At 62.3% G+C, this 56139-nt stretch carries 55 protein-coding genes and 1 pseudogene (2 of these 56 cut by a window edge); 18 read left to right on the top strand and 38 right to left on the bottom strand.

Annotation, left to right across the window (positions count from 1 at the left end; all coding sequences use genetic code 11):
• Nucleotides 1-897, top strand: partial view of a molybdopterin molybdotransferase MoeA gene (locus AC0L2D_RS18175; protein WP_473541758.1) — the 3' portion only. It extends 309 nt beyond the left edge of the window; 897 of the gene's 1206 nt are visible here — the last part of the coding sequence; its start codon lies beyond the left edge, outside the window; it ends in the stop codon at nt 895-897.
• A 48-nt stretch (nt 898-945) separates the two neighbouring features.
• Here the strand turns inward: AC0L2D_RS18175 and AC0L2D_RS18170 are convergent, their stop codons facing one another.
• The gene (locus tag AC0L2D_RS18170) at nt 946-1776 is read right to left on the bottom strand and encodes an alpha/beta hydrolase (RefSeq protein ID WP_024503339.1); all 831 of its coding nucleotides are present in this window, start codon (nt 1774-1776) and stop codon (nt 946-948) included.
• Between the two features lie 314 nt (nt 1777-2090).
• On the opposite strand from AC0L2D_RS18170, the gene AC0L2D_RS18165 reads away from it, so the two are divergent.
• The 4 genes from AC0L2D_RS18165 (at nt 2091) to lexA (ending at nt 7025) form a co-directional block, all read left to right on the top strand.
• Nucleotides 2091-3716, top strand: a complete 1626-nt coding sequence (locus tag AC0L2D_RS18165; RefSeq protein ID WP_063167974.1) for an AMP-binding protein — start codon at nt 2091-2093, stop codon at nt 3714-3716.
• Nucleotides 3713-4549, top strand: a complete 837-nt coding sequence (gene kynA / locus AC0L2D_RS18160) for a tryptophan 2,3-dioxygenase (RefSeq protein WP_013531744.1) — start codon at nt 3713-3715, stop codon at nt 4547-4549. The genes AC0L2D_RS18165 and kynA overlap by 4 nt, the downstream gene beginning before the upstream one ends.
• Before the next feature lie 77 nt (nt 4550-4626).
• A complete protein-coding gene (gene kynU, locus AC0L2D_RS18155; protein WP_473541755.1) occupies nt 4627-5874 on the top strand; it encodes a kynureninase in 1248 nt (415 codons plus the stop codon).
• Nucleotides 5875-6284: 410 nt separating this feature from the next.
• Nucleotides 6285-7025: a transcriptional repressor LexA gene (gene lexA / locus AC0L2D_RS18150; RefSeq protein ID WP_013531746.1), complete on the top strand. Its 741-nt coding sequence runs from the start codon at nt 6285-6287 to the stop codon at nt 7023-7025.
• Here the strand turns inward: lexA and AC0L2D_RS18145 are convergent.
• Nucleotides 7019-9481, bottom strand: coding sequence for a ComEC/Rec2 family competence protein (locus tag AC0L2D_RS18145; protein ID WP_473541752.1), 2463 nt, complete (start codon nt 9479-9481; stop codon nt 7019-7021). The two genes, lexA and AC0L2D_RS18145, sit on opposite strands and share 7 nt — an antisense overlap.
• A 102-nt stretch (nt 9482-9583) precedes the next feature.
• On the opposite strand from AC0L2D_RS18145, the gene gltX reads away from it, so the two are divergent.
• Nucleotides 9584-11008: a glutamate--tRNA ligase gene (gene gltX / locus AC0L2D_RS18140; protein WP_473541750.1), complete on the top strand. Its 1425-nt coding sequence runs from the start codon at nt 9584-9586 to the stop codon at nt 11006-11008.
• Nucleotides 11009-11192: 184 nt separating this feature from the next.
• A complete protein-coding gene (gene gltA / locus AC0L2D_RS18135) occupies nt 11193-12518 on the top strand; it encodes a citrate synthase (RefSeq protein ID WP_013531749.1) in 1326 nt (441 codons plus the stop codon).
• 48 nt (nt 12519-12566) lie between these two features.
• Here the strand turns inward: gltA and lpxB are convergent, their stop codons facing one another.
• The 13 genes from lpxB to AC0L2D_RS18070 all read right to left on the bottom strand — a co-directional run bounded on the left by lpxB (nt 12567) and on the right by AC0L2D_RS18070 (nt 25674).
• On the bottom strand, nt 12567-13745 hold the full coding sequence (gene lpxB / locus AC0L2D_RS18130) for a lipid-A-disaccharide synthase (protein WP_473541748.1): 1179 nt from the start codon (nt 13743-13745) through the stop codon (nt 12567-12569).
• Complete coding sequence (locus tag AC0L2D_RS18125) at nt 13738-14655, bottom strand: LpxI family protein (protein WP_224619205.1); 918 nt, start codon at nt 14653-14655, stop codon at nt 13738-13740. Before AC0L2D_RS18125 ends, lpxB begins: the two co-directional genes overlap by 8 nt.
• Nucleotides 14627-15460 (bottom strand): acyl-ACP--UDP-N-acetylglucosamine O-acyltransferase, encoded by an 834-nt coding sequence (gene lpxA, locus AC0L2D_RS18120; protein WP_013531752.1) that lies wholly within the window; start codon nt 15458-15460, stop codon nt 14627-14629. Before lpxA ends, AC0L2D_RS18125 begins: the two co-directional genes overlap by 29 nt.
• Nucleotides 15461-15473: 13 nt before the next feature.
• Complete coding sequence (fabZ, locus tag AC0L2D_RS18115; protein ID WP_013531753.1) at nt 15474-15941, bottom strand: 3-hydroxyacyl-ACP dehydratase FabZ; 468 nt, start codon at nt 15939-15941, stop codon at nt 15474-15476.
• Nucleotides 15934-16992, bottom strand: coding sequence for a UDP-3-O-(3-hydroxymyristoyl)glucosamine N-acyltransferase (gene lpxD / locus AC0L2D_RS18110; protein WP_275953068.1), 1059 nt, complete (start codon nt 16990-16992; stop codon nt 15934-15936). Before lpxD ends, fabZ begins: the two co-directional genes overlap by 8 nt.
• A 75-nt stretch (nt 16993-17067) precedes the next feature.
• Nucleotides 17068-19434, bottom strand: a complete 2367-nt coding sequence (bamA, locus tag AC0L2D_RS18105; RefSeq protein WP_063167969.1) for an outer membrane protein assembly factor BamA — start codon at nt 19432-19434, stop codon at nt 17068-17070.
• Between the two features lie 217 nt (nt 19435-19651).
• Complete coding sequence (gene rseP, locus AC0L2D_RS18100; RefSeq protein ID WP_473541745.1) at nt 19652-20794, bottom strand: RIP metalloprotease RseP; 1143 nt, start codon at nt 20792-20794, stop codon at nt 19652-19654.
• 102 nt (nt 20795-20896) lie between these two features.
• Nucleotides 20897-21712: a phosphatidate cytidylyltransferase gene (locus AC0L2D_RS18095; protein ID WP_127368446.1), complete on the bottom strand. Its 816-nt coding sequence runs from the start codon at nt 21710-21712 to the stop codon at nt 20897-20899.
• Nucleotides 21709-22443 carry an isoprenyl transferase gene (locus tag AC0L2D_RS18090; protein ID WP_013531758.1) on the bottom strand — a complete coding sequence of 245 codons (735 nt, stop codon included), beginning with the start codon at nt 22441-22443 and terminating at the stop codon, nt 21709-21711. Before AC0L2D_RS18090 ends, AC0L2D_RS18095 begins: the two co-directional genes overlap by 4 nt.
• 34 nt (nt 22444-22477) lie before the next feature.
• On the bottom strand, nt 22478-23032 hold the full coding sequence (frr, locus tag AC0L2D_RS18085; protein ID WP_128309126.1) for a ribosome recycling factor: 555 nt from the start codon (nt 23030-23032) through the stop codon (nt 22478-22480).
• Nucleotides 23033-23129: 97 nt separating this feature from the next.
• Complete coding sequence (pyrH, locus tag AC0L2D_RS18080; protein ID WP_027161554.1) at nt 23130-23852, bottom strand: UMP kinase; 723 nt, start codon at nt 23850-23852, stop codon at nt 23130-23132.
• Nucleotides 23853-23999: 147 nt separating this feature from the next.
• Nucleotides 24000-25109, bottom strand: coding sequence for an aldo/keto reductase (locus AC0L2D_RS18075; protein ID WP_473541742.1), 1110 nt, complete (start codon nt 25107-25109; stop codon nt 24000-24002).
• A 37-nt stretch (nt 25110-25146) separates the two neighbouring features.
• Nucleotides 25147-25674 (bottom strand): nuclear transport factor 2 family protein, encoded by a 528-nt coding sequence (locus AC0L2D_RS18070; RefSeq protein WP_275953070.1) that lies wholly within the window; start codon nt 25672-25674, stop codon nt 25147-25149.
• 116 nt (nt 25675-25790) lie between these two features.
• Between AC0L2D_RS18070 and AC0L2D_RS18065 the strand changes: the two genes are divergently transcribed.
• The gene (locus AC0L2D_RS18065) at nt 25791-26717 is read left to right on the top strand and encodes a LysR family transcriptional regulator (protein ID WP_473541740.1); all 927 of its coding nucleotides are present in this window, start codon (nt 25791-25793) and stop codon (nt 26715-26717) included.
• Nucleotides 26718-26752: 35 nt separating this feature from the next.
• Here the strand turns inward: AC0L2D_RS18065 and tsf are convergent, their stop codons facing one another.
• The 5 genes from tsf to AC0L2D_RS18040 form a co-directional block, all read right to left on the bottom strand.
• A complete protein-coding gene (gene tsf, locus AC0L2D_RS18060) occupies nt 26753-27673 on the bottom strand; it encodes a translation elongation factor Ts (RefSeq protein WP_013531764.1) in 921 nt (306 codons plus the stop codon).
• A gap of 109 nt (nt 27674-27782) precedes the next feature.
• On the bottom strand, nt 27783-28571 hold the full coding sequence (gene rpsB / locus AC0L2D_RS18055) for a 30S ribosomal protein S2 (RefSeq protein WP_013531765.1): 789 nt from the start codon (nt 28569-28571) through the stop codon (nt 27783-27785).
• 202 nt (nt 28572-28773) lie between these two features.
• Entirely contained in the window at nt 28774-29052 is a 279-nt protein-coding gene (locus AC0L2D_RS18050) for a DUF4031 domain-containing protein (RefSeq protein WP_013531766.1), read from the bottom strand.
• A 58-nt stretch (nt 29053-29110) separates the two neighbouring features.
• Nucleotides 29111-30409, bottom strand: coding sequence for a lysophospholipid acyltransferase family protein (locus AC0L2D_RS18045; RefSeq protein WP_473541737.1), 1299 nt, complete (start codon nt 30407-30409; stop codon nt 29111-29113).
• 115 nt (nt 30410-30524) lie between these two features.
• Nucleotides 30525-31352 (bottom strand): cell envelope integrity EipB family protein, encoded by an 828-nt coding sequence (locus AC0L2D_RS18040; RefSeq protein ID WP_013531768.1) that lies wholly within the window; start codon nt 31350-31352, stop codon nt 30525-30527.
• A 138-nt stretch (nt 31353-31490) separates the two neighbouring features.
• Here AC0L2D_RS18040 and AC0L2D_RS18035 point away from each other — a divergent pair, with 138 nt between their 5' ends.
• From AC0L2D_RS18035 to AC0L2D_RS18015, 5 genes are all read left to right on the top strand, one after another.
• Entirely contained in the window at nt 31491-31955 is a 465-nt protein-coding gene (locus AC0L2D_RS18035) for a RidA family protein (protein WP_064995858.1), read from the top strand.
• 14 nt (nt 31956-31969) lie between these two features.
• Nucleotides 31970-32698 carry a glycerophosphodiester phosphodiesterase gene (locus AC0L2D_RS18030; protein WP_473541734.1) on the top strand — a complete coding sequence of 243 codons (729 nt, stop codon included), beginning with the start codon at nt 31970-31972 and terminating at the stop codon, nt 32696-32698.
• A gap of 50 nt (nt 32699-32748) precedes the next feature.
• On the top strand, nt 32749-33963 hold the full coding sequence (locus tag AC0L2D_RS18025) for a GNAT family N-acetyltransferase (RefSeq protein WP_224619229.1): 1215 nt from the start codon (nt 32749-32751) through the stop codon (nt 33961-33963).
• A gap of 86 nt (nt 33964-34049) precedes the next feature.
• Nucleotides 34050-34481, top strand: coding sequence for an HIT family protein (locus tag AC0L2D_RS18020; protein WP_013531772.1), 432 nt, complete (start codon nt 34050-34052; stop codon nt 34479-34481).
• A gap of 203 nt (nt 34482-34684) precedes the next feature.
• On the top strand, nt 34685-35821 hold the full coding sequence (locus AC0L2D_RS18015; protein WP_473541732.1) for a phosphatase PAP2 family protein: 1137 nt from the start codon (nt 34685-34687) through the stop codon (nt 35819-35821).
• Between the two features lie 79 nt (nt 35822-35900).
• Here AC0L2D_RS18015 and AC0L2D_RS18010 read toward each other — a convergent pair.
• The 4 genes and pseudogenes from AC0L2D_RS18010 to AC0L2D_RS17995 form a co-directional block, all read right to left on the bottom strand.
• Nucleotides 35901-36207 (bottom strand): annotated as a pseudogene (locus AC0L2D_RS18010) (phosphotransferase-like protein); the annotation flags it as partial.
• A 60-nt stretch (nt 36208-36267) separates the two neighbouring features.
• Nucleotides 36268-38736 carry an ATP-dependent Clp protease ATP-binding subunit ClpA gene (clpA, locus tag AC0L2D_RS18005; protein WP_473541730.1) on the bottom strand — a complete coding sequence of 823 codons (2469 nt, stop codon included), beginning with the start codon at nt 38734-38736 and terminating at the stop codon, nt 36268-36270.
• A gap of 6 nt (nt 38737-38742) precedes the next feature.
• Nucleotides 38743-39072 carry an ATP-dependent Clp protease adapter ClpS gene (gene clpS / locus AC0L2D_RS18000; RefSeq protein WP_023812950.1) on the bottom strand — a complete coding sequence of 110 codons (330 nt, stop codon included), beginning with the start codon at nt 39070-39072 and terminating at the stop codon, nt 38743-38745.
• Nucleotides 39073-39368: 296 nt separating this feature from the next.
• Complete coding sequence (locus tag AC0L2D_RS17995; protein WP_013531776.1) at nt 39369-39698, bottom strand: phasin family protein; 330 nt, start codon at nt 39696-39698, stop codon at nt 39369-39371.
• A 285-nt stretch (nt 39699-39983) separates the two neighbouring features.
• On the opposite strand from AC0L2D_RS17995, the gene AC0L2D_RS17990 reads away from it, so the two are divergent.
• A complete protein-coding gene (locus AC0L2D_RS17990) occupies nt 39984-41393 on the top strand; it encodes a D-alanyl-D-alanine carboxypeptidase (protein ID WP_013531777.1) in 1410 nt (469 codons plus the stop codon).
• A gap of 46 nt (nt 41394-41439) precedes the next feature.
• On the opposite strand, the gene AC0L2D_RS17985 is transcribed toward AC0L2D_RS17990, so the two are convergent.
• The 4 genes from AC0L2D_RS17985 to AC0L2D_RS17970 all read right to left on the bottom strand — a co-directional run bounded on the left by AC0L2D_RS17985 (nt 41440) and on the right by AC0L2D_RS17970 (nt 44871).
• Nucleotides 41440-42138, bottom strand: a complete 699-nt coding sequence (locus tag AC0L2D_RS17985) for a DnaJ domain-containing protein (protein WP_473541727.1) — start codon at nt 42136-42138, stop codon at nt 41440-41442.
• Nucleotides 42138-42869, bottom strand: a complete 732-nt coding sequence (locus tag AC0L2D_RS17980) for a hypothetical protein (RefSeq protein ID WP_027161546.1) — start codon at nt 42867-42869, stop codon at nt 42138-42140. The genes AC0L2D_RS17985 and AC0L2D_RS17980 overlap by 1 nt, the downstream gene beginning before the upstream one ends.
• 84 nt (nt 42870-42953) lie before the next feature.
• Complete coding sequence (locus tag AC0L2D_RS17975; protein ID WP_473541726.1) at nt 42954-43391, bottom strand: DUF1489 family protein; 438 nt, start codon at nt 43389-43391, stop codon at nt 42954-42956.
• Nucleotides 43392-43467: 76 nt separating this feature from the next.
• Complete coding sequence (locus AC0L2D_RS17970) at nt 43468-44871, bottom strand: L-serine ammonia-lyase (RefSeq protein WP_013531781.1); 1404 nt, start codon at nt 44869-44871, stop codon at nt 43468-43470.
• Between the two features lie 178 nt (nt 44872-45049).
• Here AC0L2D_RS17970 and AC0L2D_RS17965 point away from each other — a divergent pair, with 178 nt between their 5' ends.
• On the top strand, nt 45050-45763 hold the full coding sequence (locus tag AC0L2D_RS17965) for a DUF599 domain-containing protein (protein WP_473541724.1): 714 nt from the start codon (nt 45050-45052) through the stop codon (nt 45761-45763).
• Here AC0L2D_RS17965 and AC0L2D_RS17960 read toward each other — a convergent pair.
• The 7 genes from AC0L2D_RS17960 to AC0L2D_RS17930 all read right to left on the bottom strand — a co-directional run bounded on the left by AC0L2D_RS17960 (nt 45742) and on the right by AC0L2D_RS17930 (nt 50667).
• Complete coding sequence (locus AC0L2D_RS17960) at nt 45742-46533, bottom strand: YdcF family protein (RefSeq protein ID WP_473541722.1); 792 nt, start codon at nt 46531-46533, stop codon at nt 45742-45744. The two genes, AC0L2D_RS17965 and AC0L2D_RS17960, sit on opposite strands and share 22 nt — an antisense overlap.
• A 7-nt stretch (nt 46534-46540) precedes the next feature.
• Entirely contained in the window at nt 46541-47071 is a 531-nt protein-coding gene (locus tag AC0L2D_RS17955) for a hypothetical protein (RefSeq protein ID WP_127308183.1), read from the bottom strand.
• Nucleotide 47072: 1 nt separating this feature from the next.
• Complete coding sequence (locus AC0L2D_RS17950; protein ID WP_063172098.1) at nt 47073-48638, bottom strand: amidase; 1566 nt, start codon at nt 48636-48638, stop codon at nt 47073-47075.
• Nucleotides 48638-49093, bottom strand: a complete 456-nt coding sequence (locus AC0L2D_RS17945; protein WP_473541719.1) for a GNAT family N-acetyltransferase — start codon at nt 49091-49093, stop codon at nt 48638-48640. The genes AC0L2D_RS17950 and AC0L2D_RS17945 overlap by 1 nt, the downstream gene beginning before the upstream one ends.
• Before the next feature lie 7 nt (nt 49094-49100).
• Nucleotides 49101-49388 (bottom strand): Asp-tRNA(Asn)/Glu-tRNA(Gln) amidotransferase subunit GatC, encoded by a 288-nt coding sequence (gatC, locus tag AC0L2D_RS17940; RefSeq protein ID WP_013531787.1) that lies wholly within the window; start codon nt 49386-49388, stop codon nt 49101-49103.
• Between the two features lie 130 nt (nt 49389-49518).
• The gene (locus AC0L2D_RS17935; RefSeq protein ID WP_473541717.1) at nt 49519-49905 is read right to left on the bottom strand and encodes a hypothetical protein; all 387 of its coding nucleotides are present in this window, start codon (nt 49903-49905) and stop codon (nt 49519-49521) included.
• A 54-nt stretch (nt 49906-49959) separates the two neighbouring features.
• Nucleotides 49960-50667, bottom strand: a complete 708-nt coding sequence (locus AC0L2D_RS17930; RefSeq protein WP_063167956.1) for a metal-dependent hydrolase — start codon at nt 50665-50667, stop codon at nt 49960-49962.
• A 122-nt stretch (nt 50668-50789) separates the two neighbouring features.
• Between AC0L2D_RS17930 and ruvX the strand changes: the two genes are divergently transcribed.
• Nucleotides 50790-51296 (top strand): Holliday junction resolvase RuvX, encoded by a 507-nt coding sequence (gene ruvX, locus AC0L2D_RS17925; protein ID WP_013531790.1) that lies wholly within the window; start codon nt 50790-50792, stop codon nt 51294-51296.
• Here the strand turns inward: ruvX and AC0L2D_RS17920 are convergent.
• The 3 genes from AC0L2D_RS17920 to AC0L2D_RS17910 all read right to left on the bottom strand — a co-directional run bounded on the left by AC0L2D_RS17920 (nt 51214) and on the right by AC0L2D_RS17910 (nt 53960).
• Entirely contained in the window at nt 51214-51555 is a 342-nt protein-coding gene (locus tag AC0L2D_RS17920) for a DUF6105 family protein (protein ID WP_013531791.1), read from the bottom strand. The genes ruvX and AC0L2D_RS17920 overlap by 83 nt on opposite strands.
• Entirely contained in the window at nt 51555-52124 is a 570-nt protein-coding gene (locus AC0L2D_RS17915; RefSeq protein WP_013531792.1) for a hypothetical protein, read from the bottom strand. Before AC0L2D_RS17915 ends, AC0L2D_RS17920 begins: the two co-directional genes overlap by 1 nt.
• A gap of 207 nt (nt 52125-52331) precedes the next feature.
• On the bottom strand, nt 52332-53960 hold the full coding sequence (locus AC0L2D_RS17910; RefSeq protein ID WP_013531793.1) for a DNA alkylation response protein: 1629 nt from the start codon (nt 53958-53960) through the stop codon (nt 52332-52334).
• A 193-nt stretch (nt 53961-54153) separates the two neighbouring features.
• Here AC0L2D_RS17910 and AC0L2D_RS17905 point away from each other — a divergent pair, with 193 nt between their 5' ends.
• Entirely contained in the window at nt 54154-55113 is a 960-nt protein-coding gene (locus tag AC0L2D_RS17905; protein WP_013531794.1) for an aspartate carbamoyltransferase catalytic subunit, read from the top strand.
• Nucleotides 55110-56139, top strand: partial view of a dihydroorotase gene (locus AC0L2D_RS17900; protein WP_473541714.1) — the 5' portion only. It continues 257 nt past the right edge of the window; the window shows 1030 of its 1287 coding nt (coding positions 1-1030); the start codon lies at nt 55110-55112; its stop codon lies off the right edge, out of view. The genes AC0L2D_RS17905 and AC0L2D_RS17900 overlap by 4 nt, the downstream gene beginning before the upstream one ends.

Below are 56139 nucleotides of genomic sequence, written 5' to 3'. Positions count from 1 at the left end.
GCCGACACCATCGTCATCCAGGAGAATGTCCGCGACCTCGGCGGCGGCGAAATCGAAGTGACCGAGCCGACGGCGCAATGGCGCAATATCCGTCGCATCGGGCTCGATTTTTCAACAGGCGACATGCTGCTCGAAAGAGGCCGTTTGCTCGACCCGGCGGCACTGTCGCTGGCAGGATCGGCCAACCATCCCCGGGTCAACGTGGTGAAACGACCGCTGGTCGCCATCATCGCCACCGGCGATGAATTGCTGCCGCCGGGCAGTGATCTCGGCCCGGATCAGATCATCTCGTCCAATGCCTATGGCGTCGCTGCCGCCGCACACTCGGTCGGCGCCCGCGCGCTCGATCTCGGCATTGCCGCCGATCGCAAGGAGGCCATCGCCGAACTGGTGCAAAAAGCGGTCGCGGCCGGTGCGGATGTCATCGTGACGCTTGGTGGCGCCTCGGTCGGCGATCACGACCTGATCCACGATGTGCTGACCGGCGAAGGCATGACGCTCGGCTTCTGGAAGATCGCCATGCGCCCCGGCAAGCCGCTGATGTTCGGCCGCCTCGGCGATATCAGGTGCATCGGCCTGCCCGGCAACCCGGTGGCAAGCCTGGTCTGCTCGCAACTGTTCCTGAAGCCGCTGCTGGCGCGGCTCGGCGGCCGCAACCATCGCCAGGACATTCGCCCAGCGCGACTGGGTACCGCAATGCCGGCCAATGATTTGCGCCAGGACTATGTCCGAGCCGTGGTCAGGGAAGATGACGGCGCGCTGGTGGCGACGCCGTTCGGCATTCAGGATTCCTCGATGCTGAGAATGCTGGCCGACGCCAACGGGCTGATCGTGCGGGCGCCGTTTGCCCCTGCAGCAGCCGCGGGCGAGGCTTGCAGCGTTTTGATGCTGCGCTGAGGAATTCCAGGCAAGCCGTTCATAACAGACGAGAAAGTGATCTCGGCTCTAGCTGGAGATCAAGCTCTGCGTCAGCGGATGCGCCGGATCGGTAAGGCCGTCGACAATGTCGTAGTGATGCCGGTCGGGCTCGACCACGGTGCTGGTGGTGGCGCCAAGGCCGGTCCAGATGTTGGCAAGCAACGCATTCTGGCGCAGGAACTCGGCGCGCTCACCGCCGCCGGCCCAGCAGGTGATGCGGGCGCCATCCATCGGGCGCAGCAGGGCTGGGCTTTCAGCCAGCGCCTCCTCTTCGTCGATTGCCAGGTCCTTGTTCATGCCGGTGCGCATGAGCGGACGCAAATCGTGTAGACCTGAAATCGAAACGACATGGCGTATGCGCCGCGCCACATCCGGCGCCAAAGGCGTGGTTGTCGTCACCATCCGGGTGGCGAGATGGCCGCCGGCCGAATGTCCGGTCAGCATCAGCGGTCCGTCAACCATTGCCGCTGCCTTGCCAATCGCCGCCCCGACCTCCCGGACGATGCCTGCGATGCGTATGTCCGGGCACAGCGTGTAGGAGGGCATCGCAACGGCGAAGCCGCTGCCGACCGCGCCATTGGCGAGATGCGACCACAAGCTCTTGTCGGTCTCCAGCCAGTAACCGCCATGGATAATCACCACCAGTCCTTTGGGCGCGGCCTTGGGAAGGAAAAGATCGAGCCCATTGCGCGGCCCGTCGCCATAGGCGATGTCGAGCCGTGCCCGGCTCTCTGCCGAGAGCGCATCACGGAATGCTGCCGCTGGCTCGGCCCAGGCGGCTGGCCAACGGTCGCTGCCGGCAATGTTCGCGCCGTTGGCATAGGCATCATCCCAATCGACGATGTGACGTTCGAACATCTGCGCCCTCCCCCAAAACGGCATCGCTGTTGCGCTAGCAATGGCCAGCGCCACGCCATGCGTCAATGCTCCAGGGCAAAAACATTTTAGGCTTGAAACAAATTTCGACTGGTGCGATCCTGCCCGTACGAACAGCCGACAATGGGAGGTCTGCTGTGCTGCCCTCACCTGCAGATGTTCACCCTTTCGGGCGCGCATCTCCGAGCAGGCGTGATGGGCAGCACGAAGCCTCCTCAGAGCAGGACCTTAGGATCCACCACATCCAGCCAAGGCGCATTGCGCACTGGCCAGGCAGCAGACGGGAGAGCGGCGACATGCTTGGGCCTTCAGCGCATATCGACACGTTCACGCGCGATCACCTGCCGCCGCCGGAGCAATGGCCCGATATCCTGCTCGACGGCTTCGACTATCCCGAACGCCTCAACGCCGGTGTCGAACTGACCGACCGGCTGGTCGAGAAGGGCCTCGGCGACCGCACAGCCCTGATCGGCAATGGCCGCCGCCGCACCTACAAGGAACTGTCGGACTGGACGAACAGGCTCGCCCACGCGCTGGTCGAGAATTATGGCGTCGAGCCCGGCAACCGGGTGCTGATCCGCTCGGCCAACAACCCCGCCATGGTCGCCTGCTGGCTGGCTGCCACCAAGGTCGGCGCCGTGGTCGTCAACACCATGCCTATGCTGCGCGCCGGCGAACTGGCCAAGATCGTCGACAAGGCGGAAATCACCGTCGCGCTCTGCGACACCAGGCTGATGGACGAGATGACCGCCTGCGCCAAGGACAGCACCTTCCTCAAACAGGTCATAGGCTTCGACGGCACCGCCAACCATGATGCCGAGCTCGATCGTGCCGCTCTCGACAAGCCGGTGACATTCACCGCCGTCAACACCGGCCGCGACGATGTCGCGCTGCTCGGCTTCACCTCGGGCACGACAGGCGTGCCGAAGGCGACGATGCATTTCCACCGCGACCTCCTGATCATCGCCGACGCCTATGCCCGCGAAATCCTGGAGGTGACGCCGGACGACATCTTCGTCGGCTCGCCGCCGCTGGCCTTCACCTTCGGCCTTGGCGGGCTCGCTATCTTTCCCCTGCGCTTCGGTGCGGCGGCGACGCTGCTGGAGCAGGCGACGCCACCCAACATGATCCACATCATCGAGACCTACAAAGCCACGATCTCCTTCACCGCGCCGACTGCCTACCGCGCCATGCTGAAGGCCATGGATGAAGGTGCCGACTTGTCTTCGCTGCGGGTTGCCGTTTCAGCCGGCGAAACCTTGCCCGCTCCGGTTTTCGAAGAGTGGACGCAAAAGACCGGCAAGCCGATCCTCGACGGCATCGGCGCCACCGAAATGCTGCACATCTTCATCTCCAACCGCTTTGGCGACATGAAGCCCGCGTCGACCGGCAAGCCGGTCGGCGGCTACGAGGCGCGCATCGTCGACGACGAGATGCGCGAAGTACCGCGCGGCGCGACCGGCAGGCTGGCGGTGCGCGGCCCGACCGGCTGCCGCTACATGGCCGATATCAGGCAGAAGGACTACGTGCGCGACGGCTGGAACATCACCGGCGATACCTTCACGCAGGACGAGGACGGCTTCTTCCATTTCGCCGCGCGCTCCGACGATATGATCGTCAGCGCCGGCTACAACATTGCCGGCCCCGAGGTCGAGGCCGCACTTCTGTCACATCCCGACGTCGCCGAATGCGCGGTGATCGGCGCCGAGGACGCCGAGCGCGGCCAGATCGTCGAGGCGCATGTCGTGCTGGTGCAGGGCGTGGCGCCTGACGCATTGACCACCAAGCGCCTGCAGGACCATGTCAAGGCGACGATCGCGCCCTACAAATACCCGCGATCGGTGAAATTCATTGCTGCTTTGCCCAAGACCCAGACCGGCAAGATCCAGCGCTTCCGGCTGCGCACGGAGAAAGTCAATTGAGCGAGCCCTACGATCCGGCGTCCGAAGGCGCACAGATGTCGTTCAACGAGCGCATGTCGTACAGCGACTATCTGCACCTGGAGAAAGTGCTGGAGGCGCAGACGCCGCTGTCGTCGGCGCATGACGAGATGCTGTTCATCATCCAGCACCAGACCTCGGAACTGTGGATGAAGCTCGCTTTGCACGAGATTGGCGCCGCGATCCGCTCGATCCGCGCCGACCGGCTCGAGCCGAGCTTCAAGATGCTGTCGCGAGTCGCGCGCATCTTCGAGCAGCTGAACAATGCCTGGGATGTGCTGCGAACGATGACGCCCAGCGAATATACCGAGTTTCGCGACGCGCTCGGCCAGTCCTCGGGTTTCCAGTCCTGGCAGTATCGCGCCATCGAGTTCATGGCCGGCAACCGCAACCTGGCCATGCTCGGGCCGCACAAGCACCGGCCGGACCTCAGCGGAAAGCTGGAAGCCATCCTGGCCGAGCCATCGCTCTACGACGAAGCGCTGCTGCTTTTGGCGCGCAACGGATTCGACATCGGTGCCGATGCCAGGCGCACGGACTGGCGTGAGACGCGAACCGAGAATGAAGAGGTCCTGGTCGCCTGGCAGACTATCTACCGCGATCCGCAGCGCTACTGGATGTTCTACGAACTGGCCGAGAAGCTGGTCGACTTCGAGGATTATTTCCGCCGCTGGCGCTTCAACCACGTGACCACGGTGGAGCGCATCATCGGTCTGAAGCGCGGCACCGGCGGCACGTCGGGTGCTTCGTATCTGAAGAAAATGCTCGAGGTCGTGCTGTTTCCGGAGCTGTGGACGGTCCGCACTCGGCTCTGACATCATCGAAATGAGAACAGGCTCACCGAAGGGACGCTCTGTGGCGGAAACCCTTCGCGAACAACCGGGGACTGACCATGAGTGGAATTCCTGATCTCGCCGCAGTCGAAGCGATGGATGCCACGGATCCGCTGCGGGCCATGCGCGACCGTTTCATTCTGCCGGAGGGGGTGATCTATCTCGACGGCAATTCACTGGGGGCAGCATCTCATGCCGTTTTCGGCGAGCTGCAGCAGGCGGCGACGCAGGAATGGGCCCGAGATCTTATCCGAGCCTGGAACACGGCCGGATGGTTCGAGATGCCGATCGAACTCGGCGACCAACTCGGACGCCTGATAGGAGCCGCGGCCGGCCAGACCGTTGTCTGCGACACGACATCGACCAACATCTACAAGGTGCTGCACGCAGCGATGGAGATGCGGCCCGGCCGGTCAGCCATCGTCGCCGAAGGTGACAGTTTTCCCACCGACCTGTACATCGCCGAAGGCGTGGCCTCGACCCGGGATGCCGTCCTGCTGCGCCTCGCGGGCGTCGACGCGCCGACCATCGAAGAGCTGATCGACGAAAACGTGGCGGTGGTGCTGGTCAACCACGTCAATTACAAATCGGGTGAACTGCGCGACATGGCGGCGCTGACGCGCAGGGCTCATGCGGCCGGAACGCTGATCGTCTGGGATCTCTGCCACACCGCCGGCGCCCTGCCCGTCGAGCTCGATCAGGCAAATGCCGATTTCGCTGTCGGCTGCACGTACAAGTACCTCAACGGCGGTCCGGGCGCGCCGGCCTTCATCTATGCCGCACAGCGCCACCACGGCGATATCAGCCAGCCGCTCAGCGGCTGGTGGGGCCATGCGCGGCCCTTTGCCTTCGAACGGGGTTATGTTGCCGGCACCGGCATCCGCCGTTTTCTGTGCGGTACGCAACCGGTCCTGTCGATGCGGGCGCTCAAAGGCGCGCTTGCCATCTGGAGCGACGTCGACATGGCGGCATTGCGAAAGAAGAGCGTCGCGCAGACAGAACTGTTCATCCAGCTCGTCGAAGCCAAGTGCGGCGCCTACGGTCTCACGCTGGAGACTACCCGCGACGCGACCAGGCGCGGCAGCCAGGTGTCGTTCCTTCACGACCACGGCTATCAAATCATGCGGGCGCTGATCGAGCGCGGGGTGATCGGTGACTTCCGCGCACCGTCGACCATCCGTTTCGGCTTCACGCCGCTCTATGTCAGCTACAAGGATGTGTGGCTGGCGGTTGAGGTTCTGGAAGATATTCTGCGCACGGGTGCATGGAAGGACCAGCGTTTCGCCGTCAAGGAAGCCGTTACCTGACGCACCGATCCCGGCGATCCGCCGTCGCTGCCCTCACTGCCTGGCAAATGACGGAGAGCTGAATTTCCAGCCAAAATGCCCAACTGACGTTGGCGTTTTGGCTCCGTTTCGTTCACGGCCAACGAACGTCCCGAAGGTTGCAATCGCCCCTTGTCGAGGTCGATCGACAGATAATGCCAAGCTTTGGTAGAGGATAAGCCACAGGTCATTAACCATAACAATTTCAATGTGAGCAGGCGCATTGCCGAAGGTGGCGCCCGTCGATCGTAACCCGCTGGCAAGCGCCAAATAATTTCAGCAGCCTTAACAAATTCATTAAACTTTAAACGGTTGCAGAACACAACTGGAACAGATAGTGTTTGTTCTGGGTTTGTTTTTCGATTCTGGTTTCAGGGAACCTGGGGGCCGCCATGCTGACACGCAAGCAACATGAACTGCTGATGTTCATCCATGAACGCCTGAAGGAGAGCGGCATTCCGCCATCCTTCGACGAGATGAAGGAGGCGCTCGACCTTGCCTCCAAATCCGGGATTCATCGGCTGATCACGGCCCTTGAGGAGCGCGGCTTTATCCGTCGGCTGCCCAATCGGGCCCGCGCGCTGGAAGTGCTGCGGCTGCCGGACTCCATCGCGCCAGGCCTCAATGCGGCAAAGAAGTTTTCGCCAAGCGTCATCCAGGGCAGTCTTGGTCAGGGTGGTGCTCTTGGCCGGCAGATCAAGCCGGCGCCTTCGCGGATGCCTTCGCCCGGCAATGACGACGATGCGGTCTCTGCCGTTTCGATCCCGGTCATGGGTCGCATCGCCGCCGGCGTGCCGATCGATGCCATCCAGCATCAGACGCATTCGATTTCGGTGCCGCCGGACATGATCATGGGCGGCGCGCACTATGCGCTGGAGGTCAAGGGCGATTCGATGATCGAGGCCGGCATCTTCGACGGCGACACCGTTATCATCCGTAACGCCGACACGGCCAGCCCCGGCGAGATCATCGTGGCGCTGGTCGATGAAGAGGAAGCGACGCTGAAGCGGTTCCGCCGCAAGGGCGCCTCGATTGCCCTCGAAGCCGCCAATCCAGCCTACGAGACACGGATTTTCGGGCCGGACAGGGTCAAGGTGCAAGGCAAGCTCGTCGGCCTGATCCGTCGCTACTGAGACGGCTGTGGGTTGACCACTGGCTTCTCGGGTTTCTTGAAGGGTGCCAGCCCCCTCGCCTCGCGAGAGTATTTGCGTTGCGTGTGCCAGGGCCGATATGGGCTGTCCACGGCGAAGCTGATTGTCGCCGGCGTGGTCGCCGATTGGCGATCGAAGAAGACCGCGGCACTGCCTTTGCGAGCCAGTTGCCGCTTGGTGATAACGAGAACCAGCGGGTTATGACAGGCGTCATAGGCGGTGGCGTCGTTGACGACGATCAGCTCGGCGAAGCCGCAGGCTTTCCAGGTGTCCTTGCGGTCCTCGACATAGGCAATGATCGCACCGGACATGTGCCTGGCCACGCAAACGCCTGAGGAGCAATAGAACGGCGACCCCGGCGGTAGCTCAACGGCATCCGCGACGTCGAATTGCCCATCGCTGTTGTCGAACACTTCCGGAACGACGATGGTTTCCGATGTCAGCGCGCGTTTCCAGTTGTCGACGGTGAATTCGTTCGGCCGTTGCCGGCTGACGGCAAGCTCACCGCCACCGATCGGCAACGCCACCAGCCGGGCGTCTTCTGAGATCAGCACATCGGGCGTGCGCGTATCCGAGACGGTCAGCAAGCCTGCCAACGCGAATGGCAGAGCCGCGAGCCGCAGCCATGTCGTCGCCATCGTCGCGATGACCAGGGCAATGGCCACCAGCAGGACCGACTGTTGCGAAATCAGCCCGACCCCATCGACAGGCGAACGCTCGGAGATCCAGCCCGATATGGCGATCATCATCGTCAGGCCCTTGCCCATCAGGTAGAGACCTGGCCAATCCAATCCGAAAGGCATCAGCAGCGCGCTGGCGACGGCCAGGAACATGACGACGGTGACGATCGGCATAACCGCGAGATTGGCGAACAGGCTGAGCGGCGACACACGCTGAAAATGCCAGATGGCAAACAGCGTCGTGGCGCTGCCGGCGATGATCGAGGTCATGGCCAGACCGATTGCCGCCAGCAGGAATTTTCGTGTCAGGAACCCGGGCAAGGATCGCTTCGGCGGCGGCGGTCTTGCTTTTCCCGCGCGGTGATCCGCCCAGCCGGCATAGGCGCCGACCAGAGCTGCGGTCGCGGCGAACGACATCTGAAAACTCGGGCCGACCACCTCATGCGGCGACACCACGATGACGGCGATCGCCGAGATCGCCAGATTGCGCATGGTGAGTGCTGCTCGATCGAACAGAACTGCAATCAGCATCACTGCCAGCATGATGAAGCTGCGCTCGGCGGCGACGACGATACCTGAGATGACGAGGTAGGCTGCGATCGAGAACAGTGCGGCGGCAGCGGCATACTTCTTGACCGGGCGACGCGCGGAAAAATCGGGAAACAAGGCGAAGGCGCCGCGCAGCAACCCCATGATGGTGCCGGCGACCAGAGCCATGTGCAGTCCCGAAATGGAGATGATGTGGTAGATGCCGGTACGTCGCATCGCCTCATTGATGTCGTCGGGAATGCCGGCGCGCACGCCGACGATCAGCGCCGCGGCGATCTCGCCTTCGGCGCCGCCGACGCTCGCCCTGATATGGTCGGCGATGCCTTCACGGGCATTTTCCACGCTGGAGGAAATTCGGGCCGACAGCGGCATGTCGCCATCATCGCTGACGACAAGCTTTGGATTGCCGAGAAAGAATCCGCTGCCACCAATGCCGGCAAAATAGCTGTCGAAGGAGAAATCATAGCTGTCCGGTCGCACCGGCCCGGTCGGCGGCAAAAGCTTGGCATATCCAGTGATGAGCGAGCCTGCGGTCACGTCAGCCGGGATCTTGCGTGCCGAAAGCCGTACCCGTTCCGGCGCATAGCGCAGTTTCGGTCTTGCGGTCGATGTTACGTCGATGGTCAGCCGGATACGGCCAGTTTCCATCCGGTCGAGCGAGACGACGCGGCCGGTCACCTGCGTCGAGATTTCCGAGCCCAACATTTGTGTGCCCGCACGCCACGTCTCGACCTTGGCAGCAAGCAGTCCTAGGGCGCACAAAAGTGCCGCCATGAAACACAGATGGGTCTTTGGCCATGAGCGCGAGACCAGCGCACAGATCCCCGTCAGGATGACAACCGCGACAGGTCTCGCAAAGTCGGGTTCAGCCGTCAGCGAAAAATAGCCGATCGCTCCGATCGCAAGGCAGACCGGCACCAGCAGGAAGGCCACGCCCCGGTCGAGTTCCAGGCTCGCCGCCGTGTTCACGCTGTGGCGCAGGCGAGGCAGTGATATCAGGCCGATCTGCCGGCGCACGCGCACGATCCTGCCGGTTTCGGCAACAGGAACAGAGGCGGCGACACCCGTTTGCAAGGGCAGCTTGCCGGAATCCGGCACGACGGGCGACGGCGGCGGCAATGAGGCTGGCAGAGGCGCAAATAGGGACCGTTCGCTGACGCCAATGGCAGCGTCCTCGCCCTGATCCGAGCCCCAGCCTCGTCCAGCCATCGGGTCTGCCCCTTGCGCCCTCGACACCCTATGCTACATGAACGCGCAAAGCGCGAAAGTCCGCGCGACCGCACCCCGCTTCAGATGGTTTCCGAGAGTTCCATGTCCGACAAGGTCGTCACCCGTTTTGCCCCTTCGCCCACCGGCTATTTGCACATAGGCGGCGCGCGCACGGCGCTGTTCAACTGGCTGTATGCAAAGCACACCGGCGGCACGATGCTGCTGCGCATCGAGGACACCGATCGCGAACGCTCCAATGAAGCCGCGACGGCTGCCATCCTCGACGGGCTTTCCTGGCTTGGCCTGAGCTGGGACGGCGAGCCGGTGTCGCAGTTTGAGCGTGCGCCGCGTCACCGCGAGGTGGCCGAGGAGCTCGTGCGCATCGGCAAGGCCTATTATTGCTACGCCACACCAGCCGAACTGGAGGCGATGCGCGAGGCAGCCAGAGCCAAAGGGCTGCCACCCCGCTACGATGGCCGTTGGCGCGACCGCGACCCCTCAGAGGCACCCGCAGGCGCCAAGGGCGCCATCCGCATCAAGGCGCCGACCGAAGGCGAGACCGTCGTCCATGACCGGGTCCAGGGCGACGTGCGCTTTCCCAACAAGGACCTCGACGATTTCATCATCCTGCGTTCGGACGGTAACCCGACCTACATGCATGCCGTCGTCGTCGACGATCATGACATGGCCGTCACCCACATCATCCGCGGCGACGACCATCTGACCAATGCCGCCCGCCAGACCGTCATCTACAACGCCATGGGCTGGGACGTGCCGTCCATGTCGCATATCCCGCTGATCCACGGCGCCGATGGCGCCAAGCTATCGAAACGGCACGGCGCGCTTGGCGTCGAGGCCTATCGCGCCATGGGCTACCTGCCGGAGGCGCTGCTCAACTACCTGGCGCGTCTCGGCTGGAGCCATGGCGACGACGAGATCATGTCGATCAAGGACATGATTTCCTGGTTCGACATCGGCGATGTCAACAAGGGCGCGGCGCGCTTCGACTTCGCCAAGCTGGAGGCGATCAACGGCGCGCATATGCGCCGCATGAGCGATGCCGAGCTGTTCGACATCTTCATCGCCACCCTGCCCTATCTCGAAGGTGGCCCGGCGATCGCCGCACGCCTGAACGACAGCACCAAGGCGCAGTTGCTGGCAGCGCTTCCGGGCCTGAAGGAGCGCGCCAAGACGCTGGTGGAGCTCGTCGACGGCGCGGCCTTCCTGTTTGCCACGCGACCGCTGCCGATCGACGACAAGGCGGCCCTTCTGCTCACCGATGACGCCCGCAAGATCCTGCGCAGTGCTCACGAAGCTTTGAACGGGCTTACGGGTGACTGGACAGCCGCCTCGGCGGAGGCGGCGATCCGCGAGGTGGCGGCGGCCGGCAGCCACAAGCTCGGCGCGGTGGCCCAGCCTTTGCGCGCCGCTTTGACCGGCAAAAGCACCTCGCCGGGCGTGTTCGATGTGCTCGCCGTCCTCGGCCGCGAGGAAAGCCTGGCGCGCATCTCAGATCAAATCGATTAGGAGCAAACTGGCCCAAGAAGATTGGCATTGAAAGGCGGGTTTCGCAGTGCAACATTAGGCCTTGGCCCAATCTGGCACGCACCTCCTGAAATGCGGTGGCGAATACGCGCATTGCGGTGATTTTCGACGTGTCGCTCTGCGAAATTTGCCTTTGCCGGCATGAGGAAACAAGAAGGAGTTTGCAATGACCGAAGCTGCGAAAAAACTGGATTTGGGCAAGACCCAAGAGGCCACCGCAACGCTTGAATTCGCCGGCAAGACCCATGAATTCAAGGTGCGAAGCGGTTCGGTCGGGCCTGATGTGATCGACATCGCCTCGCTCTACTCAACCACCGGCGCTTTCACCTACGATCCCGGCTTCACCTCGACGGCAAGCTGCGAGTCCGAAATCACCTTCATCGACGGCGACGCCGGCATCCTGTTGCACCGCGGCTATCCGATCGACCAGTTGGCCGAACATGGCGACTTCCTCGAGGTCTGCTATCTCCTGCTCTACGGTGAATTGCCGACCAAGGCGCAGAAGGACGATTTCGATTACCGCGTGACGCGCCACACCATGGTGCATGAGCAGATGTCGCGCTTTTTCACCGGCTTCCGCCGCGACGCGCATCCGATGGCGGTGATGTGCGGCGTGGTCGGCGCGCTGTCGGCCTTCTATCACGACTCCACCGACATTTCCGACCCCTACCAGCGCATGGTTGCCTCCATGCGGCTGATCGCCAAGATGCCGACGATCGCGGCGATGGCCTACAAATACCACATCGGCCAGCCCTTCATTTACCCGAAGAACGAGCTGAACTTTGCCGCCAACTTCCTGCATATGTGCTTTGCCGTGCCTTGCGAGGAATACAAGATCAACCCGGTGCTGGCGCGCGCCATGGAACGCATCTTCATCCTGCACGCCGACCACGAGCAAAATGCCTCGACCTCGACCGTTCGCCTCGCCGGCTCGTCGGGCGCCAACCCGTTTGCGTGCATCGCCGCCGGCATAGCCTGCCTGTGGGGACCCGCGCATGGCGGCGCCAATGAAGCGGCGCTCAACATGCTTGGCGAGATCGGCCATGTCGATCACATCCCCGAATTCATCGCCCGCGCCAAGGACAAGGACGACCCGTTCCGCTTGATGGGGTTCGGCCACCGCGTCTACAAGAACTACGATCCGCGCGCCAAGATCATGCAGAAGACGGCACATGAGGTTCTGGGCGAGCTCGGCATCAAGGACGATCCGCTGCTCGACATCGCCATGGAGCTGGAAAAGATCGCGCTGACCGATTCCTATTTCATCGAGAAGAAGCTCTACCCGAATGTCGACTTCTATTCCGGCATTACGCTGAAGGCGCTGGGCTTCCCCACCACCATGTTCACCGTGCTGTTCGCGGTCGCTCGCACCGTCGGCTGGATCGCCCAGTGGAAAGAGATGATCGAGGATCCGCGCCAGAAGATCGGCCGCCCGCGCCAGCTCTATACCGGTGCACCGGAGCGGGATTACGTGCCGATCGCAAAGCGGTGAATCAGGAAATAGTGAGTAGTGAGTAGCGAAGTCGACCATTTCTACTGACTACTGACTACTCACTCTCTTGACGTACCGCATCACCACCTGCGCGGCGATCTCGCCGGACGGTCTACCGGTAGCCATGCGCCGCCTGATCTCTGCGCATCCATCCTTCTGCCAGGCACGCATGCCGCTGTCGGCGAACAGTGCCTCCAATTGCCGGGCAAGATTGTTCGGCTTGATATAGCCGTCGTAGAATTCGGGAATAAGCGCTCGATCCGATATGAGATTGGGCAGCAGCGCCGACCAGACGGAAACGAGGTACGGCGCCAAGATGCGCGCGACCGGGTCGAGCCTGTAGCAGGAAATCATCGGCACGCCGGCCAGCGCCAGTTCCAGCGATACCGTCCCGGACGCGATCAGCGCCGCATCGGCCCTGCCGAAAGCCTGCCATTTGCGCTGGGGATCGACGATGATCTCAGGTTTTTCATCCCAGCGGTTGACGGAAGATTTGACGAGGTCGGCGACATGCGGGACGGTCGGCAGCAGCAGCCGCAAGCGGTGGCCGCGCGCGCGCAGGATCGACACCGTCTCGCCGAACGGGTCGAGCAGCCGCCGTACCTCGCTACGCCGCGAACCGGGCAGGACGAGCAAGGTTTTGACCCGATCAGGAGAAAGGTCGCGCGGCAACTCCTGCGCCTTGGCTGCAGCGAGCAAGCCCGCATCGTGCGTCAGGCGATGCCCAACATAGGTGCCCGATGGCCCGCCGAGCCGCTCCAACTCCTTAACCTCGAAAGGCAGGATGCAGAGGATGTGGTCGACATAGGGCTTCATCGCGACCGCCCTGCCCGGCCGCCACGCCCATACGCTGGGACAGACATAGTGGATGATCGGAATCGACGGGTTGGCCGCACGCACCTTTTTGGCGACGCGCAACGAAAAGTCCGGACTGTCGATGGTGACGAGGCAATCCGGCTTTTCGTCGGCAACGGTCTTGGCCAGTTGGCTGATCCGCCGCATCAGGCGCGGCAAGTCGCGCAGGACGGCACTGAATCCCATAAGGGCGATCTCGCCGGCATCGAATGGCGAGACCAGTCCCAGCGTCTGCAGATGACGGCCTCCGAGGCCGACGAGTTGCACCTCGCGTCCCGCAGCCTGCCTGAGCGAGCGCACTATATCGGCGCCAAGCAGGTCGCCGGACTCCTCGCCGGCAACAATCGCGATCTTCAATGCCCTGTCAGCCATTGTGCCGCTCCGTCGTGGCAGGCAGGCCAATGACGAACAGGCCGAGTGCGTTGGCGCGCGCGATGGTTTCAGGACCTTCGAGAACCAGCGAACGTCCCGCCTCGACGGCAATCCCGGCAAGCTCGGCTGCATGCGCTGCTTCGACCGTCTGCAGGCCGATGGACGGAAGATCCGCTCGCAGTTCCTGGCCAGGCTTGGCGCACTTGACCAGGACGCCGCGGGTCTTGCCCGCAATACGGCCGTGGCCGCGTAAAAGCTTTGCCCGCTCAAGCAATCCGGCTGTTCCTTCGATGCCTTCCAGCGCAATGGTCCGGCCACCGATGGCGATCGCGGCCTGGCCGATGTCCAGCGCCCCGATGGCCTTTGCTGCGTCAAGGCCTGCCTCGATGTCACGCCAGTCCGACTTTTGTGGCGCGGCGTTGGTCAGGACGCCTTCGGCGGCGACAAGGCTCGGCACGATTTCATGCGCTCCCACAACCTTTATTCCACGGGCTTCGAGGCCCCTCGCCAAGACCTTCAGCAGGCCATCGTCGCCACGCGCGAGCGCCATGACGACCAGCGGAATTACCGCGAGCAGGCTGAGACTGGGGCGCAGCGCAAGCAATCGCGGTCGGCGCTTGATCTCGCCTGCAAGCACCAGATGGGTGATCCGGTGCCGCCGTAGCAATGGGACCAGCGAACCTATACCTTCCAGAGCGAGGCTTTCATGATCGTATCGGGAGAGCTCCGCGATGCGGTCGACCTCGCCTTCCATCAGGATGACGAAGGGCGGATAGCCTTGTTCAGCCGAACCGGCCGCGACTTCGACCGGCAGACTGCCGCCGCCGGCAATGATGCCGACCCTGGAGCCCGGCGGAAGATCAAGACGCGCTGCCGCTGTCTCAGTCTTCGTCATCGACATCGTCGCCATCGCCGCCCTTGAGCGACGGCACAGCATAGTGCCGCTTGCCGCGACTGGTGATGAAATCGATGATCTTCATGGCGGTCGGCGACGACGCGAACTCCGCCTTGGCGAACTCGATGTTCTCGCCAACAGTGCGGGAACGATCGAAGATCATCCTGTAAGCCTTGCGCAGCACAAGGATTTCGGACCTCGGCAGGCCGGAGCGCTTGAGCCCGATGATGTTGAGACCGCGCAAACTGGCGCGGTTGCCGACCGCTATGGCAAAGGGGATGACATCGCCGACGATCGCGGAGCAACCGCCCAGAAAGGCGTTGTCGCCGATGCGGACAAACTGATGCACTGCGGTCAGGCCGCCGATATAGACGTTGTTACCGACCTCGCAGTGGCCGCCCAGCGTTGCGCCATTGGCGAACGTCGCATTGTTGCCGACGACGCAATCATGGGCGATATGGGCGTAGGCGAGGAAATTGCCGTTGTCGCCGACCGTCGTCTCACCGCGGCTGGAATCGGTGCCGAGATGCATCGTCACGCCTTCGCGGATCGTGCAGTTCCTGCCGATGACCAGGGTGGTTCGGCCGCCCTTGTGCTTTGTGTTCTGCGGCGGCGCGCCCAATGTCGCCATCGGGTAGACCTTGGTCGAGGCGCCGATCGACGTCGCGCCCATCACCGAGACATGACTGACCAGTTCGACGTCGTCGCCGATCACCACATCGGCGCCGACATGGCAGAACGGCCCAATGCGCACACCTTGGCCGATTTTGGCGCCTTCCTCGACAATGGAGGAAGCATGGATGGATGTCTTGATTTTCATAAGCACTCGATCGTCAGTCGCTGGTGACCATCATGGCTGAAATCTCGGCCTCGGCCGCCTTGGCGCCGTCGACCATGGCTTCACAAGCGAATTTGAGCAGGTTGCCGCGTTTCTTGATTTTCTTGACATAGATCTTCAACTGGTCGCCGGGAACGACCGGTTTGCGGAATTTGGCGTTGTCGATGGTCAGGAAATAGACCAGCGACGGCTTTTCGGTACCCAGGCTGCGGATGCAGATGGCGCCGGCCGTCTGGGCCATCGCCTCAACGATAAGCACACCCGGCATGACCGGCTGCTCAGGGAAATGGCCCTGAAAATGCGGCTCGTTTATGGTCACGTTCTTGATGCCGATGGCGGATTCGTCACCATCAATGTCGACGATACGATCGATCATCAGGAACGGATAGCGGTGCGGCAGGAGCTTCATCAGCCCCATGATGTCGACCGCTTCCAGCGTCGTCGACGCGATCATGTCAGCCATTGCCTCCCTCGCCCTGTTTGCGGGTCCTGGCGAGCTTGCGCAGCATGGCTATCTCCCGCATGGCTTCCGCCATCGGCTGTGCCGGATAGCCGCCCCAGATCTCGCCTGCAGGGACATTGCTCATAAATCCACTTCTGGCGGCAAGCTTGGCCCCTGTCCCTATGGTCAGGTGATCCGCAAGCCCCACGCCGCCGCCCATGGTGACATTGTCACCCACGACCACAGAACCCGAAATACCCGAAAGCCCGGCTATTATGCAATTGCGGCCGATGCGGACGTTATGGGCGATCTGCACGAGATTGTCGATCTTGGTGCCTTGGCCGATGATCGTATCGGACATGGCGCCGCGATCGACGGTGGTGTTGGAGCCGATCTCGACGTCGTCCTGGATAACGACACGACCGATCTGCGGCACGCGCTCAGGACCCTTGGCCCCGCCGACGAAGCCAAAACCATCCTGGCCTATCCTGGCGCCGCCATGAATGATGACGCGATTGCCGATCAAGGCATACTGGATGCTGGCGCCCGGACCGACATAGCCGTCGCGGCCGATCTGGCAGGATTGTCCGATGACCGCATTTGGGGCGATGACGGTGCCGCTGCCGATCGAAGCACCTGGCCCGACAACCGCGCCGGCCTCGATGACGGCACCGGCTTCGACATGGGCGGTCGCATCGACGTGAGCGTGCGGCGAGACGCCGGTTTCGCTGGTCATTGGCCCTGGTGTCGCCGCCCTCGGAAACAGCAGACGCCCGATCAGCGCGAAGGCCTGTTGTGGACGCGGATGAATGAGAACGGCAACGCTTGCCGGCGCCTTGCCGGCAAATTCCGCCGGGCACAGCACCGCGGCAGCCCGCAGCGACGGCATCAGCGCGGAATTACGCTTGCCGTCGACAAAGACGAGCGCATTCTCGCCGCCCTCGCTGGCCGGCGCGAGTGCTTCGATCGAAATATTGGAGTGGCCGGAATCGACAAGCACCGAGCCGGTCAGATTCGCGACTTCGCCCGCCGTATACCGGCGTGATGGCGCGAAGAACACCGGATCGGTCATTCCAGAAGCTATATCCAGCTAGGTCGGAACATTTCTCCCGGACCCTGAAGACCCGGGAGCATCGTTGGCCGCCGATCAGAAGCGGGTCGATATGCCGAAGTTGAATTCCTGCACGTCGTCGCGCGCTTCCTTCTTGACCGGGATCGCATAGTCGATACGAATCGGACCGAACGGCGACGCCCACATCAGACCAACGCCGACAGAGGCACGCAGCTGCATGTCCGTTGACTCCTGAGCAACGCTCGTAACCTTGCTGCCATAGAGAGTCGCCGCGTCTGCAAACACAGCTCCGCGAAGGCCGAAGCTTTCCGGAACGACTGGCAGCGGGAACTGGGCTTCAGCAGAAGCATTGAAGTAGGTCGTACCGCCGAGATGGTCACCCGTGAGAGGATCCACAGGCCCGATACCGCCATAGGCGAAGCCACGGATCATGCGGTCCGTGCTCTGGAACTGATCGAAGATACGCAGGCCGTCACTGCCATAACCCTCGACATGGCCGGCGCCGCCCGAAATAAGGCCGACAAGATCAAGCGACTCGGACAACGTCTGATAGACGCTGCCGCGTCCCGTGATCTTCACGAACTTGGCATCGCCGCCAAGACCGGCCACTTCGACGGTTGTGTTGGCATAGATACCCTCATGCGGGTTCTTCATGTCGTCGATGGTGTTGTAGACCAGCCCGAGACTGACCGACGACTTGATCCAAGGGCTCTGATCGATGCCATCAAGGATTGCAGTTGAGATATTGCAAGGGCTGCCAGGAATATAAACCCCATCGGTCAAGCAACCATCGTCAACTTTATATTTTTCCTGCGAGATGTTGTACGCCAACTGGGTCGTGATGCTGTCGGTGATCGGCAGGCCGAAACGGATCGTCGCGCCCGTGGTATCGCTGTCATAGTTGTTGTTGTATTCCCGCGTCGACTTATAGATGTCGAAACCGGCGGCGATGCGCCGTCCGAGGAAATAAGGCTCGGTGAAGGACAGGCTGTAGTCGCGTGAATTCTTGCCGCCGCCCGCAGACAGCTTGATGAACTGACCGCGACCGAGGAAGTTGCGCTCGGTCACCGAGCCTTCGACCGACGGACCGGCCGTGTCGCCACCGGTCGAATAACCAGCACCCACCGAGAACTCGCCGGTCGACTTCTCAACCACGTCGACCACCAGAACGACCTGGTCGGGCTGCGAGCCAGGCACGGTCGAGATGTCGACTTTCTCAAAGTAATTCAAGTTTTCCAGGCGCTTCTTCGCGCGCTGGATGAGCACCTGGTTGAAGGCGTCGCCTTCGCTGACGTCGAACTCCCGGCGAATGACATAGTCACGCGTGCGATCGTTGCCGCGGATCTCGATGCGCTCGATATAGGCCTTGGTGCCCTGGTCGATCGTATAGACCACCGAAATGGTGTGGTTCTCGAAATTGCGGTCGCCGCGCGGCGTGACCTGCGCGAAGGCATAGCCGGAACCGGCCACCTTCTCGGTCAGCGCGATGATGGAATCCTCGACGTTCTTGGCGTTGTAGACGTCACCCTTGTGGGTCTCGATCACCGATTCCAGCGACTTGCCGTCGACTTCAGGGATCGTGCTCTCGACGCTGACATCGCCGAACGTGTAGCGGTCGCCTTCCTGGACGGTGATGGTGACCGTGTACTTGTTCGTCGCGCTGTCGAGCTCGCCGACGGCGGACACGACCTGGAAGTCGGCATAGCCGTGATTGTAGTAGAAGCGGCGCAGCAGCTCCTGGTCCGCGCGCAGCTTGTCATCGTCGTAGACGTCGTCGCGCAGGATGAAGGAAACCCAGGACGAACGCTTGGTGTTGATGATATCCGACAGGCGGCGGCTGGAATAGGCGCTGTTGCCGACGAAATTGATCGCCGCGATCTGCGTGCGATCGCCTTCGGCAATGTTGAAGACCACATTCACGCGATTGTCGCCAAGCTGCATGACCTGCGTGGTCACGGTCACGTCGTCGCGACCAATGCGCCTGTAGGCAGCCTTGACCGACTCCACGTCGGCATCGAGCGTCGCCTGCGAGAACGTTCCGCGCGGCTTCAGCTGCACCGCCGCCGCGAGCGCATTGTCCTTGAGTTTCTTGTTGTTCTGGAACAGCACCTGGTTGACAACCTGGTACTCGGCAACCTTGACAACCAGCGTCGAGCCGACCTGGTTGATCTGCACATCCGAAAACAGCCCGGTGCCAAACAGTGCCTTGACCGCACCGTCGATATCGGAACTGGAGAAAGCCTTGCCCGGCTTGATGGTGATGTAATTGCGGATGGTCTCAGCGTCGATACGCTGGTTGCCGCTTACTTCGACTCTGCTGACGACAGCGGCTTCAGCCGCCGATGTGGCAACGAACTGCACTGCGAGCGCGCCTGGCACGACCATGGCCGCGGACAGGGTCACCGCGGACGCGGCGCTTAGAAACTTGGATGCTGCCTTCATCGGGCTTAATAACCTTTTCTCGTAGTCCCCACGGCGAGAAAACCGGACGTGCGGTAATTTCCCCTACCGTATTAACCGGATTTTCCCTACACGCAAGGCTTCTGGTTAATTTGTATTTACTTAACCCTGCGGCGTGGCTTTCGCGTCACTCATATCCCCTTGCATGGTAAACGGCGTCTCAACATCGTCCATGCAGAAGCCAAATTTCTTCATGATTTCAGCACCCAAACAGATCGTTCCAAAAAACGAACCCCATGAAGCACAGCACCAGAAGCAACCCGGCCCGATAGGCCATTTCCATCATCCGTTCCGACACCGGACGGCGAATGACAGCCTCCACCCCGTAGAACAAGAGGTGACCGCCGTCGAGGGGGGGAATCGGCAAAAGGTTCAGAATTCCGATGCCAACGGATAGCAGTGCAACCAGCTGCACGAGCCATTCGAATCCCAGTTTCGCAGCCCTGCCCGCCATGTCGGCGATCTTCACCGGGCCGCCCAGCTGACATTTGTCTTCGCGCCCGACAACAAAGCGCTGCAGGAACTGGCCGGTGCGCTGGATGACGTGACCGGTTTCCTCGACCGCTGCCGCGACAGCTCCAACAGGCGTGTAGGTGATGAGCCGTGGCTGGCCGAGTTCCTTGTTGTTGACGACACCGATTACAGCGACCTTGACCTTGTTGCCGAGCGCGTCTTCCTGTTCCATCAGCCGCGGTGCCGCGGTCACAGTGACCTCCCGGCCGTCGCGCAGCATAACGAAAGTGATTGCGTCGTCCGCACGGCCCGAGACCAGGCGTTGAACGTCGCCAAAGGTTTCGACCTTGTTGCCGTCGACGCTGACGAATCGGTCGCCGGGAAGGATGCCGGCCTTCGCCGCCGGGCTGTCGGCGGTGACCTCGGCCACCATCGGCTCGGCGACATAGCGGCCATAGGCGGTGAACAGCACGGAAAAGACGACGATCGTCAGCAGGAAATTGAACAGCGGTCCGGCCACCACCGTTGCCGCGCGCTTCCAGATCGGCTGCGTGTGGAAGGCGACCTTGCGCTCTTCCTCGGTCAGCGTTTCAATTTCTTCCGACGTCGGCTGGCTCGATGTGGCGTTCATGTCGCCGACGAATTTGACATAGCCGCCAAGCGGTATCGCACACAGTTTCCAGCGCGTGCCGTGGCTGTCGTTGAAGCCGAAGAGTTCCGGGCCGAAGCCGATCGAGAAGGCCCTGACGCCGATGCCGCACCAGCGCCCGATAAGGTAATGGCCCATTTCGTGGACGAACACGACCACGGTCAGCACGAAGAGGAATGGCACCAGCGTGCCGAGGACAAAGCCTTGTGTGCTGAAAAGCGCGTGAAGAATCTCGTTCAAGACAAACCCTCAATTCTTCCACGGCGCAGACTGCGCCGTGACTGTGACACCAATCCGGGCGAATCCAAGGCGCATCGCGCAAAGGACCTGAAATGACACCACTCAAACGGGAAACAGACCCTGCGCCGGATGATCGGCGTTCGCCGAAATCCAGCCGATGACGTATAGGGCGAATGCAGCTGCGACAAGCCCATCGACACGATCCATGACGCCGCCATGGCCCGGGATGAGCGCGCCTGAGTCCTTGCGGCCATGGCGGCGCTTGACCCAGGATTCAAACAGGTCGCCTGCCTGCGAGACAATCGACAGCACGAGCGCCACCAGGCCGAGCAATGCCAGATTGCCGACACCGGCAGCTACGGCGAGGACCAGCCCGGCGACGACGCCGCCGAGCGCACCGCCGAGCGCGCCGCTGCGCGTCTTGCCGGGCGAGATAGAGGGCGCCAGTTTCGGCCCCCCAACGGCACGGCCAACGAAATAGGCAAGGATATCGGTGGCCCAGACGACCGCAAACAGGAACAGGATGGCAATGAGGCCCGAACGATCGCCATCGCGCAGCAAGGCGAGCGACAGGCCTGAAACCGCGGCATAGGCGAGGCCGCTCGCATCCCATTGTCCGGTCTTGCGAAGCGAGGCGGCTATCGCCGTTGCGGCAACAATGGCCGCCACAAGCGGCAGCAGCCAGGAGGCGGCCAGGCCGCCGATCAAGGCGCCAACGAAGACGACCAGCAATGCTTCCGGCAGGAAACCCAGGCCCGTGGCCCCGGTCGGGCGCGACATGCGGGTCCATTCATAGAAGATCGCCGCCGATATCACGGCGCACAGCAGCCGGAACGGCAGACCGCCGATCCAGGTCAGACCGAGAGTGATGATGGCGAGCACGATCGCCGAAACGACACGCAGCTGGAGATTGCTCATCCCGCGGCCGGTCGCGAAGCGACGTCCTGGCCTCCAAGTCCACCGAACCGGCGTTCGCGGCCAGCAAACTCACGCAAGGCCTCGGCAAGGTGCTCGCGGCTGAAGTCGGGCCAGTAGCAAGGCAGGAAGACGAGCTCGCTATAGGCGGCCTGCCACAGGAGGAAATTCGACAGGCGAAGCTCGCCGCTGGTGCGAATGACCAGTTCCGGGTCGGGAATGCCTTGCGTATCAAGCGCAACGGCAAAGCTTTCGGCAGATATCGCCTCGGCGTCGAGTTCGCCACGCGCCACGGCCAAAGCGAGCTTTTGCGCCGTGCGAACGATCTCGTCGCGTCCGCCATAGTTGAAGGCGATCACCAGCGTCAGCGATTCGTTTGCGGCCGTCAGCGTTTCGGCCTCGTCGAGCAGTCCCCTGATATCGGGCTGCAGCCCTGCCCGGTCGCCGATGATTCTAACCCGCACACCGCTCTGGTGCAGTTCGGCAAGGTCACGGCGGATGAACATTTTCAGAAGGCCCATCAGGTCGCTGACCTCGGATTTCGGCCGCGACCAGTTCTCCGAGGAGAAAGCGTAGACGGTCAGGTAGGAGATGCCGAGCCCGGGTGCTGCGCGCACCGTCTTGCGCAGCGCCTCGACGCCGGCACGATGGCCCGCAAGACGAGGCAAGCCGCGCGCCTTGGCCCAGCGTCCGTTTCCGTCCATGATGATCGCGACATGCGCGGGCGTTGCCATGTTCTCGCTTTCGGGTCAGCCGGAGGCCAAGACCCTAAACCTGCATGATTTCAGCTTCCTTATCGGAAAGCAGGTGGTCGATGGTGCTGATCGTCTCGTCGGTAAGTTTCTGAACCTGGTCCGAGCGCTTGCGCTGATCGTCCTCGCTGATGTCGCCGTCCTTCTCCGCCTTCTTCAGGAAGTCCATGCCGTCGCGGCGCACATGGCGCGCGGCGACCCGGGCGTTCTCGGCGTAGGTGTGCGAGATCTTGACCAGTTCCTTGCGTCGCTGTTCGTTGAGTTCGGGAAGCGGAATCCTGAGGTTGGTGCCGTCCACGATCGGGTTGAAACCCAGATTGGATTCGCGGATCGCGCGGGCGACCGCGCCGACCATCGACTTGTCCCATACCGATACCGAGATCATGCGCGGCTCCGGCACCGAGACGTTGGCGACCTGGTTGATCGGCATGGTGGTGCCATAGGCCTGCACCTGGATCGCATCGAGCAGATTGCTGGAGGCGCGACCGGTCCGCAGCGAAGCCAGATCATGCTTGAACGCGGCGATGGCCCCATCCATGCGCCGCTTGAGATCGTCGTACTCACCACTCATCTTTATCTCCTCGACCCGTCTAATGCGGGCTCACTGCTTCGGGCCGTCTTCGAATCGGACCTTCGAAAACCGGTTTCCCTTCGGGCCTGGCCGCCGATCAATCGTCCGCGACGACCGTGCAGCGGCCGCCGCCCCTCAGAATATCGCCGAAACCACCTTTTTCGTGGATCGAATAGACGATTATCGGAATGTTGTTTTCGCGCGCAAGTGCAATCGCTGCAGTATCCATGATGGAAAGGCCGCGATTTATGACTTCGCCATGGCTGATGCGCTCGAAACGCGTCGCGCTCGGGTCCTTCTTCGGGTCCGCCGAGTAGACGCCGTCGACCTGAGTGCCCTTGAACAGTGCGTCGGCGCCAATTTCAGCCGCGCGAAGGGCGGCGGCCGAATCAGTGGTGAAGAACGGATTGCCAGTGCCGCCGGCGAAGATCACCACCTTGCCCTGGTTCATGTAGGCAGTCGCCTGGCGCTGCGAAAAGCTCTCGCAGAGTTCGGGCATGGCGATCGCCGAAAGCACCACGGCGTCGACGCCGATCTTGTTCAACGACGTGCGCAGCGCCAGCGAGTTGATCACCGTGGCAAGCATGCCCATGTGGTCGCCGGTGACACGGTCGCCGCCCTTGGAGGCAACGGCCACGCCGCGAAAGATGTTGCCGCCGCCGATGACGACACCGACCTCGATGCCCAATGCACGCGCCTCGGCGATGTCGCCGGCGATGCGATCCACCACTGAAACGTCGATGCCGAAATGCTGCTCGCCCATCAACGCTTCGCCCGACGCTTTCAACAAGACACGTCGGTAGAGGGGCTTCACCGTCATCTGGGCCTCTTCATTTGCATGTGGCGCGTTCCGGTGGCTACCCTCGCGCAGGCGCCGCCTCGAAACAATGGCGTTCCGATACACGAAGGGCGCCGCGATGTCACGCGGCGCCCAAACGGCAAATTCGCCGGTTTCCTGTCCCATCAATCAATTGGTGGACACGCTGGCCGACTCTCCTTCGATAAGCACCGGTGACACGTAGTTGGAGGGCTTGTCGCCGGTTGTCGCGCCGCCGGTGACGCGCGCCTGTATCTGCGCGCCGAAATAGGAATAGGGAAACGGCGCTGGAGTTCTGCTGACCCTCTCCAGCCGGTCGCGATGCGCTTTCGGAATCTCGAAATCCAGCGCGCCAAGATTGTCCTGCATTTGGCTGAGCGTCGTCGCACCGAGAATGACGGTCGCGATCCCCGGCTGCGTCGCTACCCAGTTGAGCGCGACCTGAGGCATGCTGCGGCCGATCTCGGATGCGACCTTCTCGAGTTCGGCCACGATAGCCCAGTTGCGTTGCGTGAACTTTTGGAACCCCGGATGCGTCGAGTTGCGAAATCCGTCGAGCCGGCCCGCGGTTCCGGCCTGAGCCGGCCGATACTTGCCGCTCAGCAGTCCGCCGGCCAGCGGGCTCCACACCATGATGCCGGCGCCATGGCGCGTGCCGAATGGCACGAACTCATTCTCGATCACGCGTTCGGCCAATGAATATTCGAGCTGTAGCGCCGAAACCGGCTCATATCCGCGCAATTCGGCGATCGCCTGTGCGCGGCCCGCATACCAGGCGGGCACATCCGAAAGGCCGACATGGCGCACCTTGCCCATCCGAACCAGGTCGTCCAGCGTGCGCACGACCTCCTCGGCCGGGGTCAGCCTGTCCCAGACATGCATGAGATAGAGATCGATATAGTCGGTCCCCAACCGTTTCAGCGAAGCATCGACGGCCCGCATGATGTTCTTGCGGCCATTGCCGCCGGCATTCGGATTGCCGGGCTGCATGTTCATGGTGAACTTGCTGGCGATCACCGCCATGTCGCGCAAGCCGCGCTCGGCGATGAATTCGCCAAGCCAGGCTTCGGCCGTGCCGTCTGTGTAGAGATCCGCCGTGTCGAAGAAATTGCCGCCCGCCTCGACATAGGCGTCGAACATCGCCCGCGCCGTATCCCTGTCGGCTCCCCAGCCCCATTCCGTGCCGAAAGTCATCGTGCCCAGCGCCAGCCGGCTGACCCTGAGGCCGCTGTTGCCAAGAGTGTAGTAGGTCATGGTCATAATCGTCTTCCAATGCTTGGTGACAGATGCCCGAGCGTCACTGGCCCGGAGTGGTCTTGACCCAGGGATTGCCGCGCTCGTGTGTCATGCGGAACGCAAAGCCATCGACCTTCCAGCCATCCGCAAAACGCGTCAGGTGATGCTTATAGGTGCCCCAGACCTCCCAAAGCGGGTCGCCATTGCCTTCCATCCGGTTCCAGGCATAGCCGTTTGACAGGACAGTCGCCGTGTCCCCTTCGAGAACGACATGGTGATTGGTGCGCAGATGCAGGCTTGTCTTGCTGCCCTTGAGGTTGGCCGCCCAGGCGCCAATCAGGTCGTCGGAAGCGATGTTGGCCGCCGGCTGTCCGGAAAGGCTGCTGAAATCGGCAGTGGCCCGATCCGCGAAATAGCTGCGTGCAAGCTTCCAGTCCTGGGCGTCGACGGCCCGGTCGATGGCATCGGCAATGCGAATGACCGCGCGTTCGTCTGCGAGCGCCCGCCAGTCTGATGGCTCCGCCCCGCCGGCGTCCATCGGCGCCAACGCCATGCCTGCCGCGAAAGTTACGCGCTTCAACGCATTCATGTTCTTTCTCCTCGATGCCATCAGCCCATCGCCGATGTGCTGCGGACAATTTGGACCGCCAGGCTGACATCGATAAGATTGCATGGTTCGCATGGACCATGCGATATCATGCATGAATGGACCGGGACCTGCTCACTCACCTGCCTGTGATCGTCGCCGTGGCCCGACGCGGCGGGTTCGCGCTTGCCGCCGCCGAACTCGGCATGAGCCCTTCGGCAGTCAGCCATGCGGTGCGCATTGTCGAAGAGCGGATCGGCCAGCCTTTGTTCGCACGGACGACGCGCAGCGTTTCGCTCACCGAGGCCGGCAAGGCGCTGGTGGAAACGGCGGCTCCGGCCCTCCAGGATATTGCCGAGCGGATGGACCGTATCCGCAGCGTCAAAGGCAGGCCGTCTGGCCTGCTCAGGATCAACGCCTCCAACATCGCCATACCATTGGCGGTGACGCCGGTGGTCGCCGCGATGGCCGAGCGCTATCCGGAGGTTACGGTCGAGGTCTTCGCTGACCAGGGTCTGGTTGATATCGTCGGCGAAGGCTTCGATGCCGGCATCCGGCTTGGCGAGATGATCGCCCAGGACATGGTCGCGGTCCGGCTGACGCCGCCGTTCTCCGTCGTCATCGTGGCCTCGCCCGCTTATGTCGGACGGCACGGCCGTCCCAGCAGCGTTGCCGATTTGGCGAGCCACAATTGTATTGGCTACCGGCTCGTCCGCTCCGGTGCGCTCTATCGCTGGGATCTGATCGAGGATGGCAAGGACATCGCCATGGAGACGCGGGGCAGCGTTGTCGTGACGGATTCGCTCGCAGCAATCGATCTTGCGCTTGCAGGCGTCGGGCTTGCCTATGTCTTCGAGCCGCTGGCGCGCGCCGATCTTGCCGCGGGCCGCCTGGTCCAGGTGCTGCCGCAGACGGCGATCGAGGAACCGGGGCTATTCCTCTATTTCCCGCGCCGGGCGTCAATGGCGCCGAAGCTCAGGGCCTTTATCGACACCGCACAAGAAATCGGCCGGGCATCCTTGCGGACACCCGGCCGAGTTGCCTGAGCTGAGAAGCCCCTTCAGGGGGCTATTTGTAAGGATTATTTCTTCACCGCAGCCGCGACTTCCGCCGCGAAATCGGTCTCTTCCTTTTCAATGCCTTCGCCGAGCGCAAAGCGCAGATAGGCGGAGATCTTGGCCGGAGCGCCGATTTCCTTCTCGGCATCCTTCAGTGCCTGCTCGACAGTGATGTCGGGATTGAGCACGAAGGCCTGCTTCAGGAGCACGACTTCCTCATAGAACTTGCGTAGGCGGCCTTCGACCATCTTTTCGATGATCGCTTCCGGCTTGCCGGACTGGCGCGCCTGATCGGCGAAGATCGCCTTCTCGCGCTCGACCGCAGCCGGATCGATCTGCTCGGCCGTCAGCGCCAGCGGGTTGGTGGCGGCGACATGCATGGCAACCTGGCGGCCAAAGGCGTTGGCGGCATGCTCATTGCCCGTGGTCTCGATCGCGACCAGAACGCCGAGCTTGCCAAGACCATCGGCAACTGCGTTGTGGACGTAGGTGGCGACAGCACCGTGCGGGACGGTGAGCTTGGCCGAGCGGCGGAAGCCCATGTTTTCGCCGATGGTGCCGACAGCGTCCTTGATGGTGTCGGCAACCGACTTGTCGGAACCTGGATACTTTGCGGCGGCCACAGCCTCCGTCGTGCCGTAGGCCAGCGCAACCTTGGCAACATTGGCGACGATTTCCTGAAACGCGGCGTTGCGGGCAACGAAGTCGGTCTCGGAATTGACTTCCACGACGGCAGCCTCGCGCACGCCGTTGTCGACGCCGATCAGGCCCTCAGCCGCGGTGCGGCCAGCCTTCTTGTCAGCCTTGGAGATACCCTTCTTGCGCAGCCAGTCGACGGCCTCTTCCATGTTGCCGTTGGTCTCGGTCAACGCCGCCTTGCAATCCATCATGCCCGCGCCGGTCAAGTCGCGGAGTTCTTTGACCTGTGCAGCCGAAATGCTCATTGTCGCCTCTTTGTTTTAAATGCACCGACGCACCATCGGTATTCGATGGTGCGTCTGTTTAGCGTGCCAGAATATGAGAAAGATGAAGGCCGCAACCGGCCTTCGATTATCAAGCTTCCGGAGCGTCTGCAGCCGGGGCCGGAGCCGGGTCGAGCGCCGGTTCGACGGGAGCTTCGATCGAAGCGCCGATGTCGACGCCGAGCGCGCCCTGCTGACGGGCGATGCCGTCGATCGCAGCCTTGGCGATCAGATCGCAATAGAGCTGGATGGCGCGGGCTGCGTCGTCATTGCCGGGGATCGGGAAGTCGATCTTGTCCGGATCGCAGTTCGAATCGATGATGGCGACGACCGGAATGCCGAGGCGCTTGGCCTCGAGAATGGCGATCGCTTCCTTGTTGGTGTCGATCACGAACATCAGGTCGGGCGTCGAGCCCATGTCCTTGATGCCGCCCAGCGCCTTGTCGAGCTTCTCGCGCTCGCGGTCGAGGTTCAGGCGTTCCTTCTTGGTCAACCCTTGCGCCTCGCCGGCCAGCATCTCGTCGAGCTTGCGCAGGCGCTGGATCGAATTCGAGATCGTCTTCCAGTTGGTCAGCATGCCGCCGAGCCAACGCGAGTTGACATAGTACTGAGCCGAACGCTGTGCCGCATCGGCGACGATGTCGGACGCCTGGCGCTTGGTGCCGACGAACAGCACGCGGCCGCCCTTGGCGACGGTGTCGGAAACCTGCTTCAGCGCCTGGTGCAGCAAAGGCACCGTCTGGCTGAGGTCGATGATGTGGATGTTGTTGCGGGCGCCATAGATGTAGGGCGCCATTTTCGGGTTCCAGCGATGGGTCTGGTGGCCGAAGTGAATGCCAGCTTCCAAAAGCTGGCGCATGCTGAAATCAGGCAGTGCCATTCAAAGTTCCTTTCCGGTTAGCCTCCACGGACACAGGCATTTTTGGACTTTGTCCTCGAACGCCACCGGAGGTTTCAGCCGGATTTCTCCCGGGCAGACACCAAAGTCCGTGTGTGGAATGAGCGCGCATATAGAGGGGATGCGCGATAAACGCAAGCGCCGCGGGACCTGTGTGCGGCGTGCGACGATCCGCGCGCTGCCGTCAGCGCTTTATCTTGCCGTTCGGCACCCGCACCCGCCGGAAGACCGCGACGATCTCCTCGCGGCTGCATTCGATGGCGCCGAGCCGCACCGCTCGGTCACGCTCGAAGCCGGTTATGTCATAATGCGGCGCCGATGTCTTGGGCGGCCCCTGGTAGGATGAGCGCTTGACGCCAAGATGCGCGGCAAAGCGATGCAACTCGTCGGTGTCGTCGGCCAACAGATGGCACCAGCGATGGCCGGCCCAGTTCCAGATCGCTGCGTCGACATAGGCTGCCATAAAGCTTGCTGTCTGCCTTCCATCCGTCACGACAGTCGGCCACATGGCCCGGCTGATATCAGTGACGATAGAATGGATTCGGATAGAAAATGAAGCCGCCATTGGCTGCAAGCTCGGCGACGATGTTGGTGACTGTATCCTGCATGCGACGGTGCAGATCGGCAACCGCATCGTCGATCGAGCCCGTATGCTCATGCAAGCCCAGTGCCTCCGGCACCCGGATGTGGGCGCAACGCGGCCCGGCTGGCTGCGGAACGAACCGGTTCATCGTGTCGCGCAGCCCGCCCCGACAATAGTCGTTGCGGATCCGCTTCAGATGTTCGGCGATCTCCTCCTGGCTAATGCGCGGATTGGCGCAGGCCCAGGGTCCGACGCGTTGCAGCCTCTGAACTCTATCGACGAGCGCGCGGACCTGCCTTTGCCGTTCGGCATCGCCAGTGTTTTCGCGCTGCCAGCGGCGCGCCCGCCGCAGAAGCTCGGTGATGTCGGCGACATCAATGTCGGCTGAGATGCTTTTGCCGAGCTGGCGGCTGAGCTCGGTGACCAAAACCCTCTGACGCTGGGCATAGGAAGCGCCTTGGTCGAACGGCATGCCGCTGGCAGCTTCATCGCGGGCCAGCAGTGTCGAATAGACATGGTGAATGCGCTGCGGCAGCGTGTCGGTCGCCTGGCGTTCTATTTTGAGGTTTTTCTCGACATAGGCGCATTCCTTCGCCAGTGCCGCTTCGACGTTGCCGGTGAAGGCAAGCTTCCAGACGACGGGCGCGATCCAGACCTTGAAATTGGAATCCGTGGCCCGACCGCGCTTGAGGGCTTCCAGTCCCATCTCGACGGCACCCGGCAGCAAAGACGCAACGACATTGGCATGCCAGCCGACGCCGCCTTCGGGATGCAGCAGCACGCCATGGCCTTTCAGGGCCCAGGCGATCGAGTGTTCCTTCGCTGCCCCGCTGTTGCCGGGAATCTGGGCGATCAGATTGTTGGCAAGCCAGAACTTCTGCATCAGCCGGCCAAGCCCGTTGACGACACCATTGGTCGCCCATGAGGCCGTGAGCGGGCTGACCTGCGACACGATTTCCTTGTCGATAATCCAGTCGGTGAAGAACTCGGGATGATTGGGTGTGATGAAGGTCGCCTTCCCTGCCCCGCAACTGGCCTTCAGCCGCTCAAGATCGGCGTCGGGAAAGTCGATATGGCGGACATTTGAGACGCCGCGCAGACCGGCCAGGCGATTGAACGGCAACAGATCCCGAAACCCGGGAATGCCGCGCAGCATGACGATCCGGTTGACGGATGTCATGGCCCTGATCAGTGCCGGGTTGGGCCGCGGCGCGACGAACGTATCGATCCTGCTCAAGCTGATCCCCCTCGCGCCTGGACGCTGGGAAGCAGGTTGGGAGACGATTGCGGCACGTTCAAGTCGTTCGTTACGACCACGCCGTGCCGTGGCAAATCAGCTGCCTAGACAGGCACTATTTGGCGGGACAAGGTTTTGTCTGGTCGAACAGCGACAGGTTGACCAGCTTGCCGGTCATCGAGAAGTCGCCATAGTCCATGACGAGATCGCGGGTGATGCCGTTCTCATGCAGCTTGAAGCTGATACGGTATTCCGGAACCTCTTCGCCGGTCTTGTTGGTGTCGTCGAAATAGGCGATGTCGACCGGCCAGTATTTGTCGGTGGCGAGCTTTGCCAGTGCCGAAGCTTCCGGGTCGGCCTTGTCGGCATCGGTTTTCTTGCCGACAACGACGGTGGTGGTCATCACCTTGTTGGCGTCTTCGGAACCGTCGAACAGGTTGGTTTCGTAAAAATTCTCGCCTTTTTCGGCCTTGCCGATCAATTCGACCAAATGCTGGGTCGGGAATTGGGTTGTCGCGAGCTCGACGCTGTTCTTTTCAGGCTTGTCGATGTCGACCTTCAGGCCCTTGGTTTCTTTCGTGGCGATGCCCTTGACCTCCTTGTCGAGATTCTGGTCGACGAAGGATTTTGTCACGAACGAAAAGGTCTTGCCCTCGGCATCCTCGAAAGTGGTCGTCTGCTGGTCCGTCAACCTGGTGTTGTCGGCGGTGACGATCTGGGTGACGAAACGGAATTTCACCGTATAGCCTTCGCAGGCCGAGCCGTTGAACTCATAGACCATGCGGCCGGATATGCCTGTGATGCCGGACTGATCGGAAGCCTTTTTTAGGGTAAGATCGTAAACGGCGCGGTGGGCTTGCAGCGCCGGCGCTGCGAAGACAGGGCCTATCGAGAAGATGCCCGACAACAGGACGGCATGGAATGCGAGGCGCGTTGCGCGCATGAGGTACTCCGATCGTCGCGACTGATGGCAGGCCGCAGGGAAAGATGGTCCAGCTTAAAAAAAGTCGTGGCGGAAGCGAGGCAAAAATAGCAATTTCGGCCCGGCCGGCGCGGCGTCACCAAGCAATAGGGAAATACCATGAGTGAAACAATCGAAAAGCGGCTAAGCGATCTGGGCGTGACGCTTCCCGTCGCCGCCGCGCCCGCCGCCAACTACGTGCCCTATTGCAGGACCGGCAATTTGCTGTTCACTGCCGGGCAATTGCCGCTCAAGGACGGCAAGCTGCAGGCGAGCGGGCTGCTCGGCCGCGACGTCGACACGGCAGGCGGCAAGGACGCGGCAAAATACTGCGCGATCAACATCCTGGCGCAGGCCAAGGCAGCACTCGGCGACCTCGAGAAGATCAGCCGTCTGGTGAAGATCACCGTTTTCGTCGCCTCGACACCCGAGTTCGTCGAGCAGCATCTGGTTGCCAACGGCGCCTCCGATTTCCTGGTCGCCGCCCTTGGCGAGCGCGGCAAGCATGCACGCTCCGCCGTCGGCACGGCCTGCCTGCCGCTTAATGCCGCAGTGGAAATCGAAGCCATCTTCGAAGTCGCATGAGCCAGGGGACAGATATGACCGACCTATCCTGGCTGACCGCCCGGCCCGTCGCCCATCGCGGCTTCCACGACATGAACAAGACGCGCTGGGAAAACACGCTGTCGGCCTTTGCCGCAGCCGCCGAACGCGGCTACGCCATCGAATGCGACGTGCACCTGTCGTCCGACCGCGTTCCCGTCATCATCCATGACGGCGATCTCAAGCGCCTGACCGGCCAGGATGGTTTCGTCTGGCAGCGTACCGCAGCTGAACTCGCGGCGCTCAGGGTCGGTGGCACGGCGGACCATGTGCCGACGCTGCAGGAAGCGCTCGACCTGGTCGATGGCCGCGTGCCACTGGTCGTCGAGCTGAAAGGCACGCCCGGCTATGACGAAGGCCTGGTGGCAAGCGTCGGCAAGATGCTCAAGCGCTACAAGGGCAAGGCGGCGATCATGTCGTTCGACCATTGGCTGGTCCGCGATTTTCCAAAGGACGCGCCGGGTATCCCAGGGGGTCTCACCGCCTACGGCAAGGACGTCGGGTTGATCGAGGCGCATTTCGCCATGCTGGCGCATGAGATCGCCTTCACCTCCTACGCCGCCGGCGACCTGCCAAACCCATTTGTCAACTTCGTGCGTGAAAGGCTGAAAATGCCTGTTATCACCTGGACGGTGCATGACCAGCCGGCGGTCGACCTGACCTTCAGATATGCCGACCAGATGACGTTCGAAGGGTTCGAACCCGATCTGGTCAAAGTCGCCTGAGTGTCTGAAACGTGACTTGCACCAGGCCGGACGGAGCTTAAATAAGCCTCATGGATCAGGGCGACGAGGGTGACGGACAAACGGCCAATGCGGACTATTCGATCCGCGTCGCCGCCGGCATCGGCGCCTTCACCTGTGATGAATGGAATGGCTTTGCGGGAACTGCGCGCGGCGATTTAGAAACCAGCTACAATCCTTTGGTTTCATTCGCTTTTCTAGGCGCGCTTGAAGATTCTGGATGCGCCGTGCGGCGTACCGGCTGGCAGGGCCACCACCTCCGGCTGGAGGATGGGCAAGGCAGATTGCTGGGCGCGGTGCCCTGTTATCTCAAATCGCACAGCCAGGGCGAATATGTGTTCGACCATGGCTGGTCGGATGCGTTCGAACGCGCCGGTGGCCGTTACTATCCCAAACTGCAAAGTGCCGTGCCGTTCTCCCCGGTCACCGGCCCTCGCCTGCTGGTCACCAGGGGCGAGGACAGTGCCAAGGTGAAGGCCGGTCTCGCGGCGGGCCTAAAGGCGGTGACGCAAAAGCTCGGTGTCTCTTCCGCACATGTCACCTTCGCGCAAGAGAGCGATGTGGAGGTGCTGGAAGCAGCCGGTTTCCTGCACCGCACGGACCAGCAATTCCATTTCTTCAACGAAGGCTTTTCAACCTATGACGACTTCCTCGCCACCCTTGCCTCGCGCAAGCGAAAGGCGATGAAAAAGGAAAGGCGCGAAGCGCTTGCCCCAGGCATTTCAATCGACCGGCTGACCGGCAAGGACCTCACGGAGAAAGCCTGGGACGATTTCTTCGCCTTCTACATGGACACCGGCAGTCGCAAATGGGGCCGGCCCTATCTCAATCGTCAATTCTTCTCGATGATCGGCGAGCGCATGGCCGACGACATCCTGCTGGTGATGGCCAGGCGCAACGGGCGCTATATCGCCGGCGCGATCAATTTCATCGGCTCGGATGCACTCTATGGCCGCAACTGGGGCTGCATCGAGGACCATCCCTTCCTGCATTTCGAGGTCTGCTATCACCAGGCGATCGACTTCGCCATCGAGCGCAAGCTCAAGGTGGTCGAGGCGGGAGCGCAGGGCGAGCACAAGCTGGCGCGCGGCTACCGGCCGGTGACCATGCATTCCGCGCACTACATTGCGCACCCAGGCCTGCGCAACGCCGTCGCCGACTATCTCCGGCGCGAACGGCAGGAGGTGGAGCGGATGAGCGAATATCTGGAAGAGCATACCCCGTTCCGCAAGGATCTCGAGGAGTAGCCCCGGTTGGCCGGCTGGGGGGCGACGATTATCTTGCCGAATTTCGACGCCTTCGCTACACGAAGGCACAATCCGGAGCGTTCGCCATGACCGAGGCCGCCTACGATACCGACAACATTTTCGCCAAGATCCTGCGCGGCGAAATTCCCTCGCACCGTGTCTACGAGGATGACGCGGTCATCGCCTTCATGGATGTGATGCCGCAGGGGCCCGGCCATACGCTGGTGGTGCCGAAAGCGCCGTCGCGCAACCTTCTCGATGCCGATCCGTCAATTTTCGGCCATCTCTTGAGCGCCGTTCAGAAAGTGGCGCTGGCGGTGAAAAAGGCCTTCGGCGCCGATGGCGTCACCGTCATGCAGTTCAATGAGCCGGCCTCAGGGCAGACCGTCTATCATCTGCATGTGCATGTCATTCCGCGCTTCGACGGCATCCCGCTGAAGCCGCACACGGGCGAGATGGAGAAGCCGGAGATTCTGGTCGGTAACGCCGAAAAGATACGGACTGCACTCAAAAATTGAGAGCGGGAGGTCCGCCAATGATGTGGTGGACCGGGTCGAGAATATCGGACTAACAAGCGCCGTTCAGTCCAGAAGCCGATTCTAATGCCCGGCCGTGCCCAGTGCCGACTCAACCGTTTGCAACTCTAATCGTCTGATTAGGAAATATCGAACCATCTCACGGTAAAATGCTAACGCGTGGCGAGCTGTGGGGCTTCAAAACCATGGAACATTCGGTTGCGGCATCGGCCCCACTGGCGGGGGCAATTGTCGAGCGTGCTTTTCTTGGCATCTTGGCGGATGCCTTTTGGCGACACCGGCTGCTGCACGCTATGGCTGCCGCTGCGCTGCTTCTGGCAAGCGCAGTCGGGTGGCACACTGGAAACATGCCGGATTTCGGCGTTCTGGAGGAATACGCTGAGTATCTTTTCATCGCCTTCTGGATTTGCGGCTCAGCCTTTGCACTTGGGACGCTTCTCCATCTTGCGCTGGTCCAGCGGGATACCGAACCGCTGCACACCTTCCTCAAGTCACTGGGTAGATTCTTTGGCGACGCCGAACGCATTGCCAACAGCCTGAATGGCCTGGGTGCGGGTCTTGCCTTCATATCCGCGATCGGTGTGTTGAAGGGAGCCATTGCAATCCTCTCTCCGTTTGCATGGGACAAGGCATTGGCTCAGGCCGACCGCATCCTGCATTTCGGTCGAGCCCCGCACGAATGGTTGTGGTTTATCGTCCAGTCGCCGCTTGCATTGAAGATCATCAACATCGCTTACAATTTCTGGTTCGTCGTGCTCATTACCGCGGTTTTCACCGTGTGCATCGCACGCAAGGATACGAAGCTGCGTCACCAGTTCCTGATGAGCTTCATGACGGTGTGGACGCTGGGTGGCTTCTTCCTCGCGATGGGCCTGTCGTCGGCTGGCCCTTGCTTTTACGAGCGATTGGGGTTCGGCAACGACTTTCACGCCCTCATGCAAGCACTCGCCACCGCCGATCGCATCTATCCAATCTGGGCGCTCAACACGCAGGATATGCTGTGGGGTGGCTACACCGGCGCAACTACCGGCAGCGTCGGTATATCCGCCTTCCCATCCCTGCACGTTGCGATGGCGGTGCTGTTCGCTCTCTATGCAACGCGGCGGTCTCGGCTGGCCGGTGTTGTGATGTGGTTATTCGCGGGCGTCATTATGGTCGGATCCGTCGTGCTTGGCTGGCACTATGCCGTGGATGGCTATGCGGGCGCATCCCTGATGGTCGCGATCTGGAAGGCGTGCGGATATTTGCTGACCCGTTTCGAGTCGGACAGCGCGGCCGCTGAGAGCTCCACCATGCAATCGCCGGCCCTTTGCGGGATGTAAATTCGCCGATCTGGACGAACTCGCCTGCGGCGGCATGCCGGTCAAAACGCCTCAAGGGCGGCGCTGGATGGGTTGGACATTTCCGAAACGCTGTTCGATACGGTCCTTGCCGAAGCTGCTCTGCGAGCGTGTCCGCGCATTGCCCAGGGCTCAGGAGCGACGTGTCGACTTCCAGATCGTACACGCCGGGCCGGTGCACCTCTTCCTGCCACAGGCGCGCCATCGGGCCGCAATCCCATCCCGGATCGATAGCGCGGCGGCATGGCCTGCTCGCAAACGTCGACACCGAGATTGATCCAGACGCTATCGAAGCACTCCTGAACAGCCTTGGCGATGCTTGTTTTCGATCGCGGCGCACCGTTCAGGGTGATGATCTGGCCGATTATGCCTACCCTCGCTCCAATAAAAAAGCCCCGTCTCCGGGGCTTTCTTGACTTTCGTAAGGTTCAGTTCTTTCGGGGCAGTTGTGGCACCAGGCTGCGCTTGCCGCCGTCCTTGCCCTTGGCTTCGGGCTTCTGCGCCACCAGCTTCTTGGCCGCCGGCTTTTTCGCCACGGCCTTTCTGGACTTCGGCGTTTCTTCCGGCTCTTCCTTCTTCGGCTTCACCGGCGCCTCGTCGGCCAGCGATTCGAGCTTCAGGCCGGTCTCGCCGGTTTCCTTCTTCTCGACGGTGACGCGCACCGTGCCGCCCTTCTTGAGCTTGCCGAACAGCACCTCGTCGGCCAATGGCTTCTTGATGTGCTCCTGGATCACACGACCGAGCGGCCGCGCGCCCATGCGCTCATCATAGCCCTTGTCGGCGAGCCAGGCGATCGCGTCCGCCGACAGGTCGAAGGTGACGCCACGCTCGGAAAGCTGGGCCTCGAGCTGCATGACGAACTTCTGCACCACCTGATGGATGACCGGCACCGGCAGCGAGCCGAACGGGATGATCGCATCGAGACGGTTGCGGAACTCCGGCGTGAACAGCCGGTTGATCGCCTCGACATCGTCGCCTTCGCGCTTGGTCGAGCCGAAGCCGATCGCCGCACGCTGCGCATCCGACGCGCCCGCATTGGTGGTCATGATCAGGATCACATTGCGGAAGTCGATCTGCTTGCCGTTGTGGTCGGTCAGCTTGCCATGATCCATAACCTGCAACAGGATGTTGAACAGGTCCGGATGCGCCTTCTCGACCTCGTCCAGCAACAGCACGCAATGCGGATGCTGGTCGACGCCGTCCGTCAGAAGACCGCCCTGGTCGAAGCCGACATAGCCGGGAGGAGCCCCGATCAGCCGCGACACGGTGTGGCGCTCCATATATTCCGACATGTCGAAGCGGATCAGCTCCACGCCGAGCGACGCGGCCAACTGCTTGGCGACTTCGGTCTTGCCGACGCCGGTCGGGCCGGAGAACAGGTAGGAGCCGATCGGCTTCTCCGGTTCGCGCAGGCCGGCACGCGCCAGCTTGATCGCCGAGGTCAGTGCGGTGATCGCAGTGTCCTGGCCATAGACGACTCGCTTCAGCTCGATATCGAGACCCTGCAGCACCTTCTCGTCGTCGGCCGAAACCGTCTTCGGCGGGATGCGGGCCATGGTGGCGATCGTCGCCTCGATCTCCTTGATGCCGATAGTCTTCTTGCGCTTGGCTTCCGGCACCAGCATCTGCGAGGCGCCGGTCTCGTCGATCACGTCGATCGCCTTGTCCGGCAGCTTGCGGTCGTTGATGTAGCGTGCCGACAGTTCCACCGAGGCCTTGATCGCCTCGTTGGTGAACTTCACCTTGTGGAACTCCTCATAATAGGGCTTGAGGCCCTTCATGATCTCGATCGCGTCCTCGATGGTCGGCTCGTTGACGTCGATCTTCTGGAAGCGCCGCACCAAGGCACGGTCCTTCTCGAAGAACTGGCGGAATTCCTTGTAGGTGGTCGAGCCGATGCAGCGGATCGCACCCGACGACAGCGCCGGCTTCAACAGGTTGGACGCATCCATGGCGCCGCCTGAAGTCGCCCCTGCCCCGATCACCGTGTGGATCTCGTCGATGAACAGCACGGCGCCAGGATAATCCTCGAGCTCCTTGACGACCTGCTTCAGCCGTTCCTCGAAATCACCGCGATAGCGCGTGCCGGCGAGCAGCGTGCCCATGTCGAGCGCGAAGATGGTGGCATTGTGCAGCACTTCGGGAACGTCGCCCTCGACGATGCGCTTGGCCAGGCCCTCGGCGATCGCCGTCTTGCCGACGCCGGGGTCACCGACGTAGAGCGGGTTGTTCTTGGAGCGGCGGCACAGCACCTGGATGGTGCGGTTGATCTCGGACTCGCGGCCGATCAGCGGATCGATCTTGCCGGCCTTGGCCTTGTTGTTGAGGTTGACGCAATAAGCCGTCAGCGCGTCCTGCTGCTGCTTCTTCTTGCCGCCTTCCTCTTGCGGCTCGGCGCCGTTCTGGCCGCCCTGCTCGTCGTCGGCGCCGCGCGGCGAGCGTGTCTCCGACGCGCCCGGACGCTTGGCAATGCCGTGCGAGATGTAGTTGACCGCATCGTAGCGGGTCATCTGCTGTTCCTGCAGGAAATAAGCGGCATGGCTCTCGCGCTCGGCGAAGATAGCGACGAGCACGTTGGCGCCCGAGACTTCCTCGCGGCCAGAAGACTGCACATGGATCACCGCGCGCTGGATGACGCGCTGGAAACCGGCCGTCGGCTTGGAGTCCTCGTCGTAGCCGGTGACGAGGTTGTCCAGCTCGGTGTCGATATAGGTGAGAACCGTATGCTTGAGCTCATCGAGATCGACATTGCAGGCGCGCATGACGGCGGCCGCCTCGGTATCGTCGATGAGCGCGAGCAGCAGATGTTCTAGGGTTGCATATTCATGGTGCCGCTCATTGGCGAGCGTCAGCGCCTGGTGAAGCGCCTTTTCCAGGCCTTGGGAGAAAGCCGGCATGTTACCTCACTTCTTCTCCATCACGCATTGCAGCGGATGCTGATTCTGTCGGGCGAAATCCATGACCTGGGACACTTTGGTCTCGGCCACCTCGAATGTATAGACCCCGCACTCGCCCACTCCATGATTGTGAACATGAAGCATGATGCGTGTGGCGGCTTCGCGATCCTTCTGGAAAAAACGCTCCAGCACGTGAACCACGAACTCCATCGGAGTGTAGTCGTCGTTGAGGATGAGGACCCGATAAAGGCTGGGCTTCTTGGTCTTGGTTTTGGTGCGCGTGATGACGGCCGTCCCACGGCCGGCCCCATTGCCGTTACCGTCGCCGTCTTGCATTCGCACCACGCGTCTCGTGGCAGTCAAACCGATCGTCACGTATTCCTGCCTCTTTCGATTCCCCATGCGAGTTCGACATGTAGGTGTTCGATGTACGATTTTAAGCCCTTCTGGTTAGCTGACAATATGGCTAGGTCACCAAACTTGGACGATTTTCGCAATCGTGAAGGGGCGCGAGGCTCTGGAACGGAAATTGACACGAAAAAGCCCGGCCACGTTTCCACGGCCGGGCTTTTTCTCGGGTCAAAAGGCTGAATCTGGGTCACGTCAGGCGAAATCAGTTCGCCCGGGCGAAATTACTTCGCCTTGGCAACGATCGATTCGAATGGCTTGTAGGCTTCCTTGGCGAGTTCGGCATAGAGATCGCCAATCTTGGTGGCCTCGGCGACGAAAGCCTCATAGGACTGCTTGGCATAGTCCGACTGGATCTCGATGGCCTTTTCCAGCGACTTGGCTGAAAACAGCTTCTCCACAGTGGCGCTGCCGGTTTCAAAACTCTTCTTGGTGTATTCACCAGCCTCGGTGGCAATCGCCTGTGCGCCCTTGGAGAGCGACGCGAAGCTCTTCAATCCGGTGTCGGCGAACTCTTTGCCGTATTTGCTGAAGTCCTCATAGGTCTGGGTCATTTCACGATTCCCTTGACGGTTGAGGCGTCCTTCTTCGGGGCGCCCTTGTGCAATGCAAGATAATATATTGTGCGCCGCACAAAAGTCAAGATTTCGCGGGCTTGCGGACCCGCCTGCGCAGCCAATGGCTAAAAATCGAATAAAGAGAGCTTCAAGCACGAAGAAAATGGTGAACGCGGCGGTTACCATAAACGGATTGGTAACGCTGCGCCGGTAGCTTGGCCGGAAGCGAGGCAGGACCCTTTGCCGCCTCCAACGCAACGAAGAAATCCAAGGGAAGTACCAGTGCGTAAGGCGTTGTTGGGCATCGTTTCCAAATCCACCTCCCCTCTCAAAACGATGATGATCATCGCCTTGGCGATGACATTCGTTTTTGGAGACGTTGCCTCGTCGCTGGCGGCCAAGCAGGCGGCCATCGTCGTGGATGCCAAGACTGGCAAGGTGCTTTACTCCGCAGATGCCAACGGCAGGCGCTATCCAGCTTCGCTGACCAAGATGATGACGCTGTACCTGACCTTCGAAGCGATGGCGAAGGGCAAGATCAGCAGGAATACGCCAGTGGTGTTTTCCGCCAAGGCCTCAGCCGAGGCGCCGACGAAACTTGGCGTGAAGCCGGGCGGTTCGGTCACGGTCGAGACCGCGATCCTGTCGATCGTCACCAAGTCGGCGAACGACTCGGCCACCGCGCTCGGCGAAATGCTCGGCGGCAATGAAACCACTTTTGCCCGCATGATGACCGCCAAGGCGCGTGCGCTGGGCATGAACGGCACCGTGTTCCGCAACGCCAATGGCCTGCCAGACCCTGGCCAGTTCACCACCGCGCGCGATATGGCGACGCTCGGCATCGCGCTGCGCGAGCATTTTCCGCAATATTACGGCTATTTCTCGCAGCGCTCCTTCCTCTACGGGCGTCAGCGCATCAACGGTCACAATCGCCTGCTCGGACGCATCAAGGGTGTCGACGGCATCAAGACGGGCTACACCCGCGCCTCCGGCTTCAACCTCGTCTCGTCGGTTTCCGACGGCAATCGCCGCATCGTCGGCGTGGTCATGGGCGGCAGTTCCGGCCGCAGCCGCGACAATCAGATGGCCAGCTTGATCAACACCTATCTGCCGAGGGCATCGACTCGCGGCGGTGGCGATCTGGTGGCCAAGGCCGGCGGCAACAACCCGGTCACCGCCCTCGCCCAGGTTCTCCTGCCCAAGCATGACGCTCCGACGCCCGATGACAAGCCTGTTGTGGCGCAGGACGACGCCACCGTCGCCGAGGACGCCACGGTCGCGGAAGACGATACCCCGCAGGCCGAAGAAGCAGCCCCCGTCGTCAAGACCAGAAAGGTCAAGACCGTCATTGTTTCAGCCCCCCAGGTCGCGACGGCCCAGGTCGTCGCTGCCTATGCCGAGCCAACGCCAGCGGCCGTCGACCCGGTCAACACGGCGTCGGTGCCGTCGGGCTGGGCCATTCAGGTCGCCTCCTCGCCAAAGCAGTCCGAGGCACAGGCCTTCCTCGACAAGACCACCAAGCAGGCGCCCAAGGTGCTGGCCGACGCCTCCGGCTTCACCGTCGCCTTCGACAAGGACGGCGTCACCTACTACCGCGCCCGCTTCGGCGGCTTCGGTTCGAAGACCGCCGCCTGGAAGGCCTGCACCGCTTTGAAGAAGAAGAACATCGAGTGCTACGCCGTCCAGCAGTAGGACGGCGTGGAAATCATCTCCCGGAAAAATTCTGCGTCGAAGGAGACTAGTTGTGATTGGAGAGCAAGACGTCCTTGGCTTCGTTAATCCGCGCCGCCAGGAAAGACGTGCCGCCGACATCGGGGTGCAGGCGCTGCATCAGGCGGCGGTGCGCCTTGCGGACATCCGCCGCGGCGGCCCCCGCTTCAAGACCAAGGACCTTGTAGGCCTCCTCCTTAGTCATGGCGCCCGGACCTGGCGCAACACCCAGCCCTTCGCCACCGTTCGTCTCAGTGTTTTTGCGCCAGACGGGAAATCTGCCGTCAAGATACGTCTCTAGCAACTGCCGGCTCTCCGGATCACCGGAGAGTTCGCGGTAGAGGTGCTGCAATTCCACCAGCCCCATCGCGCCAAGTATCTTGCCTTCGTGGCGGCCAGCCAGGACCAGTCCTTCGAGGCCGCCGGTATCGTGATCGAGCTCCATTTCCAATGCCGCTGTGCGCACCGTCGAGCGTTTGCCCGCTGCAAGCCCCGCCGGCTGGCGTTTCATTCTCATGGAACCATACCAGGCAATTGCCGCGGTGAGGATCATGCCGCCGACGCCTTCACGGCCGACCACCAGCACGGCGACGCCGACAACTGCCAGAAGAGCCGGCCCGAGCGTTCGCAGCGTGCCCGCCAGTTTCGCTGGCTCGGCACGCAGAAAGATCGTCACCGCGCCGAGCAGCAGCAAAAGCAACGCTACAAAAGCGATGATTGCGCCCATTATTTTCCGCCGCCCCGCAGATGCTCGATCATCAGCCGGTCTTCCGGCCTGCCTCTGGCTTCGAGCGCCTTCAACCCGCCGGTCGCGAACACGGCGACAGCCGAAAGCAGTCCGGCCAGGGTCGCGGCAGCCCGCCGATCAAACCGGAACCAGGCCCCCTTGGACAGCCGCGCAACTTCTTTGAACGCCTTTTCCGCGCTGGAATCATGGCCTTCCTGAAAGACGAAGACAGGAACGCCATGAAGGCCGAGGCTGCCGGCCTTTTCGGCCAGATCGTCGATATCCTCTTCCATCGCATCGCCGATATAGACCAGCGCATTGACCTTAGCGGTTGCCGTCTGTTTCAACGCATGCGCCAGCACCTTGCCGATCTGGGTATGACCGCTGCGGCACTCGATCCGCGTCATCAGCTGCTTCAAGGCATTGGTGTCGCTCACGAAAGCGGACGAACGGCATTCGCCAAGACCGCGAAAATAAACCAGTTGCACGCTGAGGGTTCCTGCCTTGCCGACGGCGTCGAACATCTGGCCCTGCAGCGTGCAGGCCAGATCCCAGGTCGGCTGGCGGCTCATCGTCGCGTCGAGAGCAAGGATCAGCCTGCCCGAACCGGTCGCCGATGCGGCAAGTGTCCTCGCCTGGCGAATGAAGGCGTCGATCTCGCCGGCGTTGGATTGAGGCTTGATCGGCGCAGGATTGGTCCTCGCTGGCACAGGTTGCTTCTTATCGCTCATAAAAAACAAGATGTGGCGTTGCCACATCGCTTGCAAGCCCCACATCGGGTGGCACAAAGGGCCAGACGGTGATGCCACCTGGGGTCAGAGCAGGCCGAGATCGGCAAGCTCGCGCCTGAGTTTCGGCGGCATCTCGATCAGTCCGGCCTTGCCCTTGCCCAGATCGAGCGGCGCGTTGGCCGGCTTCAGATAGCGCCAGCCCTGAAAGGCCCGGCGCGGCTGCCAGTCGGTTCGAACAACCTCGGGGTCGAGAATCAGGTGGCAGCGGCCGATGCCTTCACTATCGGTGAACGGCCGGATCTCGGTGATCAGTTGGCGGCACTGCACATTTCCTTTGATCACCCAATAGAGCGAACCGCCATCGGTGACCTCGGCGCCGCGCGTCGGCATCATGCGCGTGGTGTGATATTGCTCGACCGGCTCACCGGCGCGCCGCCGCTCGTCGAGGCGGAAGGCGATCCACTCCTCGAGATCTTCGACGCTGTCGCAGCCGACACAGAGTTTTATGAGATTGAGAGACATCGCTTAAGGTTAGTCCCGCATGCGGACGCGTCAACGACCGGATCGACTTCTCCACAGTGGCAGTTTAGGCCAGCCTTCAGCATTCCACGACATTGACGGCGAGCCCACCCAGGCTGGTTTCCTTGTACTTCTCGTTCATGTCGAGGCCGGTCTGGCGCATGGTCTCGATCGCTGCATCGAGAGGTACGAAATGGGTGCCGTCGCCCTTGATGGCCAGTGACGCTGCCGTCACCGCCTTGACCGCGCCCAGCGCATTGCGCTCGATGCACGGCACCTGCACCAGCCCGCCAACCGGATCGCAGGTCATGCCGAGATGGTGTTCGAGCGCGATCTCGGCGGCATTCTCGACCTGCTCGGGCGTACCGCCCATGACGGCGCACAGGCCGGCCGCCGCCATTGCCGATGCCGACCCGACCTCGCCCTGACAGCCGACTTCGGCGCCGGAGATCGAAGCATTGGTCTTGATGATGCCGCCGACGGCAGCAGCCGTCAGCAGGAAATCACGAATGCTCGGCTGGTCCGCCTCGGGATGGAAATGCAGCCAGTAGCGCAGCACCGCCGGCAGCGTGCCGGCCGCACCGTTGGTCGGCGCTGTGACGACCCGGCCACCGGCAGCATTTTCCTCGTTCACCGCCATGGCGTAGATCGACAGCCAGTCATTGGCGAGCAAGGGATTGGGCTTGTTCTGCTGCCATTGCTCCTGCAGCTTGTCATGCAGCATGCGGGCCCGGCGGCGCACCTTCAACCCGCCCGGCATGATGCCGTCCTGCGACAGGCCACGGTCGATGCAGCCTTTCATGGCGCTCCAGATGCCGTCGAGGCCGGCGTCGAGCGCCTCGCGCGTCATCTGCGTCTCCTCGTTGACGCGTTTCATGTCGGCGATGGAAAGGCCGCTTTTGCCGGCCATGGCCAGCATCTCGACCGCATTCTTGAACGGATAAGGCACTTTCTTGCCTTCCGTCGTCACCGATCCCTTGGCCTTCATCCGCTGCAGTTCCTCTTCGGAAACCACGAAGCCGCCACCGATCGAATAATAGATGCGCTTGAGCAGCAGGCGGCCGCCGGAATCATAGGCGTAGAACGCCATGCCGTTGGCGTGGCCGGTGAGCGGCGTCTTGCGGTCCAGCACCAGATCGGTGGCCGGATCGAAGCGATAGGTGGGATGGCCGGGCGGCGAAATGCGCTTTTCGGCGGCGATGCGGCTGGCAATGCCATCGGCCTGGTCGGGATCGACCGTCTGCGGCGTCAGACCGGCAAGGCCGAGCATGACGGCGCGGTCACTGCCGTGGCCGATGCCGGTATAGGCGAGTGACCCGTGCAGGCTGGCGCCAAGGCGGTCGACCTTCACACCCGCCGGGCGCGGCCAGTCATTTCCCGCGACCTCGTCGAGAAACCGCGCCGCGGCGGTCATCGGTCCCATCGTGTGCGAACTCGAGGGTCCTATGCCGATCTTGAACAGGTCGAAAACCGAAAGGAACACGCGGCGTTGTCTCCTGGAGTCAGGTCGAGGACTACATATAGGAATTCCCACGATGTTTCCGCTCTTTTGGAAATCGCGGCGCTGCACCCGCCGACCTTGTTTGCTCCGGCAGCGACATTGGCACGATCGCTGAATGCGGACATCGAAGCGATCGCCCTGAATGTGATAAATTCAGGCCATGGGCGATTCCCTCGATCTTTCGACAGCCGATCTCGCGGCGCTGGCCTTCTTCCTCGTCGCGTGGCTGCTGCACACGTTTGCCTCCGACGGCAAGCTTGTCAGCCGGGTGTCGCTGACGACGGCGATGAATGCACAGCGGCAAGCCTGGATGCGGACCATGGCCGAGCGCGAGATCCGCATCGTCGACACCGCCATCATGAGCGGGCTGCAGCAAGGCACCGCCTTCTTCGCCTCCAGCTCGCTGATCGCGATCGGCGGCTGCTTTGCCCTGCTCGGCGCGTCCGACCGGGTTCTTGAAGTGCTCAGCGACCTGCCTCTGGGTGGCGCGCCGTCGCGCGCGGCCTTCCAGATAAAGGTGTTTGGGCTGGTGCTGATCCTGGCGTTTTCGTTCTTCAAATTCGGCTGGGCGTACCGGCTGTTCAATTATTGCACGATCCTGATCGGCGCCGTACCGATCCCGCATGGCGAAGCCTCGCGCAATCCGGTCACCGAAGCGGCGGTGTGGCGTGCGGCGCAAATGAACATGCTGGCCGGAAAGCACTTCAACTCCGGCCTGCGCGGCGTGTTCTTCTCGATCGGTTATCTCGGCTGGTTCGTCGACCCCATGGTGTTCGTGTTGTCGACGCTGTTGCTGCTGGCGGTGCTGGTGCGGCGCCAGTTCTTCTCGGCGGCCAGGCAGGCGGTGATCGGTCAGCCACCCGGAAAAGGCTGATCGATCCGGCCTGACAGCCAGTAGGCAAAAAGCCCGATCCATTCCCGGATGGCCATGGTGGTGGCCTGCAGCGAATCGGCTGGATTGTCGCGGAACAGGCCGACGCCTTCCCGTCCCGAGGTGCGATAGTCGACCGGCCATGGAACAGTTGCAAAGCCGGCCTTGTCGAACAGCGCCTTGGCGCGCGGCATATGGAAGGCCGAGGTCACCAGCAGCCAGGTCTCGCCGGGCTTCGGCGTTACCAACTCCTTGGTGAAGACCGCGTTCTCATAAGTGTTGCGGGACTTGTTCTCCAGGATCATACGGTCGGCGGCCACGCCAAGCGCCGTGAGCAGGCGCGGCGCGGTTGCGGCATCGCCCTCGCCATCGAGAAACAACGCGCCGGTGCCGCCGGAGACGACCACCTTGGCGGTGGGAAAGCGCCGGGCGAGAATCGCGGTCTCGACCATCCGATCGCCGCTGCCGTTCAGCTCATAGCCGCCGCGCGCCAGATTGATGGCGCCCTCGAAGCCGCCGCCGAGCACGACGATGCCGTCGACCTTTTCCGGCAGCGGCGGGCGTTGAAAGCGCTCTTCCAACGGATTGAGCATCATGGCGCCGAGCGACGTCCATGCTGACAGTGCAAGGATCAAAAATGCCAGCACGCTGCCGGCGGCCGCTAACCGTCGGCGCCCGATCGTGACCGCGAGCAGTCCCGCTAGCAGCAGGAAGATCGCCAGGTTGAGCGGCTGGATGAAGAACCAGAAGATCTTGGAAAGGTAGAAGAACATTGGCTGCCTATCGTCGGCTCGAATTCTCACGACCGATGAAGTGCTCGACGGCACTTGTCACAGCCTCGGCCTCGGGCCGGCTCAACTCCCTGCCGAAAACAAGGACGCCGTTGGTGTTGGTCAACCTGATGACTTCCGACAGCCCCGCTTCATCCGTTGGATAGGCATGGTCGAGGATTTCGGCCTCAAGGTGCCCTTTCAAAGGCAATGAGGAACGATTTCGCACAAAACCCCTGACGTCGCGCACGGCTGCCACGTCGGTTAGCCGCAGGGTTTCCTTGCCGAACACCAGCCACATGAAATCCTTGCCGAGGAAGTAGGTGAAGAGGGCAATGATCGCAGTGAACGACAGCAGTCCGAGAGTGCCGCTGGCGACGTTTGCGGGCGACGTGTCGGTCAATCCCATGTAGCCGGTGTAGGCAACGATCGCGGCCCCAACCAGGACGAAGCCCATCCTGAAATCCGAGATGCGCGGTGGGTTGGTTATCAGCAGTTCGTCTTCCGTCTCGACGATGGAAATGCGAGACGGGGGCGGCATGCTACCACCATTTCTCCGGCTGGAATGTGCCGGCGGCCTGCTCGATGACGGCGGCGGTCTGGAACAGGGTTTCCTCGTCAAACGGCCGGCCGATCAACTGAAGCCCGAGCGGCAAACCCTTGGCGTCGAGCCCGGCGGGCACAGCGATGCCCGGCAGGCCGGCCATGTTCACCGTGACGGTGAAGATGTCGTTCAGGTACATCTTGACCGGATCGGCAGCCATGTCCTCGTCGGCGATGCCGAAGGCGGCGGATGGCGTTGCCGGGGTCAGGATGACATCGACGCCGGCGGCGAAGACAGTCTCGAAATCCCGCTTGATCAGATTGCGCACCTTCTGCGCCTGCAGATAGTAGGCGTCGTAATAGCCGGCCGACAGCACATAGGTGCCGATCATGATACGGCGCTTGACCTCACGGCCGAAACCGGCGGCACGGGTCTTCTCATACATGTCGACGATATCCTTGCCCGGCACGCGCAAGCCGTAGCGGACGCCATCGTAGCGGGCGAGATTGGACGAAGCCTCGGCGGGCGCCACGATGTAATAGGCGGGCAGCGCGTATTTCGTATGCGGCAGGGAAATATCGACGATCTCGGCGCCGGCGTCCTTCAGCCAGGCAATGCCCTTCTGCCACAGCGCTTCGATCTCTTCGGGCATGCCCTCGACGCGGTACTCCCTGGGAATGCCGACCTTCATGCCCTTGATCGGCTTGCCGATCGCGGCCTCATAGTCCGGTACCGGCATGTCGACCGACGTCGTGTCCTTCGGATCGACGGAGGCCATCGACTTCAGCAGGATCGCGGCATCGCGCACGTCACGAGCGATCGGGCCGGCCTGGTCGAGCGACGAGGCGAAGGCGACGATGCCCCAGCGCGAGCAGCGGCCATAGGTCGGCTTGATGCCGACCGTGCCGGTGAAGGCGGCCGGCTGGCGGATCGAGCCGCCAGTATCCGTGGCGGTCGCGCCGGCACACAGGAAGGCCGACACTGCGGTTGCCGAACCGCCGGAAGAACCGCCCGGCACCAGCTGCGCATTGTCCAGGCTGCGCGCGGTCCTGGTGCCGCCGGCCGAGACGAAGCCGCCATCACCCTGATGCGTCGTCGGCATCACCACCGTGTCTAGGCGCGAGCGCCGCCACGGATTGATGACCGGGCCATAGTAGGACGTCTCGTTGGACGAGCCCATGGCGAACTCGTCCATGTTGAGTTTACCGAGCATGACGGCGCCGTCGGCCCACAGATTTGACGTAACGGTCGATTCGTAGCGCGGCTTGAACCCGTCCAGCACATGACTGCAGGCCTGCGTATGGACGCCTTCGGTGCCGAACAGGTCCTTGATTCCGAGCGGGATGCCTTCCAGCGCACCGCCCTCGCCCTTGACCAGCCTTGCGTCGGACGCCTTGGCCATGTCGCGCGCCTTGTCGCCTGTCACCGCGACATAGGCATTGAGCGCGGGATTGGCGCGATCGATGGCCGAGAGATAGGCCTCGGTGATCTCGGTCGCGGTGATTTCCTTGCCGTGCAGCTTGGCGCGGGCCTGTGAAATCGTCAGCTGGGTCAGGTCGCTCATCAAAGGCTCTTTTCGTAAAACACCGACCACTCGGAATCGGGATAATCCAGCACCGGGCCGCAACGCGAAAACCCGGCGCGTTCGTAGACCGTCCACGCCGCGGGGTGACGGTCGCCCGTCTCCAGCACCAGGCGCTTCAGCCCCTCGTTGCGCGCCAGCGCCTCGACATGCTCGACGATTTTCGCGCCGATCTTCTGCCCGCGATGCGAGGGCCGCGTGTACATGCGCTTGACCTCGCCGACAGCGCCGTCATGGCGTTTCAGCGCACCGCAGCCAATGGCCATGCCGTTGTCGCGGGCGATGAAGACAGTCGTGTCCTCACCAGCCATCTGCTCGACCGTCAGATGGTAGCAATGCTCCGGCGGCGTCAGTTCGAGCAAGGTCTGGTTGAGTTCCTCGACCAGGCCGCGCACGTCGTCCTGCAGTGGGGTTTCAATGGCCATGTCGATTGCCATCGGCCGGTTACTCCACGACCTTCGGCACGAGGAAGAAATTCTCTTCGGTCGCCGGCGCGTTGGCGACGATGTCAGCTGCCTTGCCGCCGTCAGTAACAACGTCCTGACGCTTCTTCATGTCCATCGGCGTCACCGAGGTCATCGGTTCGATGCCGGAAACATCGACCTCATTCAGCTGTTCGACGAAGCCCAGAATGGCGTTCAGCTCGCCGGTCATCCGTTCGGCATCTTCCTCGCTCACTGCAATGCGGGCGAGATGCGCGACGCGCTTCACTGTCTGAAGATCTACGGACATGTTTTTGCCTCGGGGAAAACCAGTTCGGGCTATAGCGGCGCCGCGCGCGCTGCGCAACATGCATCGTGCGAGAGACCAGGCTGCGGCGGCGGCCTAGTCTTCGGCCATCGATCCACGCACAGGATGATGTCTACGGCAGGGCAACGCCCTCGCACAAATAGTAGCTGCCGCTGTTGCCGCTTGCTTCGCTTTCGTCGTTGACGGGCCGGACCGACACGAGATCGATCTGCTTCTCATTCATTTGCGTCACCGAGAGGACATCCGGGAAGACATAGCCCGGTTCCTGGCAGAGGGCCGTCACCGCCCAGCTCGGCGAAGCGGTCGCCTTGCTGACCTGCAGAAACTCGCAATTGTATTCCACGCTCTGCAGGCCGTGCGCCGAAAGCACGATGTTGCCGGCGTCGATCAGCGTTTGCAGCGTGTCCTTTTTGGCCTGCTTGCAAAGCTCTTCGGACTGAAGGTAGACGCCTTCGATGAAATCATCCGCGGCCAGCGCGGGCGACGCCGCGACAAACATGGAAACGCAAAGAGATCGCCCCAATACCATGGATTTATTCCAATTTAGCTGTTTCTAGATCGTAATCGTCTCACCGATTTTCGGCAACGCCAGCCTTACACCGGATCCTTCCAGGCCGGCCTCGAACTTATCGGCGGTCGGGTCGATCATCGGAAACGTGCCGAAGTGGCAGGGAACCACGGTGTCGAATTTGAAGAAGCGCCGGCAGGCAAGTGCCGCCACCGCGCCGCCCATGGTGAAGCGGTCGCCGATCGGCACCAGGCCTATCTTCGGCTCATGCAACTCGTTGATCAGCGCCATGTCGGAGAAGATGTCGGTGTCGCCCATGTGATAGAGCGTTTTGTCTTCCGCGAAATGCAGGACGAGGCCGCCCGGATTGCCGAGATAGGTGTTCTGGCCGCCCTCGCCCGGGAACGAGGATGAGTGCAGCGCCTGGACAAAAGTGGTGGTGAAGCTGCCGCAATCGACGGTGCCGCCGATGTTGCCGGGATTGATCTTCTTGTCGCTGACGCCCTTGCCGACCAGATACATGCAGATCTCGAAATTGGCGACGAGCTGGGCGCCGCTTTTGCCGAGCACCTCCACCGCGCCGCTGATGTGGTCGCTGTGGCCATGCGTCAGCAGCACATGCGTGACACCCTCAGCCGGGCCCTCCCAGCCACCCGTCCATGACGGATTGCCTATCAGATAGGGGTCGATGAGGATCTTGGCATCAGCGGTATCGATCCGAAAGGCCGAGTGGCCGTACCAGGTCAGTTTCATGAATGCATTCCTCGATTTTTGACTTGCCAAAGGATAGAACGCCAGTGGCCCCGAGATCAAAGGGTTACTTGTCCGCCACGCGTTTGACAAAACACCTGGTGGTGAAAGGCGAAGGACGGCCGGTGGGCATTATCACGATCGAAGAATTGCCGGCGCGGTTAGCCGGCGGTAAGACGCTGGCGGGGCTTGACCTCGGCGACAAGACGATCGGCGTCGCGGTCTCGGACCAGAGGTTTTCCTTCGCCCATCCGCGTCCGGTCATCATGCGAAGGAAATTTTCGCTCGATGCGGCGGTGCTGCTCGCCTTGCTGCAGAAGGAGAATGCCGGCGCCGTGGTGATTGGGCTGCCGATCAACATGGACGGCTCGGAAGGTCCGCGTGCGCAGAAATCGCGCGCCTTCGTCCGTAACATGGCACAAATGAGCGACCTGCCCTTCGTGCTCTGGGACGAAAGGCTATCGACGGTCGCGGCCGAAAGGACGCTGATCGAGATGGATTTCTCGCGCCGCAAGCGCGCCGGTAAGATCGATTCGGCGGCAGCCGCGTTTATTCTGCAGGGAGTTTTGGACCGGCTTCAGTCGCTCCACGCATCCGCTCGAACGGAACCGGACCCGCCCAGCGCTGTCTGACCCAGCCGGCGATTTCGCGGCGACGGCGGAATGCCCAAAGCGCCATCAGCAGCAACCCGTCGAAGACGCACGTCTTCGCCACCATGCCGGGGATGATCGCCGGATCGATGCCGAGCATCTGACCGTAGAGCTGGAAGAAGAAGTCGTGCATCTGTCGGCTGAGCATCGCGTAGCCGAAATTGATGTCATTGGCCGACAGATAGAACCAGCCCCAGAAAATCGCCATCGGCGCCGCCCAGAATCCGAAGATGTAGCGCATCAGCGGCCTCCCCTGGGATTGGAGCCGGTTTTGGACACCGTTCGGCCTGATATGAGTGAAAGCAGCGAATTGTGGGCTGCGGCTTTTGCCATGCCGTGCGCGACGGCATGGATCTCGCCTTCGCCCGAAGCCGCTGCCGCAACCACGGACCGCCGTTCGGCAAGCATGGCGACATAGGATGCCAGAAGCGCTGCCAGCTGCACGGCAACGGCCATGAACAGCCCGTTTATGCCTTGCGCAGCACCCCCGATGACGATCAGCGACAACACGCCGGACGCGCAGATGAAGGCGATGCGGGCAACGCTGTCGGCGTCCGGGCTGGTCGCGTCGTTGACCAGGGCTTCGACAAAGGCCCAGAAAAACAGAACCGCGACGACCAGCAATGCGGTGGCAAGCGGCGCCACGACAACGAAATTGTCGAGGTTGACGAAGCGGGTACCCTCGATTGTGGCACCGATCACGCCGAGCGCCGCCGCCACACCACGGTTTCCGTCGATGCAGATGAGCGCAAGCAGGGCGAAAACAATCGTCCAGTGCAAGGTCAGAAAAGAGGTCAGTACCTGTCGCATCGGTGTTCCTGCTTCGCAAAGCAGGAGACGGCCAATCTGAACCATTGCCTGCTTGCGCCGGGACAGTGGGCCTTGCCGCTCGCCATCGCAACGGAAACCATTTGTTAAGGTTAACGGAAATTAGCCATATGCGAGAGGATACGGACCAACCCCTCAAACCAACGCCTCAAAACTGTGGATGACGCCGGTTTTTGCGATGCTCGCGGCTCAGTTCACTGGCGGATAGAGCGTGTCGATGATCATGCGTGCATCGTGGCGCGAATCGATCATGCCATAGGTGTTGCGCCATTGGCCGGCCAATCGCGTCTCGACGAAAGCGTCGGCGATCCGCCCTGCCCCCAGACGGCGCAATTCCGCCGCCGCAGCCGACAGAGCCAGCTGCTCGGTGAGCAGCCGAGCCGAACCTTCGTCGGTTGAAGCGACCTGCATCGCCGCCTTCAGCACGCCGATCGTGCCGCGTCCGCCGGCGCCGAGATCGCGGTCGATGCCGGCCAGCACATCCTCGAACAGGCCGGGCGCACGGCCAAGCACGCGCAGCACGTCGAGCGCCATGACATTGCCCGAGCCCTCCCAGATCGCGTTGACCGGGGCCTCGCGATAATAGCGGGCGAGCGGCGCCTCCTCGACATAGCCATTGCCGCCGAGGCACTCCATCGCCTCATAGAGCAAAGGCGGCGCGATCTTGCAGACCCAGTATTTGACGACCGGCGTCATGGCGCGGGCAAACGCCGCTTCACCGCGGTCGCTGGCCGCCTCGTCGAAGGACCGCGCCAGCCGGAACGACAGTGCGGTGGCGGCGGCGACATCGAGTGCCATGTCGGCCAGCACGCGCTGCATCAACGGCTGCTCGATCAGGGTCGAACCGAACACCTGACGATGGCGGGCATGATGAACGGCCTCGGCGAGGCCCGCGCGCATGATCGCCGACGAGGCGATGGCACAATCGAGCCGGGTGAGCGTCACCATGTCCATGATCGTCTTCACACCGGCACCGGGTTCGCCGACCATCTCGCCGATGGCATTGACGAATTCGACTTCGGAGGATGCGTTGGAACGGTTGCCGAGCTTGTCCTTCAGCCGCTGGAAGCGGAAGCCGTTGCCCGAGCCGTCACCGAGAACGCGCGGTACGAGGAAGCACGACAGCCCCTCCGGCGCCTGCGCCAGCACCAGGAAGGCATCCGACATCGGCGCCGACATGAACCATTTGTGCCCGGTCAGACGATAAAAACCGCTGCCGGCGCGTTCCGCCCTCGTCACATTGGCGCGCACATCGGTGCCGCCCTGTTTCTCGGTCATGCCCATGCCGAGCGTCAGCCCGGTTTTCTCCACCGGCGGCTTTTGGCTCTGGTCATATTTGCGCGTCGTCACGCGCGGCGCCCATTCACGAAACAGTTTCGGGCTTGCCATCAAGGCCGCCAGCGAAGCGTTGGTCATGGTGATGGGGCACAGATGCCCGGTCTCGAGCTCCGCCGTCAGATAAAACCGGGCGGCACGGACCTGATGGCGGCGGCCGATCTCGGTGTCGCCGTTTTCCCACACCGAGGAATGCAGCCCATTGGCCACGGAGCGGCGCATCAAGGCGTGATAGGCGGGATGGAACTCGACCACGTCGATGCGCCGTCCTTGGCGATCATGCGTCCTCAGCTTCGGCGTCTCGACATTGGCGAGGCGCGCCAGTTCCTGCGCCTCCTGCGTCAGCACGAAACGGCCGAGACCGTCGAGTTCCCGGCGCACCGGATCGGAAAAACGCTCCGCGAGCTGGATCAGCAACGGATCGCCCCGCCAGGCGTTGCCGCCCGTCAGCGGCGGCGGCTGGTTCGTCACGTCGTCGGTCACGCCCAATCCTTCTATCGTCAGAAAGCCACGAATCCGAGGCTGTCGGCTAGATATAGCCAAGCCATGCAGCGCGCGCGATGAAAATACCGGCCGATACAATCGGCCATCTACACGAAAAAAATGAGGAGAACGGTTCCAATGCAAAGCTGGCGCTTGCAGCCGCAAAGTCTCCACCCTATAGCAGCCCCTTGAGATGACCGACGCTTCGTCCCCCTATCCTCATCGCCATCTTCTGGGCATCCGCGACCTTTCCCCTGCCGACATCGAGCTGTTGCTCGACAGGGCGGACCGGGCGGTCGCGATCTCGCGGCAGTCCGAGAAGAAAACCTCGACGCTGCGCGGCCGCACACAGATCAACCTGTTCTATGAAGCCTCGACGCGCACGCAGTCGTCGTTCGAACTGGCCGGAAAGCGGCTTGGCGCCGATGTCATGAACATGTCGGTGGCAAGCTCTTCGGTGAAGAAGGGCGAAACGCTCATCGACACGGCGATGACGCTGAATGCCATGCGGCCCGACATATTGATCATCCGCCACCAGTCGGCCGGTGCGGCCGCGCTTCTCGCGCAGAAGGTCGGCTGCTCCGTCGTCAATGCCGGCGACGGCGCGCATGAGCACCCGACACAGGCGCTGCTCGACGCGCTGACCATCCGCCGCGCCAAAGGCCCGCTGTCGAAGCTGATCGTGGCGATCTGCGGCGACATCCTGCATTCGCGCGTGGCGCGCTCCAACATCATGCTGCTCAACGCGCTCGGCGCGCAGGTGCGCGTCGTTGCGCCGTCGACGCTGCTGCCCACTGGCATCGAGAAGATGGGCGTCATCGTCACCCGTTCGATGGCCGAAGGCCTCAAGGACGCCGATGTGGTGATGATGCTGCGCCTGCAGCGCGAGCGCATGGAAGGCGCCTTCGTGCCTTCGGTGCGCGAGTATTTCCGCTATTTCGGCCTCGATGCGGAAAAACTGAAGGCGGCCAAAGACGACGCGTTGGTGATGCACCCCGGACCGATGAACCGTGGCGTCGAGATCGCTTCGGAAATCGCCGACGGCCCGCAAAGCGTCATCCAGGAACAGGTCGAAATGGGCGTTGCTGTGCGCATGGCGGTCATGGAAGCGCTGCTCGATCCCCGTCGCAATCAAGAGGGCCGCGGCGCATGAGCATAACGGTCTTTGAGCGCGCCCGCATCGTCGACCCCTCGCGCGGCATCGACGAGATCGGCGCCGTCATCGTCGATGGCCGCAAGATCGTTGCCGCCGGCAAGGCAGCGCTCAACCAGGGCGCGCCCGAGGGCGCCATCATAATCGACTGCGCCGGCAAGGCGATCATTCCAGGCCTGGTCGATGGCCGCGTCTTCATCGGCGAACCGGGCGGCGAGCATCGCGAAACAATTGCGTCGGCGAGTGTCGCGGCGGCGGCTGGCGGCGTCACCTCCATCGTCATGATGCCCGATACCGACCCGGTGATCGACAATGTGGCGCTTGTCGAGTTCGTGCTGCGCACCGCGAAAGACACGGCGATCGTCAACGTCTTTCCGGCTGCGGCGATCACCAAGGGCCTCGACGGGCGCGAGATGACCGAGTTCGGCCTGCTGCGCGAAGCCGGCGCGGTCGCCTTCACCGATGGCCGCCACACCATACCAAGCGCGCTGGTGATGCGCCGCGCGCTGACCTATGCGCGCGACTTCGGCGCCACCATCGTGCATGAGACGCAGGATGCGGACCTCGGTTCATCCGGCGTGATGAATGAAGGCCTCTACGCCAGCTGGCTCGGCCTTTCCGGCATTCCGCGCGAGGCCGAATCCATCCCGCTGGAACGCGACCTTGCGCTGGCGCGGCTGACGCGCGGTTCGTACCATGCGGCGAAGATCTCGACGGCGATGGCGGCAAACGCTGTGACGCGCGCCAAGGCCGACGGGGCGACGGTGACGTCGGGCGTGGCGATCCACAATCTGTCGCTCAATGAAAACGATGTCGGCGAATACCGCACCTTCTTTCGCCTGACGCCGCCATTGCGTGCCGAGGAAGACCGGCTGGCGATGATCGAGGCGGTCAGGGACGGTACGATCGACATCATCGTCTCCTCGCACGATCCGCAGGATGTCGACACCAAGCGCCTGCCCTTCGCCGATGCGGCGGCCGGCGCCATCGGGTTGGAGACGCTGCTGGGCGCGGCCTTGCGGCTCT

Source organism: Mesorhizobium sp. WSM4833, from assembly GCF_055811095.1.
Note: the sequence above shows the minus strand (reverse complement) of the source record. Positions and strands in the feature narration are given on the sequence as shown.

Excerpts from the sequence above, each read along its gene's own strand:
- AC0L2D_RS18170 (WP_024503339.1), bottom strand. The coding sequence starts at position 1,776 with ATGTTCGAACGTCACATCGTCGATTGGGATGATGCCTATGCCAACGGC.
- AC0L2D_RS18165 (WP_063167974.1), top strand. The coding sequence starts at position 2,091 with ATGCTTGGGCCTTCAGCGCATATCGACACGTTCACGCGCGATCACCTG.
- kynU (WP_473541755.1), top strand. The coding sequence starts at position 4,627 with ATGAGTGGAATTCCTGATCTCGCCGCAGTCGAAGCGATGGATGCCACG.
- lexA (WP_013531746.1), top strand. The coding sequence starts at position 6,285 with ATGCTGACACGCAAGCAACATGAACTGCTGATGTTCATCCATGAACGC.
- AC0L2D_RS18145 (WP_473541752.1), bottom strand. The coding sequence starts at position 9,481 with ATGGCTGGACGAGGCTGGGGCTCGGATCAGGGCGAGGACGCTGCCATT.
- gltX (WP_473541750.1), top strand. The coding sequence starts at position 9,584 with ATGTCCGACAAGGTCGTCACCCGTTTTGCCCCTTCGCCCACCGGCTAT.
- gltA (WP_013531749.1), top strand. The coding sequence starts at position 11,193 with ATGACCGAAGCTGCGAAAAAACTGGATTTGGGCAAGACCCAAGAGGCC.
- lpxB (WP_473541748.1), bottom strand. The coding sequence starts at position 13,745 with ATGGCTGACAGGGCATTGAAGATCGCGATTGTTGCCGGCGAGGAGTCC.
- AC0L2D_RS18125 (WP_224619205.1), bottom strand. The coding sequence starts at position 14,655 with ATGGCGACGATGTCGATGACGAAGACTGAGACAGCGGCAGCGCGTCTT.
- lpxA (WP_013531752.1), bottom strand. The coding sequence starts at position 15,460 with ATGAAAATCAAGACATCCATCCATGCTTCCTCCATTGTCGAGGAAGGC.
- fabZ (WP_013531753.1), bottom strand. The coding sequence starts at position 15,941 with ATGGCTGACATGATCGCGTCGACGACGCTGGAAGCGGTCGACATCATG.
- lpxD (WP_275953068.1), bottom strand. The coding sequence starts at position 16,992 with ATGACCGATCCGGTGTTCTTCGCGCCATCACGCCGGTATACGGCGGGC.
- bamA (WP_063167969.1), bottom strand. The coding sequence starts at position 19,434 with ATGAAGGCAGCATCCAAGTTTCTAAGCGCCGCGTCCGCGGTGACCCTG.
- AC0L2D_RS18095 (WP_127368446.1), bottom strand. The coding sequence starts at position 21,712 with ATGAGCAATCTCCAGCTGCGTGTCGTTTCGGCGATCGTGCTCGCCATC.
- AC0L2D_RS18090 (WP_013531758.1), bottom strand. The coding sequence starts at position 22,443 with ATGGCAACGCCCGCGCATGTCGCGATCATCATGGACGGAAACGGACGC.
- frr (WP_128309126.1), bottom strand. The coding sequence starts at position 23,032 with ATGAGTGGTGAGTACGACGATCTCAAGCGGCGCATGGATGGGGCCATC.
- pyrH (WP_027161554.1), bottom strand. The coding sequence starts at position 23,852 with ATGACGGTGAAGCCCCTCTACCGACGTGTCTTGTTGAAAGCGTCGGGC.
- AC0L2D_RS18075 (WP_473541742.1), bottom strand. The coding sequence starts at position 25,109 with ATGACCATGACCTACTACACTCTTGGCAACAGCGGCCTCAGGGTCAGC.
- AC0L2D_RS18070 (WP_275953070.1), bottom strand. The coding sequence starts at position 25,674 with ATGAATGCGTTGAAGCGCGTAACTTTCGCGGCAGGCATGGCGTTGGCG.
- AC0L2D_RS18065 (WP_473541740.1), top strand. The coding sequence starts at position 25,791 with ATGGACCGGGACCTGCTCACTCACCTGCCTGTGATCGTCGCCGTGGCC.
- tsf (WP_013531764.1), bottom strand. The coding sequence starts at position 27,673 with ATGAGCATTTCGGCTGCACAGGTCAAAGAACTCCGCGACTTGACCGGC.
- rpsB (WP_013531765.1), bottom strand. The coding sequence starts at position 28,571 with ATGGCACTGCCTGATTTCAGCATGCGCCAGCTTTTGGAAGCTGGCATT.
- AC0L2D_RS18050 (WP_013531766.1), bottom strand. The coding sequence starts at position 29,052 with ATGGCAGCCTATGTCGACGCAGCGATCTGGAACTGGGCCGGCCATCGC.
- AC0L2D_RS18040 (WP_013531768.1), bottom strand. The coding sequence starts at position 31,352 with ATGCGCGCAACGCGCCTCGCATTCCATGCCGTCCTGTTGTCGGGCATC.
- AC0L2D_RS18035 (WP_064995858.1), top strand. The coding sequence starts at position 31,491 with ATGAGTGAAACAATCGAAAAGCGGCTAAGCGATCTGGGCGTGACGCTT.
- AC0L2D_RS18030 (WP_473541734.1), top strand. The coding sequence starts at position 31,970 with ATGACCGACCTATCCTGGCTGACCGCCCGGCCCGTCGCCCATCGCGGC.
- AC0L2D_RS18025 (WP_224619229.1), top strand. The coding sequence starts at position 32,749 with ATGGATCAGGGCGACGAGGGTGACGGACAAACGGCCAATGCGGACTAT.
- AC0L2D_RS18020 (WP_013531772.1), top strand. The coding sequence starts at position 34,050 with ATGACCGAGGCCGCCTACGATACCGACAACATTTTCGCCAAGATCCTG.
- AC0L2D_RS18015 (WP_473541732.1), top strand. The coding sequence starts at position 34,685 with ATGGAACATTCGGTTGCGGCATCGGCCCCACTGGCGGGGGCAATTGTC.
- clpA (WP_473541730.1), bottom strand. The coding sequence starts at position 38,736 with ATGCCGGCTTTCTCCCAAGGCCTGGAAAAGGCGCTTCACCAGGCGCTG.
- clpS (WP_023812950.1), bottom strand. The coding sequence starts at position 39,072 with ATGCAAGACGGCGACGGTAACGGCAATGGGGCCGGCCGTGGGACGGCC.
- AC0L2D_RS17995 (WP_013531776.1), bottom strand. The coding sequence starts at position 39,698 with ATGACCCAGACCTATGAGGACTTCAGCAAATACGGCAAAGAGTTCGCC.
- AC0L2D_RS17985 (WP_473541727.1), bottom strand. The coding sequence starts at position 42,138 with ATGGGCGCAATCATCGCTTTTGTAGCGTTGCTTTTGCTGCTGCTCGGC.
- AC0L2D_RS17980 (WP_027161546.1), bottom strand. The coding sequence starts at position 42,869 with ATGAGCGATAAGAAGCAACCTGTGCCAGCGAGGACCAATCCTGCGCCG.
- AC0L2D_RS17975 (WP_473541726.1), bottom strand. The coding sequence starts at position 43,391 with ATGTCTCTCAATCTCATAAAACTCTGTGTCGGCTGCGACAGCGTCGAA.
- AC0L2D_RS17965 (WP_473541724.1), top strand. The coding sequence starts at position 45,050 with ATGGGCGATTCCCTCGATCTTTCGACAGCCGATCTCGCGGCGCTGGCC.
- AC0L2D_RS17960 (WP_473541722.1), bottom strand. The coding sequence starts at position 46,533 with ATGTTCTTCTACCTTTCCAAGATCTTCTGGTTCTTCATCCAGCCGCTC.
- AC0L2D_RS17955 (WP_127308183.1), bottom strand. The coding sequence starts at position 47,071 with ATGCCGCCCCCGTCTCGCATTTCCATCGTCGAGACGGAAGACGAACTG.
- AC0L2D_RS17950 (WP_063172098.1), bottom strand. The coding sequence starts at position 48,638 with ATGAGCGACCTGACCCAGCTGACGATTTCACAGGCCCGCGCCAAGCTG.
- AC0L2D_RS17945 (WP_473541719.1), bottom strand. The coding sequence starts at position 49,093 with ATGGCAATCGACATGGCCATTGAAACCCCACTGCAGGACGACGTGCGC.
- gatC (WP_013531787.1), bottom strand. The coding sequence starts at position 49,388 with ATGTCCGTAGATCTTCAGACAGTGAAGCGCGTCGCGCATCTCGCCCGC.
- AC0L2D_RS17935 (WP_473541717.1), bottom strand. The coding sequence starts at position 49,905 with ATGTTTGTCGCGGCGTCGCCCGCGCTGGCCGCGGATGATTTCATCGAA.
- AC0L2D_RS17930 (WP_063167956.1), bottom strand. The coding sequence starts at position 50,667 with ATGAAACTGACCTGGTACGGCCACTCGGCCTTTCGGATCGATACCGCT.
- AC0L2D_RS17920 (WP_013531791.1), bottom strand. The coding sequence starts at position 51,555 with ATGCGCTACATCTTCGGATTCTGGGCGGCGCCGATGGCGATTTTCTGG.
- AC0L2D_RS17915 (WP_013531792.1), bottom strand. The coding sequence starts at position 52,124 with ATGCGACAGGTACTGACCTCTTTTCTGACCTTGCACTGGACGATTGTT.
- AC0L2D_RS17905 (WP_013531794.1), top strand. The coding sequence starts at position 54,154 with ATGACCGACGCTTCGTCCCCCTATCCTCATCGCCATCTTCTGGGCATC.